Source organism: Streptomyces sp. NPDC046197 (genome assembly GCF_040646295.1).
Lineage (GTDB): Bacteria > Actinomycetota > Actinomycetes > Streptomycetales > Streptomycetaceae > Streptomyces.
Genome location: NZ_JBEYZY010000007.1, coordinates 283,373 through 340,632, shown reverse-complemented (window position 1 = coordinate 340,632; position 57,260 = coordinate 283,373). Strand labels below are relative to the sequence as shown.

Annotated in this window: 47 protein-coding genes (1 of these 47 cut by a window edge); 21 read left to right on the top strand and 26 right to left on the bottom strand. The window is 72.3% G+C overall.

Annotated elements, in window-relative coordinates; all coding sequences use genetic code 11:
* The 3 genes from AB0A61_RS13350 to AB0A61_RS13340 form a co-directional block, all read right to left on the bottom strand.
* On the bottom strand, window positions 1-996 hold the 5' portion of the coding sequence (locus tag AB0A61_RS13350; protein ID WP_361290765.1) for a DUF5719 family protein. Its footprint begins 564 nt before the window's first position; only the first 996 of its 1,560 coding nucleotides appear in the window; the start codon lies at window positions 994-996; its stop codon lies off the left edge, out of view.
* On the bottom strand, window positions 993-4,724 hold the full coding sequence (locus AB0A61_RS13345) for a glycosyltransferase (RefSeq protein ID WP_361290762.1): 3,732 nt from the start codon (window positions 4,722-4,724) through the stop codon (window positions 993-995). Before AB0A61_RS13345 ends, AB0A61_RS13350 begins: the two co-directional genes overlap by 4 nt.
* 205 nt (window positions 4,725-4,929) lie before the next feature.
* Window positions 4,930-5,193 (bottom strand): WhiB family transcriptional regulator, encoded by a 264-nt coding sequence (locus AB0A61_RS13340; RefSeq protein ID WP_003975777.1) that lies wholly within the window; start codon window positions 5,191-5,193, stop codon window positions 4,930-4,932.
* 714 nt (window positions 5,194-5,907) lie between these two features.
* Here AB0A61_RS13340 and AB0A61_RS13335 point away from each other — a divergent pair.
* The 4 genes from AB0A61_RS13335 to AB0A61_RS13320 all read left to right on the top strand — a co-directional run bounded on the left by AB0A61_RS13335 (window position 5,908) and on the right by AB0A61_RS13320 (window position 9,994).
* Window positions 5,908-6,423 carry a cysteine dioxygenase family protein gene (locus AB0A61_RS13335; RefSeq protein ID WP_361290759.1) on the top strand — a complete coding sequence of 172 codons (516 nt, stop codon included), beginning with the start codon at window positions 5,908-5,910 and terminating at the stop codon, window positions 6,421-6,423.
* 142 nt (window positions 6,424-6,565) lie between these two features.
* Window positions 6,566-7,525 carry a 2-phospho-L-lactate transferase gene (gene cofD, locus AB0A61_RS13330; RefSeq protein ID WP_361290756.1) on the top strand — a complete coding sequence of 320 codons (960 nt, stop codon included), beginning with the start codon at window positions 6,566-6,568 and terminating at the stop codon, window positions 7,523-7,525.
* Window positions 7,522-8,868 (top strand): coenzyme F420-0:L-glutamate ligase, encoded by a 1,347-nt coding sequence (locus tag AB0A61_RS13325; protein WP_361290753.1) that lies wholly within the window; start codon window positions 7,522-7,524, stop codon window positions 8,866-8,868. Before cofD ends, AB0A61_RS13325 begins: the two co-directional genes overlap by 4 nt.
* 124 nt (window positions 8,869-8,992) lie before the next feature.
* Complete coding sequence (locus AB0A61_RS13320; RefSeq protein ID WP_361290750.1) at window positions 8,993-9,994, top strand: DNA-3-methyladenine glycosylase 2 family protein; 1,002 nt, start codon at window positions 8,993-8,995, stop codon at window positions 9,992-9,994.
* A gap of 85 nt (window positions 9,995-10,079) precedes the next feature.
* Here the strand turns inward: AB0A61_RS13320 and AB0A61_RS13315 are convergent, their stop codons facing one another.
* On the bottom strand, window positions 10,080-11,162 hold the full coding sequence (locus AB0A61_RS13315; RefSeq protein WP_361290747.1) for an NDP-sugar synthase: 1,083 nt from the start codon (window positions 11,160-11,162) through the stop codon (window positions 10,080-10,082).
* Between the two features lie 104 nt (window positions 11,163-11,266).
* A complete protein-coding gene (locus AB0A61_RS13310) occupies window positions 11,267-12,697 on the bottom strand; it encodes an N-acetylmuramoyl-L-alanine amidase (RefSeq protein ID WP_361290842.1) in 1,431 nt (476 codons plus the stop codon).
* Between the two features lie 224 nt (window positions 12,698-12,921).
* On the opposite strand from AB0A61_RS13310, the gene AB0A61_RS13305 reads away from it, so the two are divergent.
* From AB0A61_RS13305 to AB0A61_RS13290, 4 genes are all read left to right on the top strand, one after another.
* Window positions 12,922-13,677, top strand: coding sequence for a TIGR03089 family protein (locus AB0A61_RS13305; protein ID WP_361290745.1), 756 nt, complete (start codon window positions 12,922-12,924; stop codon window positions 13,675-13,677).
* 276 nt (window positions 13,678-13,953) lie between these two features.
* Complete coding sequence (locus AB0A61_RS13300; protein WP_361290839.1) at window positions 13,954-15,168, top strand: LCP family protein; 1,215 nt, start codon at window positions 13,954-13,956, stop codon at window positions 15,166-15,168.
* A gap of 230 nt (window positions 15,169-15,398) precedes the next feature.
* Window positions 15,399-17,168: an LCP family protein gene (locus AB0A61_RS13295; RefSeq protein ID WP_361290742.1), complete on the top strand. Its 1,770-nt coding sequence runs from the start codon at window positions 15,399-15,401 to the stop codon at window positions 17,166-17,168.
* Window positions 17,169-17,244: 76 nt separating this feature from the next.
* Complete coding sequence (locus AB0A61_RS13290) at window positions 17,245-18,927, top strand: LCP family protein (RefSeq protein ID WP_361290739.1); 1,683 nt, start codon at window positions 17,245-17,247, stop codon at window positions 18,925-18,927.
* A gap of 55 nt (window positions 18,928-18,982) precedes the next feature.
* On the opposite strand, the gene AB0A61_RS13285 is transcribed toward AB0A61_RS13290, so the two are convergent.
* On the bottom strand, window positions 18,983-20,011 hold the full coding sequence (locus tag AB0A61_RS13285; RefSeq protein ID WP_361290736.1) for a glycosyltransferase family 2 protein: 1,029 nt from the start codon (window positions 20,009-20,011) through the stop codon (window positions 18,983-18,985).
* Window positions 20,012-20,140: 129 nt separating this feature from the next.
* Here AB0A61_RS13285 and AB0A61_RS13280 point away from each other — a divergent pair, with 129 nt between their 5' ends.
* Window positions 20,141-21,640 carry an LCP family protein gene (locus AB0A61_RS13280; RefSeq protein ID WP_361290733.1) on the top strand — a complete coding sequence of 500 codons (1,500 nt, stop codon included), beginning with the start codon at window positions 20,141-20,143 and terminating at the stop codon, window positions 21,638-21,640.
* A gap of 928 nt (window positions 21,641-22,568) precedes the next feature.
* On the opposite strand, the gene AB0A61_RS13275 is transcribed toward AB0A61_RS13280, so the two are convergent.
* Complete coding sequence (locus AB0A61_RS13275) at window positions 22,569-23,126, bottom strand: acyl-CoA thioesterase (protein WP_361290730.1); 558 nt, start codon at window positions 23,124-23,126, stop codon at window positions 22,569-22,571.
* A gap of 119 nt (window positions 23,127-23,245) precedes the next feature.
* On the opposite strand from AB0A61_RS13275, the gene AB0A61_RS13270 reads away from it, so the two are divergent.
* Window positions 23,246-24,553 (top strand): LCP family protein, encoded by a 1,308-nt coding sequence (locus AB0A61_RS13270; protein WP_361290727.1) that lies wholly within the window; start codon window positions 23,246-23,248, stop codon window positions 24,551-24,553.
* Window positions 24,554-24,689: 136 nt separating this feature from the next.
* Here the strand turns inward: AB0A61_RS13270 and AB0A61_RS13265 are convergent, their stop codons facing one another.
* A complete protein-coding gene (locus AB0A61_RS13265) occupies window positions 24,690-25,052 on the bottom strand; it encodes a four-helix bundle copper-binding protein (RefSeq protein ID WP_361290724.1) in 363 nt (120 codons plus the stop codon).
* 273 nt (window positions 25,053-25,325) lie between these two features.
* Window positions 25,326-26,483, bottom strand: a complete 1,158-nt coding sequence (locus AB0A61_RS13260) for an acyl-CoA dehydrogenase (RefSeq protein WP_361290721.1) — start codon at window positions 26,481-26,483, stop codon at window positions 25,326-25,328.
* A gap of 199 nt (window positions 26,484-26,682) precedes the next feature.
* On the opposite strand from AB0A61_RS13260, the gene AB0A61_RS13255 reads away from it, so the two are divergent.
* A complete protein-coding gene (locus AB0A61_RS13255; protein ID WP_361290718.1) occupies window positions 26,683-28,026 on the top strand; it encodes a UDP-glucose/GDP-mannose dehydrogenase family protein in 1,344 nt (447 codons plus the stop codon).
* A gap of 174 nt (window positions 28,027-28,200) precedes the next feature.
* Here AB0A61_RS13255 and AB0A61_RS13250 read toward each other — a convergent pair whose 3' ends face one another.
* Window positions 28,201-28,707, bottom strand: coding sequence for a CGNR zinc finger domain-containing protein (locus AB0A61_RS13250; protein WP_361290715.1), 507 nt, complete (start codon window positions 28,705-28,707; stop codon window positions 28,201-28,203).
* A 119-nt stretch (window positions 28,708-28,826) separates the two neighbouring features.
* On the opposite strand from AB0A61_RS13250, the gene AB0A61_RS13245 reads away from it, so the two are divergent.
* A complete protein-coding gene (locus tag AB0A61_RS13245; protein ID WP_361290713.1) occupies window positions 28,827-29,186 on the top strand; it encodes a VOC family protein in 360 nt (119 codons plus the stop codon).
* A gap of 360 nt (window positions 29,187-29,546) precedes the next feature.
* Here the strand turns inward: AB0A61_RS13245 and AB0A61_RS13240 are convergent, their stop codons facing one another.
* The 4 genes from AB0A61_RS13240 to AB0A61_RS13225 all read right to left on the bottom strand — a co-directional run bounded on the left by AB0A61_RS13240 (window position 29,547) and on the right by AB0A61_RS13225 (window position 33,724).
* Window positions 29,547-30,665 (bottom strand): dipeptidase, encoded by a 1,119-nt coding sequence (locus tag AB0A61_RS13240; RefSeq protein WP_361290710.1) that lies wholly within the window; start codon window positions 30,663-30,665, stop codon window positions 29,547-29,549.
* A gap of 172 nt (window positions 30,666-30,837) precedes the next feature.
* Entirely contained in the window at window positions 30,838-32,052 is a 1,215-nt protein-coding gene (locus AB0A61_RS13235) for a dipeptidase (RefSeq protein WP_361290708.1), read from the bottom strand.
* 5 nt (window positions 32,053-32,057) lie between these two features.
* A complete protein-coding gene (gene purE, locus AB0A61_RS13230) occupies window positions 32,058-32,588 on the bottom strand; it encodes a 5-(carboxyamino)imidazole ribonucleotide mutase (RefSeq protein WP_361290706.1) in 531 nt (176 codons plus the stop codon).
* The gene (locus tag AB0A61_RS13225; protein ID WP_361290704.1) at window positions 32,585-33,724 is read right to left on the bottom strand and encodes a 5-(carboxyamino)imidazole ribonucleotide synthase; all 1,140 of its coding nucleotides are present in this window, start codon (window positions 33,722-33,724) and stop codon (window positions 32,585-32,587) included. The genes purE and AB0A61_RS13225 overlap by 4 nt, the downstream gene beginning before the upstream one ends.
* A 220-nt stretch (window positions 33,725-33,944) precedes the next feature.
* Here AB0A61_RS13225 and AB0A61_RS13220 point away from each other — a divergent pair, with 220 nt between their 5' ends.
* Window positions 33,945-34,496, top strand: coding sequence for a GtrA family protein (locus tag AB0A61_RS13220; RefSeq protein WP_361290836.1), 552 nt, complete (start codon window positions 33,945-33,947; stop codon window positions 34,494-34,496).
* A gap of 24 nt (window positions 34,497-34,520) precedes the next feature.
* On the opposite strand, the gene AB0A61_RS13215 is transcribed toward AB0A61_RS13220, so the two are convergent.
* On the bottom strand, window positions 34,521-35,789 hold the full coding sequence (locus AB0A61_RS13215; protein ID WP_361290701.1) for an ATP-binding protein: 1,269 nt from the start codon (window positions 35,787-35,789) through the stop codon (window positions 34,521-34,523).
* A 34-nt stretch (window positions 35,790-35,823) separates the two neighbouring features.
* On the bottom strand, window positions 35,824-36,501 hold the full coding sequence (locus tag AB0A61_RS13210) for a response regulator transcription factor (protein WP_053661516.1): 678 nt from the start codon (window positions 36,499-36,501) through the stop codon (window positions 35,824-35,826).
* Between the two features lie 501 nt (window positions 36,502-37,002).
* On the opposite strand from AB0A61_RS13210, the gene AB0A61_RS13205 reads away from it, so the two are divergent.
* Window positions 37,003-38,499, top strand: coding sequence for an oligopeptide:H+ symporter (locus AB0A61_RS13205; protein ID WP_361290698.1), 1,497 nt, complete (start codon window positions 37,003-37,005; stop codon window positions 38,497-38,499).
* A 72-nt stretch (window positions 38,500-38,571) separates the two neighbouring features.
* On the opposite strand, the gene AB0A61_RS13200 is transcribed toward AB0A61_RS13205, so the two are convergent.
* The 6 genes from AB0A61_RS13200 to AB0A61_RS13175 all read right to left on the bottom strand — a co-directional run bounded on the left by AB0A61_RS13200 (window position 38,572) and on the right by AB0A61_RS13175 (window position 44,428).
* Window positions 38,572-39,942: a hypothetical protein gene (locus AB0A61_RS13200; RefSeq protein WP_361290695.1), complete on the bottom strand. Its 1,371-nt coding sequence runs from the start codon at window positions 39,940-39,942 to the stop codon at window positions 38,572-38,574.
* A complete protein-coding gene (locus AB0A61_RS13195; protein WP_361290692.1) occupies window positions 39,939-41,129 on the bottom strand; it encodes a hypothetical protein in 1,191 nt (396 codons plus the stop codon). Before AB0A61_RS13195 ends, AB0A61_RS13200 begins: the two co-directional genes overlap by 4 nt.
* Entirely contained in the window at window positions 41,126-42,016 is an 891-nt protein-coding gene (locus tag AB0A61_RS13190; protein WP_361290833.1) for a hypothetical protein, read from the bottom strand. Before AB0A61_RS13190 ends, AB0A61_RS13195 begins: the two co-directional genes overlap by 4 nt.
* 246 nt (window positions 42,017-42,262) lie before the next feature.
* Window positions 42,263-42,994 carry an LPXTG cell wall anchor domain-containing protein gene (locus tag AB0A61_RS13185; RefSeq protein WP_361290689.1) on the bottom strand — a complete coding sequence of 244 codons (732 nt, stop codon included), beginning with the start codon at window positions 42,992-42,994 and terminating at the stop codon, window positions 42,263-42,265.
* 178 nt (window positions 42,995-43,172) lie between these two features.
* Entirely contained in the window at window positions 43,173-43,763 is a 591-nt protein-coding gene (locus AB0A61_RS13180) for an ATP-binding protein (RefSeq protein WP_361290686.1), read from the bottom strand.
* A 287-nt stretch (window positions 43,764-44,050) separates the two neighbouring features.
* Window positions 44,051-44,428 carry an STAS domain-containing protein gene (locus tag AB0A61_RS13175; RefSeq protein ID WP_361290683.1) on the bottom strand — a complete coding sequence of 126 codons (378 nt, stop codon included), beginning with the start codon at window positions 44,426-44,428 and terminating at the stop codon, window positions 44,051-44,053.
* 252 nt (window positions 44,429-44,680) lie between these two features.
* Here AB0A61_RS13175 and AB0A61_RS13170 point away from each other — a divergent pair, with 252 nt between their 5' ends.
* Together AB0A61_RS13170 and AB0A61_RS13165 are read left to right on the top strand one after the other, a co-directional pair.
* On the top strand, window positions 44,681-45,604 hold the full coding sequence (locus AB0A61_RS13170) for an RNA polymerase sigma factor SigF (RefSeq protein ID WP_361290680.1): 924 nt from the start codon (window positions 44,681-44,683) through the stop codon (window positions 45,602-45,604).
* 331 nt (window positions 45,605-45,935) lie between these two features.
* On the top strand, window positions 45,936-47,495 hold the full coding sequence (locus AB0A61_RS13165; protein ID WP_361290677.1) for an RICIN domain-containing protein: 1,560 nt from the start codon (window positions 45,936-45,938) through the stop codon (window positions 47,493-47,495).
* A gap of 188 nt (window positions 47,496-47,683) precedes the next feature.
* On the opposite strand, the gene hutI is transcribed toward AB0A61_RS13165, so the two are convergent.
* The 4 genes from hutI to hutU are packed head-to-tail and all read right to left on the bottom strand — an operon-like array spanning window position 47,684 to window position 53,149.
* On the bottom strand, window positions 47,684-48,856 hold the full coding sequence (hutI, locus tag AB0A61_RS13160) for an imidazolonepropionase (RefSeq protein WP_361290674.1): 1,173 nt from the start codon (window positions 48,854-48,856) through the stop codon (window positions 47,684-47,686).
* Window positions 48,857-48,882: 26 nt separating this feature from the next.
* On the bottom strand, window positions 48,883-50,229 hold the full coding sequence (locus AB0A61_RS13155) for a formimidoylglutamate deiminase (RefSeq protein ID WP_361290671.1): 1,347 nt from the start codon (window positions 50,227-50,229) through the stop codon (window positions 48,883-48,885).
* Window positions 50,226-51,428, bottom strand: coding sequence for an allantoate amidohydrolase (locus tag AB0A61_RS13150; protein WP_361290830.1), 1,203 nt, complete (start codon window positions 51,426-51,428; stop codon window positions 50,226-50,228). The genes AB0A61_RS13155 and AB0A61_RS13150 overlap by 4 nt, the downstream gene beginning before the upstream one ends.
* Before the next feature lie 56 nt (window positions 51,429-51,484).
* The gene (gene hutU / locus AB0A61_RS13145) at window positions 51,485-53,149 is read right to left on the bottom strand and encodes a urocanate hydratase (RefSeq protein ID WP_361290668.1); all 1,665 of its coding nucleotides are present in this window, start codon (window positions 53,147-53,149) and stop codon (window positions 51,485-51,487) included.
* Between the two features lie 129 nt (window positions 53,150-53,278).
* Here hutU and AB0A61_RS13140 point away from each other — a divergent pair, with 129 nt between their 5' ends.
* The 5 genes from AB0A61_RS13140 (at window position 53,279) to AB0A61_RS13120 (ending at window position 57,194) form a co-directional block, all read left to right on the top strand.
* Window positions 53,279-54,889, top strand: coding sequence for a diaminopimelate decarboxylase (locus tag AB0A61_RS13140; RefSeq protein ID WP_361290665.1), 1,611 nt, complete (start codon window positions 53,279-53,281; stop codon window positions 54,887-54,889).
* A gap of 168 nt (window positions 54,890-55,057) precedes the next feature.
* Complete coding sequence (locus tag AB0A61_RS13135) at window positions 55,058-55,450, top strand: hypothetical protein (protein ID WP_361290662.1); 393 nt, start codon at window positions 55,058-55,060, stop codon at window positions 55,448-55,450.
* Window positions 55,447-56,283, top strand: coding sequence for a transcriptional regulator (locus AB0A61_RS13130; RefSeq protein ID WP_361290659.1), 837 nt, complete (start codon window positions 55,447-55,449; stop codon window positions 56,281-56,283). The genes AB0A61_RS13135 and AB0A61_RS13130 overlap by 4 nt, the downstream gene beginning before the upstream one ends.
* A 13-nt stretch (window positions 56,284-56,296) precedes the next feature.
* Window positions 56,297-56,800: a roadblock/LC7 domain-containing protein gene (locus AB0A61_RS13125; RefSeq protein ID WP_361290656.1), complete on the top strand. Its 504-nt coding sequence runs from the start codon at window positions 56,297-56,299 to the stop codon at window positions 56,798-56,800.
* Between the two features lie 19 nt (window positions 56,801-56,819).
* Window positions 56,820-57,194 carry a hypothetical protein gene (locus tag AB0A61_RS13120; protein WP_361290653.1) on the top strand — a complete coding sequence of 125 codons (375 nt, stop codon included), beginning with the start codon at window positions 56,820-56,822 and terminating at the stop codon, window positions 57,192-57,194.
* The last annotated feature ends 66 nt before the right edge of the window (window positions 57,195-57,260 follow it).

Below are 57,260 nucleotides of genomic sequence, written 5' to 3'. Positions count from 1 at the left end.
GGGCGTGATCAGCCCGGACGGCGAGGCCAGCCGCACCTTCAGGTCGGCGTCCGCGTCGGCGGGCGTGAAGGCGATCAGCCGTACGGAGGTCGCGTCCTTGGGGATGCCCGGGAGCACCAGGCTGCCGGCCGGATCCGTCGCCGCGGCCAGCCAGTCCCCGCCGAGCTTGGCGTCGAGCGCCTGCACCGCCGCCCCGACCCGTCCGCTGCGCACGCTCACGTGCACGGTCAGGTCCTCCTGCGGTGCGTCGGCGAGGGTGGACAGCAGGACCGGCTCGCTGGAGTGCGGCTGGACCGTGATGCCCTCGCCCACCGTGGACTTGACGGCGCCGTTCTTGCCGTAGAGCTCGATGTCGACGACGGCGGCGGAGTCGTCGGGGTTGGTCAGATGGACGTAGTCGGAGCGGCTGGACGCGGTGCTGGCGCCCGGGAACCAGAACTCCGTGTCCGGAGCGGTGCAGTTGACACCCTGCAGCCCCCGCCCGGTGCCCGCGGCCACCTCGGTGGTCTCCTGCATTGTCCAGCCCGGCGCGAACCTGCCCTCGGCGGTGCCGATCAGCGCGGGCGCGTCCGCACCGGAGGTGTCCCCGGTGACGGGGGTGCCGGGCTGCTTGGGCTCCAGTACCGGTTTCCCGGCCTTCTTCTTGGCGTCGCCGTTGCCCTTGGCGTTGCCCTTGCCGCTGCCGTTGTCCTTGCCGGTACCCGTGCTCGAGGTGTCGCCCGTGCCGGTGCCCGACTCCTCGGTGGCGGCCTGGAGTCGGGCCTGGCCGGCGCTGCCGGTGCCGTCGGTCACGGGCGTGAACGACGTGTACGAGGTGTCGGCGATCTCCGAGTTGCTCGGCGTGGGACAGACCAGGGTCGTACGCTCCACGGGCAGCTGGGCGGCCGCCTTGGCGGGACCGTGGCCCGGGGCGGCCGGCGTGTTCAGGGCGGCGAATCCGGTGACGGCGACGAGCGCGGTCGTGCCGGCGATCAGGGACAGGGTGGTGCGGTTCACTGCTGGCTCCCGTCGGGGCGCTCACTGCCGATGCCGTGCGGGTGGTGAGGCTGGGCCGGGTCGTACGACTCGTCGTAGCCCTGGTGGTAGGCCTGGTCGTAGGGCACGGCCGGGGTCTGCCCGCCGTAGGCGTACGGGTCGTACTGGCCGCCCTGGTAGGGGCCGGTCTGGTACGCCGGGTCGTAGGCGCCCGCCGGGTACTGCTGGGCGCCCTGGTACTGCTCGCCGCCGTAGGTGCCGTACTCGGCTCCGGTTCCGGCGTAGGCGGTGGTGTCCCATTCACCGTAGGACTGCTGGTGCGGGACGGCGGCGGGGGCCTCCGGCGCGGGCGGAGGCGCGAAGTCCGGACCCGGCTGCTCGTCCCGGCCGGGCTCGCCGCTCTCTCCGGTCTCCTCGGCCTCCGCCTGGGCACGCAGCCGACGGGCACGGCGCCCCTCTCCGGCAACGGCCTGGGCGGGGACGAGCTGCTCCTCGGGCAGGTCGTCGTCGACGTCGCGGCGCCGGCCGGGCAGGGCGAGCACCACGAGGACGACGGCGAGCGCGCCCTGGGCCCACAGCCAGCCGGTGTGTGCGACCGGGTCGTCGAAGGTGACGTCCAGCCTGCCGCCGGAGGCGGGGAGCTGGAAGCCCTGCGCCCAACCGTCCACCGTGGTCCGTGCCAGCGGCTTGCCGTCCAGGGTGGCGGTCCAGCCGGTGGCGGCGGAGTCGGCGAGGCGCAGCACGCGGCCGCCGGCGCCGGCGCCGGCCGGGATGGTGGTGTGGATCTCGACGGGCCCCGAGGCGACGGACTGTGCGGTGCCGGAGCCGGAGGCGGGCACGATGGCGGCCCGCGAGACCTCCTGGTCCACCCGCCACAGCGCGCTTCCGTCCTGCTGGCTGAGCCGGGACAGGCCGGGGGTGGCGTCCAGGACGCGGCTGACCTCGCGCGGGGCGCCCTTGTGGACGAGGACGTAGCGCACGGCGAAGCCGCCGAGCTGGTTCACCTGGTCGGCGCCGGAGCCGGCGACGAGGTTGGCGACGACCTTGTCGAGCCTGCTGTTCTCGCCGTCCGCGGCGGCCAGTTCCTCGTCGCCCATGCGGGCGCCGGAGCCGCGGACCAGCATGTAGCCGACGTGGGCCGGGGAGTCGCTGTCGAGGACCAGGGTGCGGGCCTGGTCGGCGGTGGTGCTCTCCTCGGCGACGAACGCGGGCACCTGCACCGGGTCGCGCCGCTCCACGGGGCCGTCGGCGCCGCGGATCATCCAGCCGGCCGCGAGGAGCAGCGGACCTGCGGCCGAGGCGAAGGCGATCAGTGCGGCGACCGGCTGGCGCCAGCCGAAACTCTGCTCGGCCACCCGCGCGCGTGCCCCGTCGGCGCCGACCACGGCGGCGGTCAGCAGGGCGAGGCCGTAGACGAGGGTCGCGGGCCCGGCCCATCTCGAGCCGTTGGACAGAACCGCGAAGACGAGCCCCACCAGGGCGATCACCCAGGCCGTCCGGATGCAGGGCTGGCGCTCGGAGCGCATCAGGGCGGCCAGCGCGGCCAGGACGACGCCGATGAGCATCAGCCCGTGCACCGTGCCGGGACCGCCCGGGCTCGCGCCGAGCAGGTCGAGCGCGGAGGCGGCCGAGGAGCCGTACTCCAGGCCGGCCTCCTTGAAGAAGCCGAACGGCAGCAGCGACAGCGACCAGGGCGCGAGGAGCAGCAGCGGGGTGCCCAACTGCACCAGGAAGCGCAGTCCGTAGGCCACGATGTCGCCCCGTCGCACGGCCAGCACACCGAGGCCGAGGACGACCGCGACCGGCAAGACAATGGGGGTGAAGGCGGTGGTGACGGTCAGCAGCAGCGCGTACGCCCAGGTGGCGCGCCAGCTGCCGCGCGCGCCGGAGGGGGCGGCGAGGCCGCTTGCCGCGATGCCCGCGCGCGCGATGAGCGGGAGCAGCACGGCCAGGACGGCGGTGCCGATCCGGCCGCCCGCAAGCGCGCCGGTGGCCGCCGGCAGGAAGGCGTACACGACGGCGGCCCACGCGCGCAGCAGCCGGGAGCCGACGAGCGGGCGCGAGGCGAAGTACGCGGTGAACCCCGCCAGCGGAACCGAGCCGACGAGCAGGACGGTGACCGCGAGGCCGGTCGAACCGAACAGCACGGAGGCCAGCATCGCCACGATCGCCAGGTACGGCGGCGCGGGCGGGGTGCCGCCGGCGGCCACCGGGTGCCAGGAGTCGAGGTAGCGCGACCACAGCTCGGAGGAGTCGGCCGGGGCGGGCAGCAGGGCGCCGCCCGCCAGCGCTCCGCTGCCGAGCAGACCGCGGCAGGCGACCAGGGAGACCACCAGCAGCACCAGGAAGAGCACCGGGCCGGGCTTGCGGGCGATGCGCTTGAGGCGGGCGAACTGCTCGATCTCCAGGTAGTCCGCGTCGTCGCCGCCGGGTCCGGACTCGACCGCGCCGCCGTGCCGTCCGGCCGAGGAGACCTCGGGGTCGGAGCGGCCGACGAGGTTGCTCGCGACCTGCTCGAAGGTGGCGCGGACGGTCGCGCCGGGCGGCGGGAACAGAGCCCGCAGTTCACCCTTGTCGATCTGCGGTTTGCCGCGCCTGCGCCGCGCGGCGAGGATCCGCTCGGGCCGCAGCAGCGTGCCCATCAGGCCGCGGATCTCGTCGACGGCCTGTCCGGGGACCTTGCCGACGAGATGGGCGACGGTTCGCAGCAGCGTGCCGAACACCAGGCGCAGCAGTACCCAGAGCAGCGCGGCGGTGCGGGTGTTGACGAGCAGGGTGTAGACGGCGCCCGCCTTGTCGACCTTGTGCGGGGAGGCGGCGGTGCGGCCCGCGCAGTCGACGGTGCGGCGCTCGCGGGAGGCCGCCTCGGCATGGCGCACGACGGCCTCGGGGGCGATCAGGACACGATGGCCGGCGGCGGTGGCCCGCCAGCACAGGTCGACGTCGTCGCGCATCAGGGGCAGCCGGCGGTCGAACCCGCCGAGCTGCTCGTAGACATCGCGCCGGATCAGCATCCCGGCGGTGGACACCGACAGCACGGACCGGACGTGGTCGTGCTGGCCCTGGTCCTGCTCACGGCGGTCCAGACCGGTCCAGCGGCGGCCGGAGTTGGCGATGGACACGCCCACTTCGAGCAGTTGCCGCCGGTCGTACCAGCCGCGGAGTTTGGGGCCGACGACCGCCACGTCCTCGCGGCCGAGTTCGTACTCGTTCTCCACCACCCGCAACAGCTGGGCCAGAGCGTCGGGTTCGGGGGCGCAGTCGTCGTGCAGCAGCCACAGCCACTGCACCGGCTCCCCGTGCGGAAGCTCGGGCATGTCGTAGGCGTCGTCGCGCCATGAGCGCGTCACGGGGTCCCAGCCGCTGGGTCGCTTCAGGTACGGCAGGTCGTCGGGGGTCAGCACCGGGGCGGTGCGGGTGGCCTCCTCGACGGCCTGGCCGAAGCCGGTGCGCCGGGCGAGGTGCAGCACCTGGTCCGCGCCGAGGACTTCGGTGACCAGCTGGGAGGAGTCGTCGGCGCTGCCGGTGTCGGCCGCCACGGCGTACTGCACCGGGCGCTCCTGGCCGAGCAGGCCGGCCAGCGCGTCGGGCAGCCAGCGGGCGCCGTCGTGGGAGACGAGCACGGCGGTCACCACGTGCCGCGGGAACTCGGGCGGGCGGGTCGGGTCGGACTGCGTCGCGCGCGCGGGTTCGGACGGCGCTGTGGCAGCGACGTCGTAGTGGGCTGCCGTATGGCTGTGCACGGACATCGAGTACGGGCCCCGGTTCGGTGGACTGCGGTGGACGCCTGTGCCCCGTGGGGGCAGCGGCGCGTCTCGGACGAGCGACCACACTATCGGCTGGCCAGCACAGCGGCCCGCCGCCTGTGGATAACCCACGCGCGACGGGCCGTTCGTGACGTCTTGGGGAAGGGTGTGTGCGGTTCCGCAGCAGGCTTTCGTCAGGCGGCCCCCGTCAGACGGCGGCCTTCTTCAGCCGGCGCCGTTCACGCTCGGACAGGCCGCCCCAGATGCCGAAGCGCTCGTCGTTGGCCAGCGCGTACTCGAGGCACTCGGAGCGGACCTCGCAGGCGAGGCAGACCTTCTTGGCCTCGCGGGTCGAGCCGCCCTTCTCGGGGAAGAAGGACTCCGGGTCGGTCTGGGCGCACAGCGCGCGCTCCTGCCAGCCGAGTTCCTCGTCCGCGTCGTCGACCAGCAGTTGCTGCACCAGCTCGGTCATGTGCGCCCCTCGTCTGTCTTTCGCGTCCCCGTGACGCAGCCGTTATCGATTCCGGCTGAACGACACGAGTGAAATTACAAGTGTGCTGCTCCGGGCGAGTCAAGCCGAGATCTGCTATTGAGCCCCTTATTCACTCTGCGGAACCAAGGCCATGCGGAAAGTGTTCAAATCGGCATAAACCTTGACACACGGCCGAGGGCCCGAGGGTCCCCGGCCCCGTGCGGTGCCCGCACAAGGAAGGACGCCCAGGACTTGGATCTCGTTCCGACGCGCGCTCCGCGGCGATCCGGATCACAGTCTGATCACGGGATCGCAACGGCGCTTGCGCGCCCGGCATGTGCGCCATGTGTCCCGGTCCCCCCATGAGCAAACCTTTCACCTGGGTGATGAACCGGATGAGGTGAACCATGTCCCACATACCGGGCGCCGAGTTGACAGTGATGGTGTGAACCGGTGTCCTTGGGGGCATGCTCGCGAACTTGGCACTCCCCACGACCCGCACCGCCGGGTCCCACGGTGCTGCCCGCGCTCGCTGTAGCTGTTGCTGTTCCGGCTGTTGAGCCCAACGCGCTCCGGCTGACCCCGGGTCCATCCCGATCCGGCTGCTGATTCCTTCCTGATCCCTCATCCAGGGCACACCTTTCGTCCGCGACCCGGGCGACGGTCCGCGACACCCGCCAGCCCCACTCCCTCGCCGAGGAACCACCGCATCCGATGAACAGCGACAGCGACCTCCAGATCGCGGGCGACATCCTCGAAGTCCCGCACCTGCTCCAGACCCCGCGTGAGCACCCGGCCACCGTCGCCGAGTTCGCAGGTCTGGCCCGCTCCCTCGCCGCCGACCGCTCCCAGTGGGAGCACCTCGTGCGGTACGACGCGACCACCCGCTGGTACCACCGGCTGCGCACCGGCCCGGGTTACGAGGTGTGGCTGCTGTCCTGGGTGCCCGGACAGGGCAGCGGGCTGCACGACCACGGCCGCTCCTCCGGTGTGCTGACCGTGCTGGACGGTGAGCTGACCGAGCGCACGGAGCGCGGCACGCGCCGGCTGGCGGCGGGCGCCCAGAGAGTGTTCGCGCCGGGATACGTTCACGAAGTCGTCAACGACGCGCTGGAGCCGGCGGTCACTCTGCACGTCTACTTCCCCGGCCTGACCGAGATGCCGATGCACGCGCACTCGGCCCGGTGCACGGGAGCCCCCTACGCCCCGGTGGACCCCGTCGGCGCGTAGGCCTGTCCGCGGATCAGGCCCTGGGACGTGCCGCAACGCCCGGGCGACCGGATGCCGCGTCGCCGAACCTGCCCACAGGCGTGCACCCGTCACCCGCCACCGCCCCCCAACGAGTGGTCCCGGCGGCTGACACACTGTTTCCATGCGGATTGTGGTTCTGGCAGGCGGCATCGGTGGTGCCCGGTTCCTGCGCGGCCTGAAGCGGGCCGTGCCGGACGTGGACGTCACGGTCATCGGCAACACCGGCGACGACATCCACCTCTTCGGGCTGAAGGTCTGCCCGGACCTGGACACGGTGATGTACACGCTCGGCGGCGGCATCAACGAGGAGCAGGGCTGGGGTCGGGCGGACGAGACCTTCCACCTCAAGGAGGAACTCGCGGCCTACGGCGTCGGGCCGGAGTGGTTCGGGCTCGGCGACCGGGACTTCGCCACGCACATCGTGCGCACCCAGATGATCGGCGCCGGTTATCCGCTGAGCGCGGTCACGGAGGCGTTGTGCGACCGGTGGAAGCCGGGCGTCAAGCTCGTCCCGATGACCGACGACCGCGTAGAGACGCACGTGGCCGTGGAGGTCGACGGCGAGCGCAGGGCGATCCACTTCCAGGAGTACTGGGTACGGCTGCGGGCCTCCGTGCCGGCCCAGGCGATCGTGCCGGTCGGGGCCGAGCAGGCCAAGCCGGCGCCGGGCGTGCTGGAGGCGATCGCCCAGGCGGACGTGATCCTCTTCCCGCCGTCCAACCCGGTCGTCTCCATCGGCACGATTCTGGCCGTGCCCGGGATCCGGGAGGCGATCGCCGACGCCGGAGTGCCGGTGATCGGCCTCTCCCCCATCGTCGGGGGCGCACCCGTGCGCGGGATGGCCGACAAGGTGCTCGCGGCGGTCGGCGTGGAGTCCACGGCGGCTGCGGTGGCCGAGCACTACGGCTCGGGCCTGCTCGACGGCTGGCTCGTCGACACGGTCGACGCGGGGTCCGTGACCAAGGTCGAGGCGGCCGGGATCCGCTGCAGGGCGGTGCCCCTGATGATGACCGACGTGGACGCCGCCGCCCGGATGGCACGCGAGGCGCTGGCGCTGGCGGAGGAGGTGCGGGGCGCGTGAGCAGCACGCCTTCGACGGATGTGGCCGGTGACGCGACCACGCCGGGGTACCGGGTGTGGGCCGTCACCGGGATCCCCGAGGTGCGGCCGGGCGACGACCTGGCCAAGCTGATCGCCACCGCCGAGCCCGGACTGGTGGACGGCGACGTGCTGCTCGTGACGTCGAAGATCGTGTCCAAGGCGGAGGGGCGGATCGTCGAGGCGGCCGACCGGGAGTCCGCGATCGACGCCGAGACCGTACGGGTCGTGGCACGGCGCGGACCGCTGCGGATCGTCGAGAACCGTCAGGGGCTGGTCATGGCCGCCGCCGGGGTCGACGCCTCCAACACCCCTTCCGGCACCGTGCTGTTGCTGCCCGAGGACCCCGACGCGTCCGCGCGGGCGATCCGGGAGGGACTGCACAACGCCCTGGGCGTCACCGTCGGAGTGATTGTCACCGACACCTTCGGGCGCCCCTGGCGCGCGGGCCTCACGGACGTCGCCATCGGCGCCGCGGGCGTACGGGTGCTCGACGATCTGCGCGGCGGCACGGACGCGCACGGCAACCCGCTCAGCGCCACCGTCGTCGCCATCGCGGACGAACTCGCCGCCGCGGGCGAACTGGTGAAGGGCAAGGCCGACGGGCTGCCCGTCGCGGTGGCACGCGGGCTGGCCCACGCGCTGGCCGGGGACCGCGAGGACCACGGGGAGGGTGCGCGGGCCATGGTGCGCGACGCGCGCGACGACATGTTCCGGCTCGGCACCTCCGAGGCCGTACGCGAGACGGTGACCCAGCGCCGTACCGTACGGTCCTTCACCGGCGAACCCGTCGACCCCGGAGCCGTCCGGCGTGCGGTGGCCGCCGCCGTGACCGCGCCTGCGCCGCACCACACCACGCCGTGGCGGTTCGTGCTGCTGGAGTCCGAGCAGTCGCGGACCCGGTTGCTCGACGCGATGCGCGACGCCTGGATCGCCGACCTGCGGCGGGACGGAAGGAGCGAGGAGTCGACAGCCCGCCGCATCAGGCGCGGGGACGTGCTGCGCAACGCGCCGTACCTGGTGGTGCCGTGCCTGGTGATGGACGGCTCCCACACCTACGGCGACGCCCGGCGCGACGGTGCCGAGCGGGAGATGTTCGTGGTCGCCGCCGGAGCCGGGGTGCAGAACTTCCTGGTCGCGCTGGCCGGGGAGCGGCTCGGATCGGCGTGGGTGTCCTCGACGATGTTCTGCCGGGACGTGGTGCGCGAGGTGCTCGGACTGCCGCAGGACTGGGACCCGATGGGCGCGGTCGCGATCGGTCATCCGGCGGAGCAGCCGGGGCCGCGGCCCGAGCGGGACGCGGGGGCGTTCATCGAGGTGCGCTGACGTCCGGGACTTCCGTTCACTCCTGCTCCGTCGGGCCCTAGGCTCATAGAGCACTTCCGGCACCTTCGACACCTTCGGCACCTTCGACAATTTCGGCGACTTCGGCGACTTCGGGGACTCATCCGTGGCAGGACGCTTCGTTCCGCGGCCCACGCGCACGACCGTGCGCGGTGGGCATGTCGCCGTGCCCGCGGGTGTGCCTCGGCAGGCCGCCGTGCCGGGGCGGGTGCGGACCTGGGTGCCGGACGGGCCGCTTGATCTGGGGCTGGTTCTGGGCCCGCTCAGGCGCGGTCCCGGTGATCCGACCTTCCGGGCGACGCCGGACGGGTCGGTGTGGCGGGCCTGCCGGACGCCGCTCGGGCCGGGCACCCTGCGGGTGTCGGCGCGGGGCGGCGAGGTGCGCGGGGAGGCGTGGGGCCCGGGAGCCGAGTGGCTGCTGGAGCAGTTGCCGGAGTTGCTCGGCGCCGCCGACGAACCGTCCGCGTTCGCGCCCCGGCACCGGCTGCTGGCGCTGACCCGGCACCTGCGGCCGGGGCTGCGGCTGACCCGGACCGGGCTGGTGCTGGAGTCGTTGATCCCGTCGGTCCTGGAACAGAAGGTCACCACTGCCGAGGCTTATGCGGCGTGGCGGGTGCTGGTACGGAAGTACGGAGAGCCGGCGCCGGGACCCGTGCCCGGGCGGATGTACGTGATGCCGGCGCCGCGCACCTGGGCGCTGATTCCCTCCTGGGAGTGGCACCGGGCCAACGTCGACAACAAGCGGGCGTCGACGATCCTGCGGGCCGTGCGGGTCGCCGCGCGGCTGGAGGAGGCGGTGCGGATGCCTCCGGCGGCGGCGCAGCAGCGGCTGGAGCTGGTGTCCGGGATCGGGCCGTGGACGTCGGCGGAGACCGTGCAGCGCAGTCACGGGGCACCGGACGCGGTGACGGTCGGGGACCTGCATCTGCCGGGGATCGTGGGGTGGGCGCTGGCCGGGGACCGGCATGCGGACGACGCGGTGATGCTGCGGCTGCTGGAGCCGTACGCGGGGCAGCGGCACCGGGCGGCGCGGTTGATTCTGCTGAGTGGGCGCGTGCCGCCGCGGCGGGCGCCGCGGATGCCGAAGGGGGACATCGGACGGTTGTGAGGCGACCGGCCCCGACCGCGAGCCATACAGGGGTCCGGAGGCGTAGCCCCGGGGACGGCGCTCCTGCCCGCCCGCGTCCGCACCCCTACTGGTCGGAAGAGAACCGCACCGCCCCCGCCGGGATCTGTGCGTCGCACCAGACCCGTACGCCGTCCCGGAGTTCGTTGTCGGCGCCGACCACCGCGCCGTCGCCGATCACCGTGCCGGTGAGTACGGAGCGCCGGCCGACGCGGGCCCGGATGCCGATGAGGGAGTCGGTGATGACGGCGCCCGGCTCGATGACGGCGCCGGGCAGGATCGTGCTGCCGCAGACCCGTGCCCCCTCGGCCACGAACGCGCCCTCGCCCACCACCGTGCCACCGGTGAGCTTCGCGTCGGCCGCGACGACGGCCGTCGGCAGGATCAGACGGTCGCCGCAGCGGCCGGGTACGGCCGGGGAGGGAGCGCGGCCGAGCACCAGGTCCGCCGAACCCCGCACGAACGCGGCCGGAGTGCCCAGGTCCAGCCAGTAGGTCGAGTCCACCATGCCCTGCAGATGGGCGCCGGCGGCCAGCAGGTCCGGGAAGGTCTCGCGCTCCACCGAGACCGGGCGGCCCTGGGGGATCGTGTCGATGACCGAACGGCGGAAGACGTACGCTCCCGCGTTGATCTGGTCGGTGACGATCTCCTCCGGGGTCTGCGGCTTCTCCAGGAAGGTCAGGACCCGGCCCGTGTCGTCCGTGGGGACCAGACCGTAGGCCCTCGGGTCGGTCACCTTCGTCAGGTGCAGCGACACGTCCGCACCGGTCGTCTCGTGGGTGCGCACCAGCGCCCTGATGTCCAGGCCGGTCAGGATGTCCCCGTTGAAGATGAGGACCGGGTCGTCCGGACCGGAGTGCAGACGCGAGGCCACGTTGCGGATCGCGCCGCCCGTGCCCAGGGGCTCCTCCTCGGTCACGTACTCGATGTGGAGGCCGAGCGAGGATCCGTCGCCGAAGTACGGTTCGAAGACCTCGGCCAGATAGCTGGTCGCGAGCACGATGTGCTCGACGCCCGCCGCTCTGGCCCGCGCCAGCTGGTGGGTGAGGAAGGGCACGCCGGCCGCGTGGACCATGGGCTTCGGAGTGTGCACCGTGAGCGGGCGCAGCCGGGTGCCCTTGCCGCCGACCAGGAGGATCGCTTCTGTCACCTGTCGTCTCCGCTTCCTGCCGGGACCGGCCGATCTGTGGTTCGGCGGGCCAGTGTATGCAGACCTTGGTAAGACGCCTTCGACAGCCGTGGGGTGTCCCGTCCTCAGCGGCCCTGGTAGCGCGCCGCGGCCGAGCGGGTCGTGCCGAGCTTGCCGTAGAGCAAGCTGCCGGGGCAGTCGGTGTTGAAGCCGTCCCGGTGGCCGGAGATGACGTTCAGGCGAACCTTCTTACCTTTTGCGTAGAGATTCCCACCGCCCGACGTCAGATATGTCTTCCCGCGCGGATTCATCCCGTAGAGACCGAGCTTCCAGGCGGCGAGTTGGGCGACGGCCGTCACCGCGGCCGAGGCGGGCTGGGACTTGCTGTACGTGCCGAGCACGGCGATCCCCATGCTGTCGCTGTTGAACCCGAGAGTATGGGCGCCCAGGACCGCATTCGCCACACCGCCGGCCCGGCCCTCGTAGATGTTCCCGCACTTGTCGACGAGGAAGTTGTAGCCGATGTCGCGCCAGCCCATGCTCTTCACGTGATAGCGGTAGATACTGCGGATGACCGACGGGGCCTGTGAGCAGCTGTAGTTGTTGCCTGTCTCGGTGTGGTGGACGAACGCCGCCTTGACCTTCTTCGTGTAGACGAATCCCCTGGCGCGCAGCGACTCGTCCGCGCCCCAGCCGCGGCGCGTGATGATGCGCGGCCGTGGTCCGATGTAGGGCTGGGCCCGCTGCTGCTCCGTCAGTTCCGGGCCGCGCAGGTCGAGCAGTTCGCGCACGGTCGCCTCGCGGTCGAGCGCCGGGATCTCGGTGGCGCCGAGCGGGGCGAGGCCCGTGTTGACGGCGGACGCGGCGGTCGCCTCCTCGCCCGGTTCGCCCGTGGCGTTGGCTTCCTCGCTCGCTTCGTCCGCGGTGGACGCGGCGGACGCCTCCTCGCCCAGTTCGTCCCTGGCCGGGGCGTTGGCCGGGGGGCCCTGCGGCGGGGGCTCGTCGCCGGGGTCGACGAGTTCGATGCGCATGCCGGAGGGCAGCGGAACGGGCGGGTCGTCCGCACTCCCCCGGTCCCCGCTCCCGGTGTCCGCGCGCACCCGCACGTCGACGCCGTCGCAGTCCCCCACCCACAGCGGTGCCGTGGCGCCGCGCACCTGGCCGGAGGTGCGCTCGGCGGTGCCGGGGTCGGCGCCGTGGTCGGCGTTGTGCGTCTCCACGTCCTGCCATCCGGACCAGGTGCCGGAGGCGGCGGAGCGGGTGCGGACCTGGACGGTTCCGTGCAGCTCGGTGTCCGGGTTGTCCCAGACGACGCCGACCAGTGAGAAGTGCCGTACGTCCGTGCGGTACAGGCCCTGTTCGGGGGCGGCGCCGAGGGCGCGGTCGCGGGTGAGGGGGGCGAGGGGCAGGGACTGGGTGCTGCCGGTGACGGCCGGTTCGGCGGTCCGGGCCGGCCTCCGCCCGGCAGTCACGGCGGCCGCCTTGGCGGTCGGCGCCGGTCTCGTCGTCGCCGCGGCCGCGGGGAGGGTGAGCGCGGCCGCGCAGGTGACGCCGATCGAGGAAGCAAGGAAGGCAGGGAAAGCAGGGAGGGCAAGGAAGACAGGGAAGGCAGGGAAGGCAGGGAATCTGTGTCCACGCATGCCCCTGATCCTGGACATAGTCAGACATATCTGTCTACCGGGGAACTGACGGTCCGTCGGCTGTGCTTGCGCCGAACCGGTGTCCGGGCGACGGGCCCGCCGCGCGGTGTCCGGGCGCGGCGGCGCGTACGCTTGCCCGGGTGAACGCCACCGAACGCACCCCCGCCGACCTGCTGCGTTCCGCGCTCGCCGCGGACCCCGGACGCCCCCTGGTGACCTTCTACGACGACGCCACGGGGGAACGCGTCGAATTGTCCGTGGCCACCTTCGCCAATTGGGTGGCCAAGACCGCGAACCTCCTCCAGGGCGACCTCGCCGCCGGACCGGGTGACCGGGTCGCGCTGCTGCTGCCCGCGCACTGGCAGACGGCCGTGTGGCTGCTGGCGTGTGCGTCGGTGGGTGCGGTCGCGGACATCGGCGGGGACCCGGCGGCGGCGGACGTCGTGGTCAGCGGTCCGGACGCACTGGATGCGGCGCGGGCCTGTGCCGGCGAGCGGGTCGCGCTCGCGCTGCGGCCGCTGGGCGGGCGGTTCCCGCAGCCGCCGCAGGGCTTCCTCGACTACGCCGTCGAGGTCCCGGCGCAGGGAGACCGGTTCGCGCCCTTCGCTCCGGTGGACCCGGAGGAGCCGGCGCTGATCGTGGCCGGGGCCGAGTACACGGCGGCGGAGGTCGTGGAGCGGGCACGGGCGGACGCGCCCGCGCTGGATCTGACGGGGCCCGGTTCGCGGCTGCTGTCGGCACTGCCGTACGACACCTGGGAGGGGCTCAGCGCGGGGCTCTACGCCCCACTGGCCGCGGGCGGGTCGGTGGTCCTGTGCCGCAACCTCGACCGGCTGGACGAGGATGCGCTGGCCAAGCGGATCGAGAGCGAGCGGGTCACCGCCACGGCGAGGTGACGAACGCGGGGGACCCGGACGGCTCCCCCCGGACAGCTCCCGGCACCCCGGACGGCCCCCGCCACCCACCGGGCGGGGTCCCCCATTCGGCCCAGCACCGGCCGCCCCGGGCACCCGCTCCGGGTCATGGTCGTAGGAACAGCACGGCACGTTCGTACGGCATGAGGGGTGGTCTCAGAGGTGACCCGCAGGGCAGGTACACCAGGTGGACCGCCGGAGGACCGTGCCGGGTCTCCGGGGCCCGGCCCCGGGGTGCCCGCCCCGGACACCGGGCTCATACGGCGGCGGTGGGTGCGGGGTGTCGCCCTCGGCGCCGGAGTGCTCGTCGTGGGGGCCGTCGGGGTGGGGTGGGGGCTCTATGCCAAGCTCAGCTCCAACATCACGTCCGACGACGAGGCCGCGGCCGAGCTCCGGCGGTACGAGAAGGAGCGGCCGAGCGCCCTGGTGAAGGACGCGCAGAACATCCTGCTGATCGGCTCGGACACGCGCGCCGGGGACGGCAACGCCCAGTACGGCAAGGACTCGGGGACCGAGCGGTCCGACACCACGATCCTGCTGCACCTGGCCGCCGACCGGCACAGCGCCACCGCCGTGTCCCTGCCCCGCGACCTGATGGTGGACGTACCGAGCTGCCGCCGCCCGGACGGCAGCCGCACCGAGCCGACCTTCGCGATGTTCAACTACGCCTTCGAGGCGGGCGGTTCGGCCTGCACGATCCGCACGGTGGAGAAGCTGACGGACATCCGCGTCGACCATCACGTGGTCGTCGACTTCCGCGGGTTCAAGAAGATGGTCGACGCGGTCGACGGCGTCCAGGTCTGCCTGAAGGAGCCGATCGACGACGAGGCCGCCCGGATCAGGCTGCCCGCGGGCCGGGTGACGCTCGACGGCGAGCAGGCCCTCGGCTACGTCCGCGCCCGCAAGTCCCTCGGCGACGGCAGCGACACCGACCGGATGGAGCGCCAGCAGCGATTCCTGGGCGCCCTCGTGAACAAGGTGCAGAGCAACGACGTCCTGCTGAACCCGGTGAAGCTGTATCCGGTCCTGGACGCGGCCACCTCGTCCCTGACCACCGACCCGGGCCTGGCGAGCCTGCGCGGCCTGTACGACCTCGTGCGCGGCCTGCGCGAGATCCCGATGAAACGGGTGCAGTTCCTGACGGTTCCGCGGGAGTCGTACGTCTACAACAGCAATCGCGATCAACTCGTGGAGCCGGAGGCCGAAAAGCTGTTCGCGCGGCTGCGGGCCGACCTGCCGGTCGAGGTCGCCAGGGAAGTTCCCGGGGATTCCGACGCAAAAAGCCGCAATTCGGCTTCGGCGGATAGGGAATCGACTCCGGAGAGCGGTTCGTTTCCGCAGTCGTACGGCTACACCGGGTACGGAATCGCGGGCGCGCCCGGTCACGGGAAACGGAACCGGGGCCCGGCTCACACACCTTCTCCCACGCCGACGTTCCGCGGCAACACCGCCGCCGAGGACTCCTGCGGGTAAAGCCGCGGCCAAAGGCGAACTTTTGTCCAAGGAAATGGGCGGATTGCCCAGTTGTAGGGACGTGGAATTTGTCACCGGCGTCGCTCGACCGTGAACTGGGCGGATAGTGTGAGCGATCCGGTGCTCCTGCCACGAGGTTCTTCCTCGGGTCGAGCACTGTGTGAACCAGACCTGAGCGCGCCTGAGGGGGGAAGGCGCCGCGTGGCCCCGACGGAGGGTTCGGTACAACCGTGGACGCGCAAGGCCGTGGGCGGGCGGACAACATTGACCCCGCAGATCAGTGGGTGCTCAATCCGAACACCGGCGAATACGAACTGCGACTGAGCCCTTCCGCCCCGCAGTCGGCGGTTCCGGGTCCGCGCAGAGCCGCCTCCCGCGGCACGAGTGGCCAGGCCGCGTCCCGCGGCGCCGACGGCGCGACGCGCAACCGGTCGGCGGCACCGGACCGGCAGACCCCCGACACCCCGAGCCGGGAGGTGCCCGGCCCGCGCCGCAGGCGTTCCGTGCCGGAGGAGCCGCTGCCCGGGCGGCGCGGGCGCCGGCCGGTGAAGAAGAAGTCGAAGGCCAAGAAGGTGCTGCTGTGGACCGGCGGCTCCATGGCCTTCATCCTGCTCGCGGCGACGACCGCCGGGTACCTCTACATCAAGCACCTCAACGACAACATCACCTCCGTCTCCGACGACGGCGCGAGCACCGGTGGCTTCCAGAAGGACAAGGCGATCAACATCCTGCTGATCGGCACCGACAAACGCACCGGCAAGGGCAACGAGGGGTACGGCGACAGGGGCAGCGTCGGACACGCCGACACCAACATCCTGCTGCACGTCTCCAAGGACCGCTCCAACGCGACCGCGCTGAGCATCCCGCGCGACCTGATCGTGAACATCCCGGACTGCCCGACGAAGCAGCCCGACGGCAGCACCAAGGTCATCCCCGGCACGCGCAACGTCCGCTTCAACACGAGCCTCGGTCAGGACGGCCGCACGCCGAGCTGCACCATGCGCACGGTCACGCAGTTGACCGGCATCACCCCGGACGACTTCATGGTGGCCGACTTCAACGCGGTCAAGACGCTGACGTCCGCGGTCGGCGGTGTGGACGTGTGCCTGGGCAAGGACATCCACGACAAGGACTCGCACCTCAACCTGAAGGCCGGCATGCGGCACATCGAGGGCGAGACCGCTCTCGCCTTCGTACGCACCCGGCACGCCGTCGGCCTCGGCGGCGACCTGAGCCGCATCCAGCTCCAGCAGCAGTTCCTGAGCTCGCTGATGCGGAAGCTGAAGTCCAACTCCACACTCACCGACCCCGGGAAGATGCTGGACGTGGCCGACGCGGCCACCAAGGCGCTGACCGTCGACTCGAAGATCGACAGCATCGGCAAGCTGAAGGACCTCGGCCTCGAGCTCGGCAAGCTCAACCCCAAGAACCTGACGTTCGCCACGGTGCCGGTGGTCGACAACCCGGCGGAGAAGATCCACGCCACGGTCGTCCTGAACCCGTCGACGGCCCCTCAGGTCTTCGAGATGATCCAGAACGACATCTCCTTCACCGCGGTCAAGCAGCAGCAGCAGAAGGAGAAGGCCGCCGAGGCCGCCCGGCTCAAGGGGGCCCAGTCGGCCGCCTCGGAGGTCCGGGTACGGATCATGAACGGCGGGGCGCCCGGCGGGGCCGCACAGGAGACGCTCGCCTGGCTGCAGAACGATCAGGGCGTGACCAAGTCCGAGAACGCGGGCAACGCGCCGCAGGAGCTCGGCAGTACCACGCTGGAGTACGCGCCCGACCAGGCTGCCCAGGCCCGTAAACTCGCCGCGATCATGGGACTGTCCGGATCCGCGCTGAAGCCGGGCAAGAGCGTGACCAACTCCCAGGGCCTGCCGACGATGACGCTGACCCTGGGCAAGGACTTCAAGGGGGCGGGCGTCTCACTCACCCCGCCGACGAAGGCGCCGGAGGGTGTCCAGAAGTCCACGGCGGACAAGGTTCAGTGCGCCAAGTGACCTGAAGGGCCTGTTGTGCGTCTAACAGGACGCACAACAGGCCCTTCGACGGCGCAAGGGTGGGGAGGCAGGGGAAATGACGCAGAGCAGTGTGCGCGGGGAGGGGACGCGCCCGGATGTCCGGCACGCTCGGGATCTGGACTGGTCGCACGGCGGCCCACAGGACGACGAGGCGTCCGTGGAGGGTGACGGCCCCGGCAGACACGACGGCACGGGCGGCGGGCGGCAGAACGGCCGGGGACGCCGGGGCGGGCGCAAGCACCGGGTGCTGCGCTGGTCCGCGACGACCCTGGCGGTGCTGATACTCGGGACGGCCGCCGCCGGATACCTGTACTACGAGCACCTCAACGGCAACATCCGCAAGGGCGAGCGCAGCAGCGGCGACTCCAAGGCGGAGAAGTCGCAGCCCAACGCGGCCGGCCAGACACCCCTGAACATCCTGCTCATCGGGTCCGACAGCCGTAACTCCGACGCGGACGTGGCGCTGGGCGGCAGCCGGGACAACCGCGGCAACCCGCCGCTGGGCGACGTCGAGATGCTCATCCACCTGGCCGCGGACCGCAAGAGCGCCGCAGTGGTGAGCATTCCGCGCGACACCCGGGTCGACATCCCCAAGTGCACCGACCCCAAGACGGGGAGGGTCTACCCGCCCGTCAACACGATCATCAACGAGTCGCTGGCCCGCGGCGGCGCCGGCTGCACGCTGGCCACCTGGGAAAACCTCACCAACGTCTACATCGACCACTGGATGACCATCGACTTCGCCGGCGTGGTGAAAATGGCGGACGCCATCGGCGGCGTCGACGTCTGCGTGAGGCAGAACGTCTGGGACCGTCCGCTGCCGGGGGTGCCCGGCGGCTCCGGGATGAAGATGACGGCCGGCACGCACAAGGTCCAGGGCGTGCAGGCACTGCAGTGGCTGCGCACCCGGCACGCGTGGGGCAGTGACCTGCTGCGGGCCCGGGCTCAGCACATGTACATGAACGCGATGATCCGCACCCTGAAGAGCCAGAACGTCTTCACCGACACCGGTCGGCTGATGGACCTGGCGGACGCGGCCACGAAGTCGCTCCAGGTCTCCGAGGAGATCGGCTCGGTCAAGAAGCTCTACGACCTGGCGATGCAGCTCAAGACGGTACCGACGGACCGCATCACCATGACGACGATGCCCAACGTCGAGGACCCGAACAACCGGGACCACGTCCTGCCGGACGGCGCCAACGCCGACAAGGTCTGGCAGATGATCCGCGACGACGTGTCCTTCGACAAGAAGGGCACGGCGTCGGAGACGGACGCGAAGCAGGCGGCGGACAAGGGCGCGGCGACCACGGCGCCCTCGGTCGCGGCCGACCGGCTGGGCGTGGTGGTACAGAACGCCACCAGGAGCTCCACCGAGGCCGCGGTCCACGGCCGGGCGAGCACGATCAGTCAGGCGCTGGTGCAGAAAGGCTTCAGCAGGGCGGCGGCCGACACCTCCGCGGCACAGTCCGCGACCCAGACGGTCGTCCGCTACCCGAGCGCCGACCTGGAGGGCGACGCCCTGGGTGTCGCCAAGGCGCTGGGCATTCCGTCGAGTTCGGTGAAGAGGTCGACCGACGTGTCCGGGGTCACGGTCCTCGTGGGGGCCGACTGGCGTACGGGCACGTCCTACCCGAAGCAGTCCGCGCCGAAGGCCGGGGACATCCCCAGCAACTCCGACGCGATCAACGGCTCGGACACCAACCAGTGCATGGACGTGTACGCGCCCTACCGCTGGTAGACGGGTGCGGGGCCCCTCCCGACGAGAGGGGCCCCGCTCCGTAGGGGCGTCTTGTTCAGTTGGCCGCCATGACGGCGGGCCGCCGCGAGGCGATGACCTTCTTCGCCAGGGAGCGGGGGCTGGTGAGGAAGCCCCAGCCCCAGGACATGTGCATGGCGGCCAGGGCGACGGGGATCCGCAGCCGGGCCCTCGGCGGCAGCCCCCGGCCCGCCGGCACCGACCCGGCGACGATCGCGGCCAGATAGCCGCCGGGGACCACGAAGCCCCACGGGGTCAGGGCCGCGCCGGCCACGGTTCCGGCCACGATGGCGCACAGCGCGGTCGGCGGGGCGAGGTAGCGCAGGTTGATGGAGCCCTCGTGGTAGCGGGCGACGACGTGCCGCCAGCGACCGTAGTCCTTGTACTGCTTGGCGAGGGCCCGCACGTTCGGGCGGGGCCGGTACGACACCTTGAGCTCGGGCGAGAACCAGATCAGGCCGCCCGCCTCCCGGATGCGGAAGTTGAGCTCCCAGTCCTGGGCGCGGATGAACTCCTCGTTGTACCCGCCCTGTTGCTCCAGCGCCTCGCGCCGGAAGACTCCGAGGTAGACCGTCTCCGCGGGACCGGCCTCGCCGCCGGTGTGGAAGGCCGCGTTGCCGACGCCGATCTTCGAGGTCATGGCGGCGGCGACGGCGTGCTCCCAGTCGTTCTCGCCCTCGGCGTGCATGATGCCGCCGACGTTCTGCGCGCCGGTCTCCTCCAGGAGCCGTACGGCGGTGGCGATGTAGTTCGGGGAGAGCATCCCGTGGCCGTCGACGCGGACGACGACGGGATGGCGGGAGGCCTTGATCGCGGCGTTGAGCGCGGCCGGGGTGCGGCCGGTCGGGTTCGGGACCGTGTGCACGCGCGGGTCCTCCCGTACGAGCTCGGCGGCGATCTCGTCCGTGCGGTCCGCGGACGGACCGAGAGCGATCACCACCTCCATCTCGCCGTCGTACTCCTGCGCGAGGATCGCTTCGACGGCTCCGCGCAGATGCCGCTCCTCGTTGAGAACGGGCATGATCACAGAAACGGCGGGGAGCCGCACGTCGGGCTTGGCGTTCATAGGAGGGTCACGTTACCGCGAACGGGGGACACCGGTGCGCGCCACCGGGGCCGCTGCACCGGGCAGCAGATCGTATGGCCCTACGGTGCTCACGGAGCCCACCCACGCCTTTCGCGGAGGTGTCCCCGCATGTCCAGCACGCCGCCCCGGTCCCCTGCGCGGCCGCAGCGCCGGTCGCAGCAGACCGCAGCCCCGCCGCGGTCGGCCCCCATGCCGCCCCCGCCCGTACGGCGCAGGAGACCGCGCTGGGCCATGCGTGCGGTGACCACGCTGTCCGTGGTGGTGCTCGCCTCCGCCGGGATCGGGCACGCGGTGGTCTCCAGCCTGGACGCGGACATCGCCCGGGTCGACCCGTTCAAGGACATGAAGAACCGCCCCCGGGCGGGCCACGGCATGAACGTCCTGCTGGTCGGCACCGACGGCCGGGACAGGATCAGCGAGGACGAGCGGCGCAGATACCGGCTGGGCGGGCAGCCCTGCCACTGCACCGACACCATGATGATCGTGCACCTGTCGGAGGACCGGAAGCGGGCCAGCGTGGTGAGCCTGCCGCGGGACTCCTACGCCGAGGTCCCCGCCCGCGTCGATCCGGTCACGGGCCGGGAGCGCGCGCCGCACCCGGTCAAGCTCAACGCCGCGTACGCGGAGGGCGGCCCCAACCTCACGGTGAGCATGGTCGAGGACCTGACCCAGCTGAAGATCGACCACTACCTGGAAGTGGACTTCACCACATTCATGCGGACGGTGGACGTCCTGGGCGGCGTGCAGATCTGCACCACCGAACCGCTCAAGGACTCCTACACCGGCCTGGACCTGGCCGCCGGCCCGCACATGCTCACCGGGGGGCAGGCCCTGCAGTTCGTCCGCTCCCGGCATGTCGACGGGGCCAGCGACCTGGGCCGGATGAAGCGGCAGCAGCGCTTCCTGGCGGCGTTGATCGAGCGGGCGACGTCCTCACGGGTGCTGCTCAACCCCATGCAGTTCCGTGACGTGGCCCGGACGGTGCTGGGCTCGGTGCGCGCGGACAAGGGCTTCCACACCGACGAACTGCTGGACCTCGGGCGGGCGATGCGGAACTTCTCCCCGTCCTCCTCGGAGTTCACGACCGTCCCGATCGCGCAGATGGCCTACGTCGTCAAGGGCCTCGGCTCGGCCGTGAAGTGGGACCCGGTGAAGGCGGACCAGCTGTTCCGGTCGCTGCGCGACGACCGGCCGCTGACCGTGCACCGGGCCGGGTCGCGGCCCCGGCAGAGCCGTCCCGCGCCGGTCGAGGTCGCCCCGCAGCAGATCCGGGTCCAGGTGGAGAACGGGACCAGCACGATCGGGCTCGCCAGACGGGTGGACACGGCGCTGGCGGCGGCCGGGTTCCGCGCGACGGGGGCGCCGGTGGACGCGAAGGAACACGCCGTGCGGCGCACCCAGGTGCTCTACGACCCCCACTGGGACCGCTCGGCGAGGTCGCTGGCCGCCGCCCTGCCGGGCAGCGAGCTGCGCGCGGTGCCGGGCCAGGGGCCCACCCTCAGGGTGATCGTGGGCTTCGACTACCGGCAGGTGCAGAGGGTCCAGGTCGAGGACCCGGCCCAGGGAGCGGCCGCCGTGGTGACCGGGGACGAGGTGGTGTGCCCGTGAGGGGAGGGCCGGGGTGCCGTGGCGGCCGGGGCGCCATCTGCGGAGGCGCGGCGGCGGCCGAGGTGCCGTTCCGGGGTCCCATCGGGCGGGGTGCCATCGGCCGAGCTGCCGCGGCGGCCGACGGGCCGACGGGCCGACGGGCCGACGGGCCGACGGCCAGGATGCGAGGCGGCCGCCATCAGCCGGGATGCCATCGGCCGGGGTGCCGTCAGCCGGTGAGCCGCGGCAGCCGGGGTGCCCAGGCGGCCGGCGGGCCGTCGGCCGGTGAGCCGCGGAGGCCGAGGTGCCATCGGCCGAGGCGCGGCGGCGGCCGAGGTGCCGTTCCGGGGTCCCATCGGGCGGGGTGCCATCGGCCGGGGTCCCGGCAGCCGGGGTCCCGTCAGCTGGTGAGCCATCGGCCGGGGTGCCGCGGCGGCCGGGGTGCCATCGGGCGAGGCGCGGCGGCCGGGGTGCCGTCGGTCGGCATGCGTCGGTCGAGGTGCCGTAAGCCGGGATGCCGTCGGCCACCACCCGGGCGGTGCCGGGCCCCGGTGAAGGCGCGCTTCCCGACTGTCTGATCCGCCCGACCGCCTGGTCGGGCCTGGGCGGCATGTCCGGCCCAGCCGCCTGCGTGGCTGTCGGGCCTGGCCGCCCTGTCCGGCCTGTCCGCCCTCTCGGGCTGGCTATGCCTGCCCGACAGACCCGGCCGGCAGCCCTGCTGGGCCGGACCGTTCTGTTCGGCTCTGTCCGGCGTCCCCGCCCTGCTGGGCTTGGCCGCCCCGTTCCGGCGTGGCGGGCGTATCCGCCCTCTCCGGCTTGCTGGGGCCTGCCCGGCCTGCTGGACCTGGCCACCCCGTCCCGCCTGGCCGCCCGGCTGGGCCTGCCCGGCCTGCTGGGGTCTGCCGCGCCGGCCGCTCAGTCCAGCCCTCCGCTCAGTCCGGCCCTCCGCTCAGTCCTCGTACCCATCGGCCGCCCGCTGCTCGCGCAGTTCCCTGATCGCGCGGCGGCGGGCCAGGCGGTGGCTGCGGCGGATCTGGGCCTCCTGGTAGCGCCGCTTGTCGCGTTCGGTCTCCGGGAGGACCGGCGGCACGGGGCGGGGCTTGCCGTCGGCGTCCACCGCGGCGAAGACGAGGTAGGCCGAGCCCACCTGGGTGGGCGGGGCGGACTCGTTCCAGCGTTCGGCCAGCACCCGGACACCGACCTCCATCGAGGTCCGACCGGTCCAGTTGACCTGCGCCTTCACATGGACGAGGTCGCCGACGCGGACCGGTTCGAGAAACGCCATCTCGTCCATGGACGCGGTGACCGCGGGGCCGCCGCTGTGCCGGCCGGCCACCGCGCCCGCCGCGTCGTCGACCAGCTTCATGATCACACCCCCGTGCACGGAGCCCAGGAGGTTGGTGTCGTTGTGGGTCATGATGTGGCTGAGAGTGGTCCGGGATGCCGAAGTCGGCTTGCCCGGTATGTCCGAAGTGTCGGATTCCATGGCGGGGGCCTGGTCTGTCATGCCCTCCACCCTATGCCGAGGACACATCGGCAGAATTTGTGTCAGCTTCGCAACAGCACTGACCTTATTTTCCGACGACCCTTGTGAGGCACACCGCCACGCCCTGCACACTGGGGCCCATGAACGATTGGCCCCAGGGATGGTCCGACGACAACCGCGGCACCCGGTACGGACGCGGCAGTGCCGGCGCGCAGCCGGAGAGCGCACGGGTGATGCGCCAGGTGCGACGCGGCCCGGCGGCGCCGCCCGGACAGGGCGCCTACGGTGGCCCCGGCCCCGCCGCGCCGCCCTACGGGGTCCCGCAGCAGCCGTCGTACGTCGACGGCCGCGGATATGACGACGCCGGTGGCGACTACGGATACGACAGCGGCTACAACACAGGCCAGGTCTACGGCCGGCCGGGCGACAGCGGGCCGGGCGCGGGCGGCCCCGGCGGGCCCCGTCCCGCCCCGAACTGGCGCCGCAGATTCAAGTGGACCGCGCTCACTCTGGTCACCTTGCTGGTGGTCACCTCGGTCGCGACCTACTTCTGGGCCGACTCCAAGCTCAACCGCCAGGTCGACCTGTCCCAGGTCATCGACCGGCCGGCCGCGGGTGCGGGCACGAACTACCTGATCGTCGGTTCCGACAGCCGCGCCGGGCTGTCCGACGCGGACAAGCAGAGGCTGCACACCGGGTCCGCCGAGGGCAAGCGCACGGACACGATGATGATCCTGCACGTCGGCAGCAACGGGGACACGCTGATCTCGCTGCCGCGCGACTCGAACGTGGAGATCCCGTCGTACAAGGGGTCGGCGTCCGGCAAGGTCTACCCGGCCCAGGGCCGCCACGAGAAGCTGAACGCCGCGTACGCCGAGGACGGGCCGACCCTGCTGGTGCGCACCATCGAGTACAACACCGGCCTGCACATCGACCACTACGTGGAGATCGGCTTCGCCGGCTTCGCGAACATCGTGGACGCGGTCGGCGGTGTCGAGATCAACATCGACAAGGGCTTCAAGGACAAGTACTCCGGCGCCGACTTCAAGGCGGGCACGCAGACGCTCAACGGCGACCAGGCCCTGGCCTTCGTCCGTACCCGGCACGCCTTCGCGGCCTCCGACCTGCAGCGCACGAAGAACCAGCAGAAGTTCCTCTCCGCCCTGGCCCACCAGGTGGCCACGCCGTCGACGGTGCTGAACCCCTTCAAGCTCTACCCGACGATGTCCGCGGGCCTGGACACCCTGATCGTCGACAAGGACATGGGCCTGTGGGACCTGGGGTCGATGTTCTGGGCGATGAAGGGCGTCAGCGGCGGCGACGGCACCTCCATGAACATGCCGATCTCGGGGTCCACCGGCGGCAATCTCGTCTGGGACAAGGCGAAGGTGAAGACCCTGGTGGACGAGCTCAAGAACGACCAGAAGGTCACCGTCACCGGCAACTGACCGGGCGGCGCACGGTGCACGAGGGAGCCCCGCGGTACCGATCCGCGGGGCTCCTGCCGTTCGGCTGCTCCCGTTCCGTGCGGCTGCTGCCGTTCGACTCCTGTCGTTCGGCTCCCGCCGTGGGGCCGGGCTCGGGTCACATGGTGGCGCCCGCCATCGTGCGGCATGTCTCCGCACAGCGGCGACACACCTCCGCACATCGCATCATCATCTTGTCCTCGGACATGGACATACACGCCTCGGCGCACATGTCGCAGGCCTTGGCGCACATCGCGCACATCTCGCCCGACATGGGCGAGCGGCGCATCATCATGTCCGCGCACATGCGGGTCATCTCGGAGCAGTCCATCAGCGCACGCATGATCTGCATCTGCGCCTGGCCGCCCATCTGCATGCAGGAGCTCATGGCCTCCTCGCAGATGTTGTGGCACGTCATGCACGCCTCGACGCAGTCCTGCATCTGCTTGCTCATGGCGGTCATGGTTCCGGGCTGGGTCATGGCTCCTCCTGGGGGACGAAGGGCCCCGAACGGGTCCCGTGTCCTTCCGTCGTACGCCCGGCCGCAGCCCAGCGCCATCGGACGGAGGTACAGAATCCGCTACGCCCGATCGAGTGACGGCGGGCCGGCCGTTCCGGGGCCGACGACGCACCCTCGCCAGGAACCGAACTCGCCCGACTCGCCGGGCTCACCCGCGTCACGGCCGGCCGGCCCCGGCGACGACAAAGCCCCCGGCGTCGACCGGGGGCTGTGTCACTGTCAATCGCCTGCCGCCTACGGCAGGTTACGGGCCATCACGATCCGCTGAACCTGGTTCGTGCCCTCATAAATCTGGGTGATCTTGGCGTCGCGCATCATGCGCTCGACCGGGTAGTCGCGGGTGTAGCCGTAGCCGCCGAGGAGCTGGACGGCGTCCGTGGTGACCTCCATGGCCACGTCGGAGGCGAAGCACTTGGCCGCGGCGCCCTGGAAGGTCAGGTCGCTGTCGTTGCGCTCCGACTTGGCGGCGGCCGCATACGTCAGCTGGCGGGCGGCCTCGATCTTCATGGCCATGTCGGCGAGCATGAACTGGATGCCCTGGAAGTCGGCGATGGGCTTGCCGAACTGCTTGCGCTCCTGCACGTAGCCCTTGGCGTAGTCGAGCGCGCCCTGGGCGATGCCGAGGGCCTGGGCGGCGATGGTGATGCGGGTGTGGTCCAAGGTCTTCATCGCCGTCGCGAAGCCCGTGCCCTCCGCGCCGATCATGCGGTCGGCGGGGATGCGGACGTTGTCGAGGTAGACCTCGCGGGTCGGCGAGCCCTTGATGCCGAGCTTCTTCTCGGGTGCGCCGAAGGAGACGCCCTCGTCGGACTTCTCGACGACGAAGGCGGAGATGCCCTTGCTGCGCTTGTCGGGGTCGGTGACGGCCATCACCGTGTAGTACTCGGAGACGCCGGCGTTGGTGATCCAGCGCTTGACGCCGTTGAGGATGTAGTGGTCGCCGTCGCGTACCGCGCGGGTCTTCATGCCGGCCGCGTCCGAACCGGCCTCCGGCTCGGAGAGGCAGTAGGAGAACATGCCCTCGCCCTTGGCGAGCGGGGTCATGTACTTCTTCTTCAGGTCCTCGGAGCCGGAGAGGATCACCGGGAGCGAGCCCAGCTTGTTCACGGCGGGAATGAGGGAGGAGCTCGCGCAGACGCGGGCCACCTCCTCGATCACTATCACCGTCGCCAGGGCGTCCGCGCCCGCGCCGCCGTACTCCTCGGGTACGTGGACGGCGTGCAGGTCACCTGCGACCAGGGCGTCGAGCGCCTCCTGCGGGAACCGGGCCTCCTCGTCGACCGCGGCTGCGAACGGCGCGATCTTCGCCTCGGCCAGCGAGCGGACGGCATCGCGGAGCATGTCGTGCTCCTCGGACGGGCGGTACAGGTCGAAGTCAGCCGATCCGGCCAAGGTCTCTCACGCTCCAAGGACATCGCGCCGATGGGTACCGATGACGCTAATTACCGTTAAGTAACTCAAATTTTAGGGGCCGGCCCACGGCAGTGATACGTGAGCTTGGCGACAGCGGGGACCTTGCCCGTCGACGGCCCAGCCCAGGCCCCCGGCTATGCTCGGGCACCGCATTACCATCATCCCTCCTGGAGCACCCATGAGCCTCAAGATCACCGTGATCGGCACCGGCTATCTCGGCGCCACGCACGCCGCGGCCATGGCCGAGCTCGGGTTCGAGGTGCTGGGCCTGGACATCGTTCCCGAGAAGATCGAGATGCTCCAGCGGGGCGAGGTCCCGATGTACGAGCCCGGTCTCGAGGAGCTGCTGCGCAGGCACGTGGCCGGCATCGAGGGCTCCACCGGGCGGCTGCGCTTCACCATGGACTTCGCCGAGGCGGCCGCGTTCGGCGACATCCACTTCATCTGCGTGAACACTCCGCAGAAGCACGGCGAGTACGCCTGTGACATGTCGTACGTCGACTCGGCGGTCACCTCGCTCGCCCCGCACCTGACCGGCCCGGCCCTGGTCGTCGGCAAGTCCACGGTGCCGGTCGGCTCCGCGGACCGCCTGGCCCGGACGATCGCAGCTCTCGCGCCCGCGGGCGAGGACGCGGAGCTGGCCTGGAACCCGGAGTTCCTGCGCGAGGGCTTCGCCGTCGAGGACACCCTGCACCCGGACCGGATCGTGGTCGGGGTGCGCAGCGAGCGGGCCGAGAAGCTGCTGCGTGAGGTGTACGCCACCCCGGTCGCCGAGGGCACCCCCTTCGTGGTCACCGACTTCCCGACCGCGGAGCTGGTGAAGACCTCCGCGAACTCCTTCCTCGCCACCAAGATCTCCTTCATCAACGCGATGGCGGAGGTGTGCGAGGCGGCGGGCGGCGATGTCGCCAGGCTGGCGGAGGCGATCGGGTACGACGACCGGATCGGCAAGAAGTTCCTGCGGGCCGGCATCGGTTTCGGCGGCGGCTGCCTGCCGAAGGACATCAGGGCCTTCATGGCGCGCGCCGGCGAGCTGGGCGCGGACCAGGCGCTGACCTTCCTGCGCGAGATCGACTCCATCAACATGCGCCAGCGCGGCCAGATGGTGGAGCTGGCGCGGGAGGCGCTCGGCGGTGGCCCCTTCCTGGGCAAGCGGGTCGCGGTGCTCGGCGCGACCTTCAAGCCCGACTCGGACGACGTGCGGGACTCGCCCGCGCTGAACGTCGCCGGTCAGATCCATCTGCAGGGCGGTCAGGTGACGGTCTACGACCCCAAGGGCATGGACAACGCCCGCCGGGTCTTCCCGACGCTCGGGTACGCCGACTCCGCGCTGCAGGCGGTCCGGGGCGCCGATGTCGTCCTGCACCTGACCGAGTGGCGGGAGTTCCGCGAGCTGGACCCGGCCGAGCTCGGCGAGGCGGTGGCGGCCCGGGTGGTCCTCGACGGGCGCAACGCCCTGGACCCCGAGGTGTGGCGGCGTGCCGGGTGGACGTACCGGGCGATGGGGCGTCCCACCGCATAGACGGACACGTCCCGATAGACGGACACGTCCCGCCGCACAGACGGACAGGCGGACGGAGGACGCCGCACGGACGGACCGAGGACGCCGGTTCGGCCGAGGCTCAGTCGGCCGAACCGGCGTCTTGTTGCATTCTGCACCACCCGGGCACAACGTGGCCCATGAACTTCCTGTGGATCACGCCTCCTTGGCCCGGTACCGGCGCATCTTCGCGCGCGCCCCGCACACCTGCATCGAGCACCAGCGGCCGCGGCCGGCCGGGCTGCGGTCGTAGTACGCCCAGTGGCATGTGACCGCCTCGCAGGCCTTGAGCCGGGTCCAGGTGCCCGCCACGAGCGCCTCGGCGACGGCCGCCGCGACACGGGAGAGCAGGGGCCGCTCGTCGGCGGCGGCCAGGCGTGCCGAGCCGTCCCGTTCGTCGACCGCGACCAGCAGCGGGGCCCGGGCCAGCAGCTCGCCCAGCGGCGTCACCGCGCGGTGCGGCGGATGCCCGGCGTGGGCGAGGAGGGTGGCGCGCAGGGACTCGCGCAGCTCGCGGGCCTGCGGCAGCTCGGCCTCGGGGATCCCGAGGCGCGCCCGGCCGTCCGCCGTGTCGAGCGAGTCGGCGCCCGTCTCGATGTCCAGCGTGTTCACCAGGGACTCGACCAGAGCCAGGCCCCCCGGCGCGGGCGATCTCTCACTCATGGCAGCGACGGTACCTCGCGAATCCGGTTGCGGCGTTACCTGCTATGCGGCAGCATGCAGTAACTGTTACTGGTTACTCGGCTCTGGGAGTAACCGTCTCTGTCCCTGGGAGGAAAGTCATGGCTCTCGCCAAGCTGGGTGTCGTCGTCCTGGACTGTCCCGACCCGCGCGCGCTCGCCGGTTTCTACGCCGAGGTGCTGGGCGGGACGGTCGAGGACCAGGGCGAGTGGGTGGACCTGAAGGTTCCGGGCGGGCAGGCGCTGGCCTTCCAGGCGGCACCGGGGTTCGTGCCGCCGAAGTGGCCCGCGGCCGACGCCTCGCAGCAGTTCCATCTGGATCTGGTGGTCGAGGACCTGGACGCGGCGGAGAAGGGCGTCCTCGCGCTCGGCGCCAGGCCGCTGGACGCCGACGACCGCTCGCGCACCTGGCGGGTGTACGCCGACCCGGCCGGGCACCCGTTCTGTCTCTGCGCCTGCTGACACCGGGAGGTTCCATGCCTGCTGTGGCCCGTCTGCGTTCCGTGGTGATCGACTGCCCGGAGCCGCGCGCTCTCGCCGGCTTCTACGCCGGGCTGAGCGGCGGCACTCCGCAGGCCGAGGACCACCCGTCGGCGCCCCGCTGCCCGTCAGGACCCAGCGCCCGTCGGGACCCAGCCCGCCGAGGCCCCACCGCCAGTCGACGCCACATCGCCCATCGAGGTCCCACCGCCCATCGAGGTGCCCCACCGCTATCCGCCGGGGCCCCACAACCCGTCGGCATCGCGCCCACCACCCGTCGACGTCCCGCGACCCGTCCAGGCCCCACCACCCGTAGCCGTCCCGCCGTCCGTTCCCGTCCCGCTAGCCGTCCAGGTCGGCGATCCTCGCCGTTGATGCCGTGCGGCGCTGCTGGGCCGCGCGGGCCGTGAAGTCGGCGTCGCGCAGGACGCGCTGGAGGTTGCCCCAGGTGAGCAGCGCCAGGTCGGGCTCGGGCCAGCCGCGGCGGAGCAACTCGGCGATCAGGTGCGGGTAGCCGGAGGCGTCGCGCAGCTCGCGTGGGTGCGTCGTTCCGGCGTCGTAGGTGCCGGAGAGGCCGACGCACTCGGGGCCGGCGAGCGCCCGTACGTGGTCGAGGTGGTCGGCGACCTCCCGGACCGACGGGCCCGTCTGTTCGGCGGTCAGCGGCACCATGCACAGGCCCTTGGCGGCACCCAGCTCGGCGAGCAGGTCGTCGGGGAGGTTGGCCGGGTGCGGGCGCAGGGCGCGGGCGGCCGAGCGGGTGCACACCGTCGGTGCCTTGGACGCGGCGAAGGCACGGCGCATGGTCTCGGCGGAGGTGCCGGAGAGGTCGGCGAGCACGCCGAGCCGGTTCATCTCCCGGATCACCTCCTCGCCGAACCGGGTCAGGCCCGCCTCGCTCGCCCAGGAGGCGCCGGACAGGGTCAGTACGCGCAGACCGAGGGCGTGCAGCGAGCGCAGGGTGCCCAGGGAGTCGCCGAGCGCGGCCGCCCCGGCCGGGCCGAGCAGCACGGCGACCCGGCCGCAGTGCCGCACGTCCGCGACCTCCCCCGCGCTGTACGCCAGCCGCAGCCCCTCGGAGTGGGCGTCGATCACCGTCTTCACCAGGTCCAGCTGCTCCAGCGTGGCGCCCACCGCACGATCGCCGGCCAGTCCCTCGGGAAGGTGCAGCGACCAGAAGACCGCGCCGACGTGTCCCGCGCGCAGCCGGGGGATGTCCGTGTCGAGGTGGCTCTCGCCGAGCTCCAGGTCGTACCAGGGCAGATGGCGCAGCACCCAGGGCAGCCCGCAGTAGCCGTCGGCGACGGGGTGGACGGCGAGGAAGTCGTGGGCCCGCTCGAGGGGTTCGGCACCGGGATCGGTGACGGGGGCGTACGGGTCCGCCGGGAAGGGGCCGTCGATCAGCTCGCCGAGCTCGTCCGCCTCGGTCGACGCGTGCAGTTCGTCCTGAAGGTCGGCCATGGCGTACTCCGTACGTCGGGACCACTTCGTGATCGCGGTCGTGCTCGCAGTACGGTCACGGTCGCACGGCGCCGAGGGGGCTTCCTGGTGGATGGCGCGTTCGGGGGTAACCGCCGGCGAGCCCGGCCGGGTCCGAGAGCCGTGCCGGGCCGCCTGCGGCGGGCGGCGGTGGTCACCCCGCCTGCCCCGCACCGTCCGACGGGGCCGGCCGGCCGTCGAGTGCCTCGATGGTGGCGTTGGACGGTCCGCGCGTGGCCGAGAGGCCACGGGCCACGTCCTCGGCAGCGCCCAGCACCCGTACCGCGTTCTGCCAGGTCAGCTTGGCCAGGTCGGACCTGGACCAGCCGCGGTCCAGGAGCTCGGCGATCAGGTTGGGATAGCCGGAGACGTCGTTCAGGCCGTCCGGGGTGAAGGCCGTGCCGTCGTAGTCGCCGCCGATGCCGAGGTGGTCGACACCGGCGACCTCGCGCATGTGGTCGAGGTGGTCCGCCACCGTGGCGACGGTGGCGACCGGGCGCGGGTTGGTCTCCTCGAAGGCGCGGTGCACCTTCATCGCCTCGGGCGTGGTGGCGAGGTGGTGGAAGCCGTGCGCGCGCATGTTCTCGTCGGCCGCGGCCGTCCAGTCCACGGCGGCCTGGAGGACGAACTTCGGCACGAACGTCACCATCGCCACACCGCCGTTGGCGGGCAGGCGCTCCAGCACGTCGTCCGGGATGTTCCGCGGGTGGTCGCACACGGCCCGCGAGGAGGAGTGGGAGAAGATCACCGGGGCGCCGGTCGCATCCAGCGCGTCCCGCATGGTCGTCGCCGCCACATGGGACAGGTCGACCAGCATGCCGAGGCGGTTCATCTCCCGCACCACCTCGCGGCCGAACTCCGACAGGCCGCCGACCCCGGGCCGGTCCGTCGCCGAGTCCGCCCATGCCACGTTGTCGTTGTGGGTGAGAGTCAGGTACCGGACGCCGAGCGCGTACAGGCCCCGCAGAGTACCGAGGGAGTTGGCGATGGAGTGGCCGCCCTCGGCGCCCATGAGGGAGGCGATGCGGCCCTGGCCGCGCGCCGCCTCCATGTCGGCCGCCGTCAGGGCGGGAGCCAGGTCGGCCGGATGGCGCGCCAGCAACTGCCGTACGCAGTCGATCTGTTCCAGCGTCGCCGGGACCGGGTCGGGCTGGTCCGACCGGACGTAGACCGACCAGTACTGTGCGCCGACGCCGCCCTCGCGCAGGCGCGGGATGTCGGTGTGCAGGTGGGCGTCCTGGCGGGTGCCGATGTCGCGGGCGTCCAGGTCGTAGCGGACCTTCTCGCGCAGCGCCCAGGGCAGGTCGTTGTGACCGTCGACGACCGGGAACTCGCGCAGCAGTTCCCGGGCTTCGTCCAGCGAGGTCATCGGTGTCACTTCCCCGTGCCGAAGCCGAAGCCGCCCCCGGCGCCGTCCACCTTGGCGCGCAGCCGCTTGCCCTTCTCGGTGGCCTGGTCGTTGAGGTCCTGCTGGAACTCCCGCATCCGCCCGAGGAGTTCCTCGTCGTGGGTGGCGAGGATGCGGGCGGCGAGCAGACCGGCGTTGCGGGCCCCGCCGACCGAGACGGTCGCCACGGGGACACCGGCCGGCATCTGCACGATCGACAGCAGCGAGTCCATGCCGTCCAGGTACTTCAGCGGTACCGGTACGCCGATCACCGGCAGCGGGGTGACGGAGGCGAGCATGCCGGGCAGATGTGCGGCACCGCCGGCGCCCGCGATGATCACCTTCAGCCCGCGGTCCGCGGCGTGTTCCCCGTACGCGACCATCTCGCGCGGCATGCGGTGCGCGGAGACGACGTCGACCTCGTACGCGATCTCGAACTCGTCGAGGGCCTTGGCGGCGGCCTCCATGACGGGCCAGTCGGAGTCCGACCCCATGACGATGCCAACAACAGGGCTCATTCGGTGATGGTGCCTCTCAGGTAGCCGGCAGCGTGACGGGCGCGCTCCAGCACGTCGTCCAGGTCGTCGCCGTAGGTGTTGACGTGACCGACCTTGCGGCCGGGCTTCACGTCCTTGCCGTACATGTGGATCTTCAGCTGGGGATCGCGGGCCATGCAGTGCAGGTACGCGGAGTACATGTCGGGGTAGTCGCCGCCGAGGACGTTCACCATGACGGTCCACTTCGCGCGCGGGCGCGGATCGCCGAGCGGCAGGTCGAGGACCGCGCGGACGTGGTTGGCGAACTGGGAGGTGATCGCGCCGTCCTGGGTCCAGTGGCCCGAGTTGTGCGGGCGCATGGCCAGCTCGTTGACGAGGATGCGGCCGTCGCGGGTCTGGAACAGCTCGACGGCGAGATGGCCGACGACGCCGAGTTCCCTGGCGATGGTCAGGGCCATCTCCTCGGCCTTGAGCGCGAGGACCTCGTCCAGGCCGGGGGCCGGTGCGACGACCGTGTCGCAGACGCCGTTGACCTGCTGGGACTCGACGACCGGGTAGGCGACGGCCTGGCCGTGCGGGGAGCGTACGACGTTGGCGGCGAGCTCGCGGACGTAGTCGACCTTCTCCTCGGCGAGTACGGGCACGCCGGCGCGGAACGGGTCGGCGGCCTCCTCGGCGGACTCCACGACCCACACGCCCTTGCCGTCGTAGCCGCCGCGGACGGTCTTGAGGACGACCGGGAAGCCGTCCCCTTCGGCCGCGAAGCGGACCACGTCCTGAGGGTCGCTCACGATCCGGTGCCGCGGGCACGGCACTCCGATCGCGTCGAGCTTCGCGCGCATCACACCCTTGTCCTGGGCGTGCACCAGCGCGTCCGGGCCGGGGCGCACGGGGATGCCGTCCGCCTCCAGCGCGCGCAGGTGCTCGGTGGGGACGTGCTCGTGATCGAAGGTGATCACGTCGCAGCCCCGCGCGAAGGCACGCAGGGTCTCCAGATCGCGGTAGTCGCCGATGACGACATCGCCCACGACCTGCGCCGCTGAGTCCTGAGGGGTATCACTGAGGAGCTTGAACCTGATGCCCAGCGGGATGCCCGCCTCGTGTGTCATACGAGCGAGCTGGCCACCGCCGACCATGCCGACAACCGGAAACGTCACGCCCCCAGGGTATCGGCCGCGCCACCGCGGCCGGATTCCGAGCTTCCGAGCACGCTCCCAGCAGGACTCTTACCGGTGGTTTCAGTGTCTCTTTCCTGCCTTTTCCAGGACTCTTTCCGTCCTGTTCCCCGCCGGACAGCCCGTCCGCAGGCGCGGGCCCAGGGCGCTGGTTAGCATGGCGGGGTTGACGAAACCGACCCGAACGGGGGCCTTCACCGCCATGGGACGTGGTTCCTCGGGGCTTGAACAGGCGCCCCCGGCGCCCACCAGTGCGCTGCGACAGCGCGTGGACCGGCTGTGGCGCGAGATCGCCAAGTTCGGTGCGGTGGGCGGCGCAGGGCTGCTGGTCAACCTGCTCGTGTTCAACCTGGTACGGCATGTGACCGGACTGCAGGTGGTGCGGGCGAGCGTCATCGCGACCGTCGTCGCGATCATCTTCAACTACATCGGCTTCCGCTACTTCACGTACCGGGACCGCGAGAAAAGCGGCCGCACCAAGGAACTCACCCTGTTCCTGCTGTTCAGCGTGGTCGGCCTGGTGATCGAGAACGGCGTGCTGTACCTGGCGACGTACGGCTTCGGCTGGGACAGCCCGCTGCAGAGCAACATCTTCAAGTTCCTCGGCATCGCGGTCGCGACCCTGTTCCGCTTCTGGTCGTACCGCACGTGGGTGTTCCAGGCCCTGCCCGCCCGGGAGACGGTCGCGAACGCCGAGTCGATCCTCGCGGCGGAGTCCAGGAAGCCGCCGAGGTCCAAGCAGCGCGTGAGCTGAGGTCCGGCACCCGGACCGCCGGTCCTACCGCACCGTGGGCTGCTCGTCCGTGAGGTGCCGGGGCGGCGTCCGGGACAGGAACAGGCCGAAGACCGGTGGCTGGGCCTGGAGCAGTTCCAGCCGTCCGCCGTCGGCCTCCGCGAGGTCCCGCGCGACGGCCAGCCCGATGCCCGTGGAGTTGCGTCCGCTGATGGTCCGCTCGAAGATCCGCGCGCCGAGGTCGGCGGGCACCCCGGGCCCCTCGTCCGTGACCTCCACGACCGCCTGGTTGCCGGTCACGCGGGTACGCAGTGCCACGGTGCCGCCGCCGTGCATGAGTGAGTTCTCGATCAGCGCGGCCAGTACCTGCGCCACCGCGCCCGGTGTGCCCACGGCCTGCAGGTGCCGCTTGCCGGAGCTGACGATGGCCCGGCCGGCACTGCGGTAGGCGGGCCGCCACTCGGCGATCTGCTGCTGGAGGACCTCGTCGAGGTCGAAGGAGACGGCGGAGCCGGTGCGGGGGTCGCGGGCGTTCGTCAGCAGCCGCTCGACCACGTCCGTCAGCCGTTCCACCTGGGTGAGCGCGACGTTCGCCTCCTCCTTCACCGTGTCCGGGTCGTCGGTGAGGGTGATCTCCTCGAGCCGCATGGACAGGGCGGTCAACGGGGTGCGCAGCTGGTGGGAGGCGTCGGCGGCCAGGCGCCGCTCGGCGGTCAGCATACGGGCGATCCGCTCGGCAGAACCGTCCAGCACATCGGCGACCCGGTCCAGCTCGGGCACGCCGTAGCGCTTGTGGCGGGGGCGCGGGTCGCCCGAGCCGAGACGTTCGGCGGTCTCGGCGAGGTCGGTCAGCGGGGAGGCCAGCCGGTTGGCCTGGCGGATCGCGAGCAGCACCGCGGCCACCACCGCCAGCAGCGCCACCAGCCCGATGATCAGCAGGGTGCGGCCGACCTCCCGGGTCACCGAGGAGCGCGGCTCCTCCACCCGGACGGTCTCGCCCTGCTCCCCCTTGGCCGTGGAGTGGATCACGTCACCGGTCGGCCGGGTGCCCACCTGGATGGGCTGCTGACCCGGGAGGCCGATCACGGCGTACTGGCCGGCGGCCACCTGATCGCGCAGGACCTGCGCGCTGACGGCCTCCGCGCCGAGAATCCGGCTGTCCACGATGCTGGCCAGCCGCAGCGCCTCGGAGTCGACCCGCTCCTGGGCGCTGTTGCTGATGGTACGGGTCTCCACGATCACCAGGGAGACGCCGAAGACGGCGATCACGACGAGCACCACGGCGAGCGTGGACTGGATCAGTCGACGGCGCATGACCTCTTACCTGCCGGAACCCGGAAAGCCCGGCTCAGCTCTTCTCGAAGCGGAAACCCACGCCTCGCACGGTCGCGATGTAGCGGGGGTTCGCCGCGTCGTCGCCGAGCTTCTTGCGCAGCCAGGAGATGTGCATGTCGAGCGTCTTGGTGGACGACCACCAGGTCGTGTCCCAGACCTCGCGCATCAGCTGGTCGCGGGTGACGACCCGGCCCGCGTCGCGCACGAGCACCCGCAGCAGGTCGAACTCCTTGGCGGTGAGCTGGAGCTCCTCCTCGCCCATCCAGGCGCGATGCGACTCGACGTCGATGCGCACGCCGTGCGTGGCGGGCGGCTGCTGCGGCTCCGCGGCGCCGCGCCGCAGCAGGGCCCGGACCCGGGCCAGCAGCTCGGCGAGACGGAAGGGCTTGGTGACGTAGTCGTCGGCACCCGCGTCCAGGCCGACCACGGTGTCCACCTCGTCGGCGCGCGCGGTCAGGATCAGGATGGGCACGGTGTGGCCGTCGGCGCGCAGCCGGCGGGCGACTTCCAGGCCGTCCATGCCGGGCAGGCCGAGGTCCAGCACGACCAGGTCGACACCGCCCTGCATTCCGGCGTCGAGCGCGGTGGGTCCGTCCTCACGCACCTCGACCTCGTAACCTTCCCGGCGCAGTGCGCGGGCCAGCGGCTCCGAGATGGACGCGTCGTCCTCGGCGAGCAGTACACGGGTCATGAGGTGATGGTAGTCCGCCGGTGCCGCCCGCCGGGGCGGTGCTGCGGTGTGACCACGGCCTGCCTTCTTACCTTCCGGGGCCGCTGGTACGAACCAAGGGTCGCGGGATGCGATCCTTGTGTACACCTTCGAAAAGGCGTCCAAGTTCCCCTGCTCCCTGTGATCCGTGTCTCAAGTCCTTCCATATCCGGCGGTGTCCTGCCGTATCATGAGTTGCACGCCTGTGGCACACAGCGGACCTTCGGCACTCGTCTGACGCTGAGGGTCCCTTTCGTGTGCGGGGCCGGCTCGGGCCGGCCCTGAAGGAATGACCTAGGGCCGGGCCTCGTTCGCGCATCGACGCGGGTGCAGGCGTGGATCCCGGTGGCCGCCGTCCGTCGCTTCGCAACCCGGAGCGGACTCCCCCTGGGCGTGGGGTGGGCGGACGTCCTGCCGGTGCCGGCAGCCCCCCACCGGGCGCGCATTCGTTCTTGAAGCGCGTCCCGACCAGCAAGGAACGACATGGCGTCCAGCCTGACGAAGGACTCGGTCCGCCCGGGCACCCCCGGATCCGAGAAGACCTTCTTCGGCCACCCCCGCGGCCTGGCCACCCTCTTCATGACCGAGATGTGGGAGCGTTTCTCCTACTACGGCATGAAGGCTCTGCTCCCGCTGTACCTGGTGGCACCGGGCGGCCTGCACATGAACGCGGCCACCGCGACCGCGATCTACTCGGTGTACGTGTCGCTCGTGTACCTGCTCGCCCTGCCGGGCGGCTGGTTCGCGGACCGCGTCCTCGGCCCCCGCAAGACGGTCGCCGTCGCCGGCGCGGTCATCATGCTCGGCCACCTGACGCTGGCGCTGCCCAGCGCCGGCACCTTCTTCGCCGGCCTCGGCCTGGTCGCCATCGGCTCCGGTCTGCTGAAGGCCAACATCTCCACGATGGTCGGCCACCTCTACGACGGTCCGGACGACCCGCGCCGCGACGGTGGCTTCACGCTCTTCTACATCGGCATCAACCTGGGCGCCTTCGCCGCTCCGCTGGCCATCGGCACCGTCGGTGAGAACGTCAACTGGCACTTCGGCTTCGCGCTGGCCGCGCTCGGCATGGCGCTGGGTCTGGCCCAGTTCCTGCTCGGCACCCGCCACCTGAGCGACCGCTCCAGCGTCGTGCCGACCCCGCTGTCGGCCCAGGAGAAGAAGGCCACCCTGGTCAAGGCCGCCGTGTGGGCGGGCGTCGCGGTCGTCTTCTACGCGATCATCGGCTTCTCCGGTGTCTACACGCTGAACTGGCTGCTGGTCCCGATCACGATCGCCGGTCTGGCCATCCCCGTGCTGGTCATCGCCCGCATCAAGCGGGACAAGGAGCTCGACCGCGCCGATCAGTCGAAGATGACCGCGTACATCTGGTTCTTCGTCGCCGCGGCCGTGTTCTGGATGATCTACGACCAGGGTGGCTCGACGGTCTCGCTGTTCGCCGATTCCTCCGCGAAGAACACGGTCTTCGGCTGGAACTTCCCGGTCTCCTGGTACCAGTCGGTCAACCCGGTCATGATCATGGCGCTGGCCCCGGTCTTCGCCTGGGCCTGGCTGGCGCTCGCCCGGCGCGGCAAGGAGCCGAGCACCGCGGTGAAGTTCGCGATGGGTCTGGTCCTGATCGGCGCGTCCTTCTTCCTCTTCCTCGCCCCGCTGTCGATCGCCCACGGCGGTCACAAGGCGGCCGCGATGTGGCTGGTGGCGATCTACTTCGTGCAGACCGTCGGCGAGCTGACGCTGTCCCCGGTGGGTCTGTCGGTGACCACGAAGATGGCGCCCGCGAAGTACGCCTCCCAGATGATGGGCGTGTGGTTCCTGGCGGTCACCGCCGGTGACGCCACGACCGGTCTGCTCTCCATCGCCGGCGTCGACCTCAACAAGACGGGCATCGTGACCCTGCAGGCCGCCCTCGCGGTGCTGGCCGGCGCGGCGGTGTGGATGTACCGCCGCAAGGTCAAGGAGCTCATGGGCGACGTGCACTGACGCACGTTCCAGGTGCCACGAAGGGCCACCGCATCCTCGGATGCGGTGGCCCTTCGGCGTTCCCGGGGCCGGCTAGCGGCCCCGCCGTCCCGGCATCAGCGTGAACACCGCGGCGCCCAGCAGGATCGCCGTCCCGGCCACCAGGCCGAGTGCCTTCAGGGCGTCGTGGTTGTCGGCGCCGGTCTGGGCGAGGCCGCCGCCGGACGCCGTACCCGCGCCGGACGTGGTCGCCGAGCCGCCGCCCGGTCCTCCGCCCGAGGCACCGCCCGCCTGCTGCGTGGTGTCCAGGGTGAGGGAGACCTCGGTCCTGGCGGGCGTGCACGTCGTGGTCGTCCCGAGGGCGTTGATCGTCAGGACGCCGGGCGACAGGGTCGCCCGCCCGCTCGCGCCGGGCTTGTACGTGCCCGTCAGGTCCGGGATCTCGATCGGTTCGCCCGACTTGATGGCCTGCGCGTTGGCCGGCCCCTCGACATGCACCGTGCCCTTGTCCGCGCCGCCCAGGACGACCTCCATGGACGGCTTCACGGAGCCCTTGGGGATGTCGGCAGGGCTGTTCATCACCGACTTCTTGAACTGCACGGTGAGATCGAAGCTCCCGCCGTTCTTCCGGGCGTCGATCTGCACGGGCGAGGTCGCGTTCTTGTCACCGATGGGGGTCCTGCACCGGTACGGCACCTGGACCTCCTTGCCGGTGAAGTCCGTCTGGCCGCCGCCTCCGGTACCGGAGGTGCCGCCGGTGCCCGTTGTCCCGCCGCTGCCGCCCGATGTCCCGGTGGGGCTCGGGGACGGCGTGGACGTCTGTGTCGGGGTCGGCGTCCCGGACGGCTGCCCGCCCGTCGTACCGCCCGATCCGCCGCCGTCCGTGACCTTGATCGTCGCGGCGGGCTGCACGGTCTCCTTCGGGGAGCACTTGGTGTCCGTGGAGATCGGCTTGTTGACGTTGACGTCGTACGCGTCCGGCGTCAGGGTCACCTCGCCCGCCGTCGTCAGCTTCAGCTTCCCCGTCATGTCGGACAGTTTCATGTCGCTGTTCTTGGGGATCGGCGGGTTGGACCGCGGGCCCTGCATCGCGACGGCCGTCGTCTGCGCGCCGGCCGCCCTGAGCGTGCCGGTCGGCTTCACGGTGTCCTTGTCGAGGTCGAGGATGTCCGGGTTCTTGGCGGCGGCCTGGACGAACTTCCAGGTGACGGTCACCTCGTCGCCGACCTTCGCCTCGGCGGGCGCGGTGATCTCCACCTTCGTGGTGCCCTCGACCGGCGGCAGCCCCGAGATGGGCGGCGGGATGCACTCGGTCTTGTAGGACACCGCGGCGGCCTGGGCGGGCCCGGCCGCCAGGCCGAGCAGGGCACCCGCCCCGCCGAGCGCGAGCGCGACACCCGCCGCGCCCGCTCTGCGCCCCCGGTGTGCCGTGCCGGCCGGTGTGACTCTCCTTCGCCTTCTCACGTGGGTCCCTTCCTGGTCGGAGTCGTACGGCCCGGGTGACTCGGCGGACTCGGCGGACTCGGCGGACTCGGCCGAGTCGCGGGACTCGCAGCCGTGGGGGCCGTCGGAGCCGTCGGAGCCGTGGGAGCCGCAGGGCTCGTCGGGGTTTCGTCGTGCGGTGCGGAGAGCCGGCCGGCCGCGCCCGGAGCGGAGTCCGGGGTGAACCACGGCAGGGTCGGAGTCGTCGGGGCGGTGCCGTCCGTGGTGCGCGCGGTGCCCGGCCCGGGCAGGCGCAGGGCGAGGCCGGGCAGGCGCAGTCCGCGGTGCCCGAGGCCGCCGGGGCGGCGCGGTCGGACCCGGTCCACCACGGCCATACCGGCGCGGAACACCGCGCCCGGCACGACCACGGCCACCAGGATCCAGAACAGCGTCACGCCCCAGGGGCGGCCCACGCCCCACGGCTGCTCGGCGAGGACCCGGCCGCCGTACTCGAGGGAGACCGTGTAGTCGCCGTGCGCTCCGGCGGACAGCTGGACGGGGAGCTTGATCTGCACCTTCCGGCCCGGTGCGAGCGTGCCGCGCCACTGCTGGTCGTCCCACTGCGGGGCGAAGACGCCGTGCGAGGTGCCGACCCGGAAGACGGGGTCCTTGACGGCCTCGGAGCCGACGTTGCCGACGGTGAACACGAGGGTCCGGTCCGGTGGCGCCCCGAACCAGGTCAGCAGCCCGCTCGAGCCGTCGAGCCGGGTGTCGGTCAGGACGGACAACCGGCCACCGGCCGGTTCGGCGGGCAGCGGTTCGACGGCGTGCCCGGCGACCTGGAAGATCGCGTCGGACTCGGCCTTCGCGCCGGTCGCCGTGGCCACGTGCACCACGCACGGGCACGGCACCGGCGGCTCGGCCACCGGCAGCTTGCGGTCGAAGCGGCCCCGGTCGTCGGTGGTTGCGGCCCGGCCGTCGCCGTTGGCACAGGAGTTGGTGCCGCCGATGACCCCCCGGGACGGCACGGACTGCCCGCAGATCAGCAGCATCAGCAGCGTGTGCGGTCGCCAGCCGCTGCCGGTGACGGTGATCGAACCCCCGGTCCCGGCCTGGGACTTGGACAGTTTCACGCTCGGGCCGTCGGCGCCCGCAGCGGTGCCGGCCAGGAGCAGCACCAGCAGCGCGAGCACCGCCACCAGCGCCGGGATCCGCCGCCTGCCGCTCACCTCACCGCTCCCGTCAACTCGGCCTGCTCCTGGGCCGTCTGGGCCGGCTCGACGCCGTCCGGGGTACGGCGCCCGCGCCGTCGTACGGCGAACAGGGCGCCGCCGGCCGCCGCCGCGGCCAGGCCCGCGCCCGTGGTCACCGGGACCCAGGGCACCAACCGCACCGACGTGCCCGCCGTGGCGTGCGCCCCGCCCGCGGCCGTCACCGTCAGCCGTACGTCGACCGCGTCCGGCGCGGGCCGGTCCGGCCACGGCTCGCTCAGCTTCAGGCGACGGCCCGGGAGCAGCGCCACCGGCAGGGCGCGCGGGGCGCGGTCGAGGACCGTGCCGAGGATCCCTTCCGCGTGCACGGCCAGGTGCGGGGCGAGAACCGTGGTGCCGCGGTTGACCAGCTCGTACGTGATCCGGTCGCCGCGCACGGCGACGTGCTCGACGGTCAGCGCGGCCAGCGCCGGTCCGCCGACGCGCAGCCGGAGCCGTACGCTCGCCTCCCGGCCGTCTCCGTCGCGGGCGGTGATCACGCCGGACCGGTCGCCGGGCGCGGCCGTCGCCGGGACCGTCACCGCGAAGGGGACGTCGGCGCGGGTGCGGGCGGGCACCCGTATCCCGGTCCGGGCGAAGGCGACCGGCACACCGGTGCCCCGCAGCCGTACGGCCACCGCCCGCGTCCCCCGGTTGGTGACGGACACCGTGTCCTGCAGGACCGTGCCGGGGCTGCCCTCGGCGTAGAAGGACGGGCGGCCACCGCCCGCGGGCGCCACGGACCAGTCTCCGCCGGGCTCCTGGAGCAGGGGGGACGCCCAGGCCGGGGCGGCCGTCGCGGCCGGGACGGCGGTGAGCAGAACGGCCAGCAGAACGAGCCGGGACAGGCGGGACGGGCACGGCAGGCGCGGGAGACGGGACCGGCTCGGCGGGCGCGGGAGACGGGACCGGCACGACAGACGCGGCAGACCGAACCGGCACGACAGACGCGGCAGACCGAACCGGCTCGGCGGGCGCGGGAGACGGGACCGGCACGACAGACGCGGCAGACCGAACCGGCTCGGCGGGCGCGGGAGACGGGACCGGCTCGGCGGGCGCGGGAGACGGGCGGTGGACGGCATCGGCGGCTCCGACGGGTGGGTCTACGGCGGTCAGCGGCGGACGCGGGCCGCCTGGTTTCGCCGGGTCAGCCACAGCGCTCCCGCCGCGCCCGCGAGGAGCACGGTGCCGCCGAGCGTGCCGAGGGCGATGGCCGCGTCCTCGGGGCCGGTCTGCGGCAGCTGACCACCGGAGCCGGTGCCGCTCTGCGAGGACCCGGAGGACCCTGAGGACCCCGAGGACCCCGAGGAACCGCCGGAGCCGGCGCCCCCGCCGGCCGCCGTGACGCCGAGGGTGAGGGACGGTCCCGGGCTGTTGGTCGGGGTGCACGTGGTCGTCGTACCGAGGGCCTTGATGGTGAGGACGGCCGCCGTGAAGGTGACCCTGCCGGTCTTCCTCGGTGTGTACGTGCCGCTCAAGTCGCTGATTTTGATGGGGGTGTTGGCGGGGATCGCGGTCTGGTTCGCCGGTCCGGTCACCGTCATGGTGCCGCTGTCGGCGCCGCCCAGCGCGATGGTGGCGCTCGGGTTCATCGCGCCCTTGCCGAGCTCGACCGGGCTGGAGGAGACGCCCTTCTGCCAGGACATGGTGATCCGGTAGCCGCTGCCGCTCCTGACGCCCTTGATGTCGATGGGCGAGACGGCGCTCTTGACGCCGATGGGCGTCTGACAGCGGTAGTTCACGTCGACGACGTCGGCCCGCGCCGCGGGGGCGGCCAGCAGCACGGCCGAGCCGGCCAGGGCCGCGGCGGACGCGAGCGCGGCGGTTCGTTTCTGGTACGGCACGGTCCACCTCGTTCCTGACGGCACATCAGATCGGCCGTCAAGGTACGCCTGGGGCCTTGCCGAGGGAAGACACGATGCGCGCCGGATCTGTGCGGACTCGGCGCGTGAAAAGGAGAGTCCGGGTGGACGGTCGGGGACTGTCCACGGGGGGAGGGCGACCGCGGGTGGTCCCGAACGGTTACGCCGGCGCCCCCAGTTCGGCCCAGACCCTCTTGCCGGCGACGCCCGGAGTGCGTACGACGCCCCAGTCCAGACACAGACGCTGGACGATGAACATGCCGTGGCCGCCGGGACGACCGGCGCGATGCGGGTTGCGCGGGGCCGGCTGACCGGTGCCCCGGTCGGAGACCTCGATGCGGATCACCTTGTTGTCGCAGGCGATCGCCAGCTCGTCCGGCCCCTCGGCGTGCAGACAGGCGTTGGTGACCAGCTCGGACACGACGAGGAGCACGTCCTCGGCGGCCGCCCGCCGGTCGGCGGACGCGGCGGGCAGCCAGCCCCACGCGTACAGCGCCTGGCGGGCGAAGTCACGGGCGAGCGGCACGACGCCGCTCGCGCCGTCGAAACTCAGCCTGCGGGCCTGACGACGACCCCCCGGCGAGACCGCCGTCTCGGCAGTCGCACCGTCGGCGGACGCTCCGGTCACCGAGCCGGCAGCCGGGCCCCCCGCGGACGCTCCGGCCGCTGGCACGCCCCCCTCGGACGCCCCGGAAGCGCCGCTGGGCTCCGGGCCGCGGTCGCCCGGCGAGTAAGGCCGGGTGGTGCTCATCAGCGCTTCACCTCACCGATTCACCAGTTCACGATTCAGCAGTCACTACACACATGCACAGTCGGTTCACACATACACAGTCGGTTCACACATACACAGTCGGTTCGCCCGTACACACGCCAGAACGCCCCTCGTCGGCTCCCGGTCGGGCTGCCGACGTGTCCAGGATGTCTCCTGCCCGACCGATCCGGCGGAACACCCCCGTTTTCGGCACGAACGGTGTGACGCCCCGTACATGCCGGGCCACAGGGAAACGGAGGAGACACGTCGATGGCCCCGGCGGCGGCTCAGCCGGCCTCGTCGGCCAGGGCGTCCTCAAGCGTGTCATGCACGGTGAAGACCGCGTCGGCCCCTGTGATCTCGAACACGCGCGAGACCACCGGAAGCATTCCGGCCAGATGGACGCCACCCCCCGCGGCCTCCGCCCGCAGCCGTGCGCCGAGGAGCACGTTGAGACCCGTGGAGTCGCAGAACTCCAGGCGCGAGCAGTCCACGACCAGGCGCGTGCGCCCCTTGTCGAGACACTCCTCCAGGGGCTCGCGCAGCAGGTCGGCCGTGTGGTGGTCGAGCTCGCCCGCCGGTGTCACGACAGCGCTGGAGCCCTCTTGCCGCACCTCCACCAGAAGCCGGCCCGACTGTGCGCTGCCGACCGTCCCGCGGTCCATGCCGTCACTCTCTCCCGGTGTCTTGGCTGCTGACTGACGCCCTCGAACACTACGCCTTCCCTACGCACTCCGACACCCGAACAATTCACACAGAAACGGACATACCTCAACAGAACCTACTTGCGGTGGGCTCGGGGAAGCGGGTAGGGCTAGTAGGGACACGCACCCGACACGGTCGGCTTTGGAGGCGCCGCACACCGCAGTGCACGCACTGGCTCCGGCAGCCTTATGCCGAGAACGATGGAGGACATCATGTCATCCCGGCTCGACGCCTCGCATACCCGGAGGGGGACGTCGACATCCCCTCCGGACCACCTGGATCACCTCGACCTCGACGACGCACGTCCCGAGCCGGCCGACCAAGTCGGCACGCTCGCCGGGCTTCCCGACATCCCTCCGTACGACGAGGTGGCCCCGGACGACGCCCGAGCGCTGTCCAAGACCCTCTTCGAGCGGCTGGAGTCCCTCGAGGAAGGCACCCACGAGTACTCGTACGTCCGCAACACCCTCGTCGAACTCAACCTCGCCCTCGTCAAGTTCGCCGCCTCCCGCTTCCGCTCCCGCAGCGAGCCGATGGAGGACATCATCCAGGTCGGCACCATCGGCCTGATCAAGGCGATCGACCGCTTCGAACTCTCGCGTGGCGTGGAGTTCCCCACCTTCGCGATGCCAACCATCGTGGGCGAGATCAAGCGCTTCTTCCGCGACACCTCGTGGTCCGTGCGCGTCCCGCGCCGGCTGCAGGAGCTCCGGCTCGACCTGGCCAAGGCCGGTGACGAGCTGGCGCAGCAGCTCGACCGCGCGCCGACGGTCGCGGAGCTGGCGGAGCGTCTGGGCATCTCCAACGACGAGGTCGTGGAGGGCATGGCGGCGTCGAACGCGTACACCGCGTCGTCGCTGGACGCCCAGCCGGAGGAGGACGACTCCGAGGGCGCGCTCGCGGACCGCATCGGCTACGAGGACAACGGGCTCGAAGGCATCGAGTACGTCGAGTCGTTGAAGCCGCTGATCGCCGAACTTCCTCCCCGGGACCGGCAGATCCTCTCCCTGCGGTTCGTCGCCAACATGACCCAGTCGGAGATCGGCGAGGAACTCGGCATCTCGCAGATGCACGTCTCGCGGCTGCTGTCGCGGACGTTGGTGCGGCTGCGCAGGGGGCTGACGGTCGACGAGTGACCGGCGAACGGTGACGGCCTGACGTGTCGCTTCACGTCCGGCGCCGTGCGCGGCGCCGGACGGCCGTCGGCGGGGCAGCCGCGAGGACGGCCTCGCGGGTTCCGCCCGCCTCCGCCCGAGGTCGTTGAACGACGCCTCGGTTACCCGGGGGAAACCTCTTTCCCCCACGAGCCTCGTCCACCACTATGGTCACCCGCAAACTGGCCGGTACGTCAGGGCTCCGCGTGCGCCACGTGCGCCACGTGCTCCACGTGCTCCACGGGCTCCACGTGCTCCACGGCCGGCCGCCGCGAGAACGCGGCAGCGGCACCGGGGACGAGGAGGCGGGTGGATGGCTCGGGCCGACGGGACCGACAACGACGTCGAGGCCGGGGACGCGGGCGGCGGTGCGCACACGGGCGTGTCCGACGCGCGGCTCACCGAGCTGCTGCGCGCCGACACACCGACCGTCTACCCGGCGCTGCAGGAACTGCGCGCCCGGCACCGTGTCCCGGTCCTCGCCCACGCCCGCCGGTGCACGGCGAGCGACTCGGCGGCCCGGCAGCTCGCGGCGCAGGCGTTCACGCTGGCGGCCCGAGAGACGGCCCGCGGCGTGGAGCCGGGTGTCCCGCTGCGCCTGCACCTGCTGCTGCTGACCGGCCGCCTGGCCGCCTCCTGGGCCCGCGACGAGCGGTCCGGCGGACTCGATGCCGGCCTGCTGCTGGTGCTGAACACCGCGGGCCCCGAGGGTCCGGTCCCGCCCCTGCTCACGGCGTTCCAGTCGCTGCCCAGCCGGGTCCAGGGCCTGATCTGGTACGGGATCGTGGAGCAGGAGCCCGCGGAACGCACGGCCGGCTTCCTCGGCATCACCCGCGAGGACGTGGTGTACGGCACCGCGCAGGCGCTCCAGGCCATGGCCCAGGCGTGTCTGAGAACCCGCCTCGCCGCCTCCGACGACCCGCGCTGCGGTGACTTCCGGCGCCTGATCGAGGAATCGGTACGGCCGGACAACCCCCGCTCCAGCGCCGACCTGCACGCCCACATGGCGCAGTGCGCGCACTGCACGGCCGCGTTCGAGGAACAGAGCGCCCTGCGCGACCAGCCGCGCACCGTGCTGGCCGAGGGCCTGCTGCCGTGGGGCGGCACGGCGTACGTCGCGCGCCGCGCCACGGCGCCGCGAGCACCGTCGAGCACGCGGACCGCCGCGTGGCCGCCGCCCCGGCGCTACCTCCTCGCCTCGGTGGCGCTCGGCGTGGCCCTGGCGCCCGTGCTCCTGCTCCTGCTCACCTCGAAGGGCGGCCCGCAAGGCCAGCGCTCGGCGGGCTCGGCGATCAGAACTCCGGCTTCCCCGCGGGTCACGGTGACGGCGACGGTGTCGGCGACCCCACCCTCGCCCTCCCCGTCCGCGACCTCCAGGCCCCCGTCACCGACGCCGACGCCCACGCCCCGGCCCTCGCGGACGGCCCCGCCCAAGCCGGCTCCGGTTCCGGCTCCCTCCCCCACCCGTCCGCCGGGCGGCGCCTTCGCCCAGGTGGTGAACGTCGCCTCGGGCCGCTGCCTGGACGTGGCCGGCGACTTCGGCAACGGTACGGACGTCGTCACGGCGCGCTGCACCTCCTCGCCCACCCAGCGCTGGCGGGTCGACTCCTCACGGGGCGTCGTGCAGTCGGCCGCGGACCCCGGCTTCTGCCTCGACAGCCGCGGCTCCGTCGACCGGGGCGTCGGCATCTGGGACTGCGACTCGGTCTACGGCGACCACGGCCAGAACCTGACGTTCACCGTGGACCCCGACGGCGTGATCCGCCCGGCCATCGCCGTCGAGACCGCGCTCACCCCGAGCGGCTACGGCGACCTGTCCCTGGAGCCGTTGAACGGGGGGACGGCGCAGCGGTGGCGGGCGGGGGACGCCTGATCGGGCCTTTGCCGGAGTGGCGGACGGGGGACGCCTGATCCAGCCTCCGCAGGAGTGGCGGGCCAGGACGCCTGATCCAGCCCCGGCTGGGTTGGCGAGCTGGACGCGGGGCGACGCTCGTGGCCCGAGTGGCGGACGGGGACGCCGACCCGGCGTCGCTGCCGGAGTGGCGTAGGCCCGCTGCCGGGTCAGGCCTCGCGCACGCCCCGGCGCCAGACCTGGCTCACCAGGGGCACGCCCGGGCGGTAGGCCAGGTGGACGTGGCTCGGGGCATCCAGAAGGGCCAGGTCGGCGCGGGCGCCGGGGCTGAGGCGGCCGATGTCGTCGCGGCGCAGGGCCGCCGCTCCGCCGGCGGTGGCCGACCAGACCGCCTCGCCCGGGGTCATGCCCATGTCGCGGACGGCGAGGGCGATGCAGAACGGGACGGAGGAGGTGAACGACGAGCCCGGGTTGCAGTCGGTGGAGAGGGCGACGGTGACGCCGGCGTCGAGCAGGCGCCGGGCGTCGGGCCACTGCGCGCGGGTGGAGAACTCGGCGCCGGGCAGCAGCGTGGCGACCGTACGGCTGTTCGCGAGGGCGTCGACATCCGCGTCCGTCAGGTGCGTGCAGTGGTCCGCGCTGGCCGCGTCCAGCTCGACGGCCAGCTGGACGCCGGGGCCGTAGGAGAGCTGGTTGGCGTGGATGCGCGGCTGCAGACCCCTGGCCCGGCCGGCGGTGAGGATCGCCCGGGCCTGGTCGCCGTCGAAGGCGCCCTTCTCGCAGAACACGTCGATCCAACGGGCGTACGGCGCGCAGGCGTCGAGCATCTCACCGGTCACCAGGGCGACGTAGGCGGCCGGGTCCTCGGCGTGGTCCGGGGAGACGATGTGCGCGCCGAGGTAGGTGACCTCGTCCGTGTGCGCGGCGGCGATGCGCAGGGCGCGGGCCTCGTCCTGGACGGTGAGGCCGTAGCCGGACTTGGTCTCGAAGGTGGTGGTGCCCTGGCGGAGCGCCTCGCTCAGGTAGCGGGTGAGGTTGGCCTCCAGATCCGCGTCGCTCGCCGCCCGGGTGGCCGCGACGGTGGTGCGGATGCCGCCCGCGCTGTAGGCGCGGCCCGACATGCGGGCGTTGAACTCCTCCGTGCGGTCGCCCGCGAAGAGGAGGTGGGAGTGCGAGTCGACGAAGCCCGGCACGACCGCGCGGCCGCCGGCGTCGACCCGGTTGTCAGTGGCGGGTGCTTTGCTGGATTCACCGGCCCACGCGACGCGGTCGCCGTCGATGACGACGGCCGCGTCCCGGACCAGGCCGAGCGGGGATCCGTCACCGAGGGAGGGGTCGTTGGTGACCAGTGTGGCGATGTTGGTGATGACGGTGCTGCTCATGGTGTCCTCAGGGATGACGGTGGGATTCAGCCGCGCAGGGCTTCGACGGCCGCTGCCAGCGCTGACGGCACGTCGGGTACAAGGGCATGGGCGCCGTCCCGTACGACATGACGGCCGGCCACGACCGTGTGGCGCACGTCCGCGGCGGACGCGGCGAATACAGCCGTCTCCGCGCCGAGCCGCGGCAGCGTCCCCGCTGTCCTGACCGAGTCCAGGGCGATCGTCGTGAAGTCGGCGAGGGCACCGGGCTGCAGACTGCCCGCGTCCTCCCAGCCGAGGGCCGCGTGCCCGTCGGCCGAGGCCGCGCGCAGCAGTGCCGCGGCCGTCCAGTGGCCGCGGTTGCGGGTGCGCAGCCGCTCGTCCAGCTCCATGGCGCGTGCCTCTTCGAGCAGGTCGATGACGGCGTGGCTGTCGGAGCCGAGGGAGAGCGGGGAGCCGGCGCGCTGGAGGGCGGGGGCGGGTCCGATGCCGTCGGCCAGGTCCCGTTCGGTCGTCGGGCACATGCAGGTGCCGGTGCCGGAGCCGCCGATCAGTGCGATGTCCTGGTCGGTGAGGTGCGTGTTGTGCACGCCGGTCGTGCGCGGGCCGAGCACGCCGTGGTCGGCCAGGAGTTGGGTCGGGGTGCGGCCGTGGGCCTCCTGGCAGGCCTCGTTCTCCGCGGTCTGCTCCGACAGGTGCACATGCAGCGGGGCCCGCCGCTCCTCGGCCCACCGCGCCACGGTCGCCAGTTCGCGCGCGGGCACGGCCCGCACGGAGTGCACGGCGGCCCCGATCCTCGCGTGATCTTGTTCCTTGAGAAGTGAACAGCGTTCGGCCCAGGACTCGGCGGTCCCGTCCGAGAAGCGGAGCTGGTGGGAGTTGGGCGGCTGCCCGAAGCCGGAGGAGAGGTAGCAGGTGTCGAGGAGGGTGATGCGGATGCCGGCCTCGGCGGCGGCCGCGACGAGGGCCTCGCCCATCGCGTTCGGCTCGGCGTACCGGGTGCCGCCCCGCGCGTGGTGGACGTAGTGGAACTCGCCGACCGCCGTGACCCCGGCCAGCGCCATCTCGGCGTACACCGCCCGGGCCAGTGCGTGGTAGTTCTCGGGGGTGAGCCGGTCGGCCGTGGCGTACATGACCTCACGCCAGGTCCAGAAGGTCCCGGAGCCGACCTGGACGGTGCCGCGCAGGGCCCGGTGGAAGGCGTGGCTGTGGGCGTTGGCGAGCCCGGGCAGGGTGAGTCCGCGCAGCACCTCGGCGCCGGGTGGCGGGGCGGTCACGTCCGTGCGGACGGCGGCGATGCGGCCGTCCCGTACGTCGAGCGCCACACCGGGCTCGACGTGCGTGTCGAGCCAGGCGTGCTCCAGCCAGTACGTCCCTGTGTGCGTCTGCGTCACCTGCAGGCCAGCCCTTCCAGTACGTCGGCGAGTGCGTGCACCCCGGCCACGCAGTCGTCCTCGGCCGCGAACTCGGCCGGGGAGTGCGAGACGCCGGTGGGATTGCGTACGAACAGCATGGCGGTCGGGATGCTCGCGGAGAGGATCCCGGCGTCGTGTCCGGCTCCGGTGCCGAGCACCGGGACCTTCAGTTCGGTGTCCTTGCCCAGGAGGCGGGCGAGCTCGTCGCGCAGGGCGTGGTCGAACTCGACGACGGGCGTGAACGACTCGCGGACCACGTCGAGGTCGACGCCGTGGGTCGTCGCGTACTCGCGGGCCGCGTTCTCGATCCCTGTGACCACCCGGTCCAGGCTCTCCTGGTCGGCGGCGCGGGAGTCGAGCCATCCGCGCACCAGGGAGGGGATCGCGTTGACACCGTTGGGCTCGACGGCGATCTTGCCGAAGGTGGCGACGGCACCGGCGAGCGCGGCCTCGCGGCGGGCGGCCAGCACGGTCTCGGCGTAGGGCAGCATCGGGTCGCGGCGGTCGGCCAGCCGGGTGGTGCCGGCGTGGTTGGCCTCGCCCAGGAAGTCGAACCGCCACCGCCCGTGCGGCCAGATGGCACTGGCGACGCCCACGGCGTCCCCGGTGAGGTCCAGCGCCCGCCCCTGCTCCACGTGCAGCTCGACGAAGGCCCCGATCCGCGCGAGGCGCTCGGGGTCCGGGCCGATGGCCTCGGGGTCGAACCCGGCGGCCGCCATGGCCCGCGGCAGCGTCACCCCGTCCGCGTCGGTCAGCCGGTGCGCCTGCTCGACGGTCAGCTGTCCGGCGGTCAGGCGCGACCCGACACACGCGAGCCCGAACCGGGCCCCCTCCTCGTCGCCGAAGTTGACGACGCCGAGGGGCCTGGTGAACCGGGCTCCCCTGCCGAGCAGTTCGTCCAGCGCGGCGAAGGACGACACCACGCCGAGGGGCCCGTCGAAGGCCCCGCCGTCGGGCACGGAGTCCAGGTGCGACCCGGTGACGACGGCGTCTCCGGCGGCCGGGTCGCCGAGCCAGGCCCACTGGTTGCCGTTGCGGTCCACCTCGTAGGCGAGTCCGCGGGCCTCGGCCTGCTCCTGGAACCAGGCCCGGCACTCGGCGTCGGCGCCGGTCCAGGCGTAGCGCCGGTAGCCTCCGGAGGCCGGGTGACGGCCGATGGGGGCCAGCTCGCGCCACATGGCGTGGAAGCCGTCGCCGGAGCTTTGGGCCGTGGTCGTCGCAGGCTGCGGCTGGGTCACGCCTCGTCACCCTCGCGCATGGGCACCCGCACGCCGCGCTGCACGGCCACCGACTCCGCGATGTCGTACCCGGCGTCGACATGGCGGATGACGCCCATTCCGGGGTCGTTGGTCAGTACGCGCCGGATCTTCTCCCCGGCGAGCGCGGTGCCGTCGGCCACCGTGACCTGACCGGCGTGGATGGACCGGCCCATGCCCACGCCACCGCCGTGGTGCAGGGAGACCCACGAGGCGCCCGAAGCGACGTTCACCATGGCGTTCAGCAGCGGCCAGTCGGCGATCGCGTCGGAGCCGTCGAGCATGGCCTCGGTCTCGCGGTACGGGGAGGCGACGGAACCGCAGTCGAGGTGGTCCCGGCCGATGACGACGGGAGCCCGGAGCTCGCCGCCGGCGACCATGTCGTTGAAGCGCTCGCCGGCCTTGTCCCGCTCGCCGTAGCCGAGCCAGCAGATGCGGGCGGGCAGGCCCTGGAAGTGGACCCGCTCCCCGGCCATCTTGATCCAGCGCGCCAGGGACTCGTTCTCGGGGAACAGGTCCAGGATCGCCCTGTCGGTCTTCGCGATGTCGGCCGGGTCACCGGACAGTGCGGCCCAGCGGAAGGGGCCCTTGCCCTCGCAGAACAGCGGGCGGATGTAGGCGGGGACGAAGCCGGGGAAGGCGAACGCCCGGTCGTACCCGGCCAGTTGTGCCTCACCGCGGATCGAGTTGCCGTAGTCGAAGACCTCGGCGCCGGCGTCCATGAAACCGACCATCGCCTCGACGTGCCGGGCCATGGACTCGCGGGCCCGGGTGGTGAAGCCGGCCGGGTCCTTGGCGGCGTGGGAGGCCATGTCCTCGAAGTCGACGCCGAGCGGGAGGTACGCCAGCGGGTCGTGCGCCGAGGTCTGGTCGGTGACGATGTCGATGGGGGCGCCCATGGTGAGCAGCTGCGGGACCAGCTCGGCGGCGTTGCCGAGGACGCCGACGGACAGCGGACGGCGTGCGTCGCGGGCCTCGACGGCCAGCTGGAGGGCGTGGTCGAGCGAGTCGGCCTTCACGTCGAGGTAGCGGTGCTCGATGCGGCGCTCGATGGCCCGCGGGTCGCAGTCGATGCAGATCGCCACGCCGTCGTTCATCGTCACCGCGAGCGGCTGGGCGCCGCCCATGCCGCCGAGGCCGGCGGTGAGGGTGATGGTGCCGGCCAGGGTGCCGTCGAACTTCTTCGCGGCGACGGCGGCGAAGGTCTCGTAGGTGCCCTGGAGGATGCCCTGGGTGCCGATGTAGATCCAGGAACCGGCGGTCATCTGGCCGTACATGGTCAGGCCGAGGGCCTCCAGCCGGCGGAACTCCTCCCAGTTCGCCCAGTCGCCGACGAGGTTGGAGTTGGCGATGAGCACCCGCGGGGCCCACTCGTGGGTCTGCATGACGCCGACGGGGCGGCCGGACTGGACGAGCATCGTCTCGTCCTGCTTCAGCGTCCTCAGCGTGCGGACCATGGCGTCGAAGGAGCGCCAGTCGCGGGCGGCCTTGCCGGTGCCGCCGTAGACGACGAGCTTGTCGGGGTGCTCGGCGACCTCGGGGTCGAGGTTGTTCTGGAGCATCCGCAGGGCGGCTTCCTGCTGCCATCCCAGGGCGCTCAGGTCCGTACCGCGCGGCGCTCGTACGGGGCGGGGTCCTGACATGGTCTGCCTCCTAGCGGATTGCTCCCGATGGATTGTTGCTGTCGTTATTCACATCCTGACCCGATGAATAGAACTAGTCAATACGTGGGTGCGCACCTGCTCGGGGACCCTGCATGTTTGGCTGGATGCATGACTGCGGGCATCGATCGGGCGGAGGACGGCATGGGCATCGGCCACGACGGCCTCACGAGCGAGGCGCACGGCGAAGGGATCTCGCCGCGGGGCGAGGGAATCCCGCCGCCGGGCGAGGCGCACGGCCTCCGGATCCCGCCGCGGGGCGAGGGGGACGGCGAACGGATCACGCCGCGGCACGGAGCCCACGGCGCGCGGACCGGGCCGCAGGAAGAGGCGGACGGGGAGCGGGTCGCGCGGCGGGACGAGGCGGTGTGCGCCGCGGTGGAGCAGGGGCTGCTCGGCCCGGAGGCCCCCATCGTGGGCCTCCTGGACGTCACGGGCATCCGGAGTTCGGCGGCGGCCCTGCGGGCGGCGTTCGAGGCGGTCGCCGCGCCCGGGACGGCGGTGCTGCACGCCTTCGCGGTCAAGGCGACCCCGCTCGTGCCGGTGCTGCGGCTGCTGCACGAGGAGGGCATCGGCGCCGAGGTGGCCAGTCCGGGTGAGCTGGCGCTGGCCCGGGCGGCCGGGGTGCCGCCCTCCCGCACCGTCCTGGACTCCCCCGCCAAGACCCCGGCCGAGCTGCGGGAGGCACTGGCCTCGGGGATCGCCGTGAACGCCGACAACCCGCAGGAGCTGGGCCGCATCGACGCCCTCGTGCGGTCCGCGCCGGGCCTTCCCCGCTCGCCCGGCTCCGCCCGGCCCGGCGGGACCCCCGGCCCGCTCGGCATCCGGGTGAATCCGCAGGTCGGCGGCGGTTCCATCGAGGCCCTGTCGACCGCGACGGCGACCTCGAAGTTCGGCGTGGCGCTGCGCGACGAGGGGGCCCGCGAGTGGGTGGTGCGGGCATGTCTGGACCGCCCGTGGCTGACCCGGCTGCACGCCCACACCGGTTCGCAGGGCATCCCGCTGCCGCTGATGGCGCGGGGCGTGGCGGAGACGTACGCGCTCGCCGAGGAGATCAACGCGCGCGCCGGGCGACGGCAGATCGACACCCTCGACATCGGCGGCGGGCTGCCGGTCAACTTCGGTTCGGAGGCGACCGTGCCGACGTACGCGCAGTACGCACGGCTGCTGCGCGAGACGGTGCCGGGGCTGTTCGACGGGCGGTACGGGCTGGTCACCGAGTTCGGGCGGTCACTGCTGGCCAAGCACGGCACGGTGGTGGCCCGGGTGGAGTACACCAAGAGCGCCGGCGGGCGGCCGGTCGCGGTCACCCACGCGGGCGTGCAGGTCGCCACGCGGACGGTGTACGCGCCGGGGGCGTGGCCGTTGCGCGTCGCCGCGTACGACGCCGAGGGGCGCCCCAGGTCGGGACCCGAGGTGGTGCAGGACGTCGCCGGACCCGCCTGCTTCGCGGGCGACCTGCTCGCCGAGGGCCGCGCGCTGGCCCTGCTCGAACCCGGCGACCACGTGGCGGCGCTGGACACCGGCGCCTACTACTTCGCCCATCACTACGCCTACAACTCCCTTGCGCGGCCGGGCATTTACGGCTTCGTCCGCGATCCCTCGGGCGGCGTCGCCTTCGCCACCGTGCGGGAGCCGCAGACGCTCGACGAGATCGTGGCCGAGTCGGGAGGGGCGCACGCGAGCTCCCTCGCCACCCTCCCCACGTCCGGGCGCCGTTGACGCACACGGGGACCCTCGGGCAATTGGTATGAAGAGCGGGTCAGTCGACCAACACTAGTACCTCGGCCGCATGTTCCACCGGAAAATGCCAGATCCCTCACCGCCCGCGCACACCGTGCGTAACGTCGGCATCACTCAGCCGAACCCCGAGGCGGGAGGGGAACAACGGTGCCCGGAATCGACGAGTGCCTACTGGAAGCCATGCGGCTGCCCGGTGCCAGAGGCGCCGCGCTGGTGGACTGGACAAGCGGACTGGCGCTGGGCACCGTCGGAGAATCCCCGGGCGGCGACCATGAGACCACCGCGGCGGAGGCCGCCGAACTCGCGCGGCTGGCCGCGGAGCACGGGGCGTTCGCCTCGGCCGACGACCCCGGCGGAGAGCGCCCGCCGGTCGAGGACCTGATCGTCAGCAACCGGGACAGCTATCACCTGCTGCGGTTCGTGGAGACGTCCTTCGACAGCAGCGTGTTCCTGCATCTGTGGCTGACCCGCGCGGAGGGCAATCTCGCGCTGGCCCGGATACGGCTGGGCGAGATGGCCGATCGGCTGGTGCTGGGATGACCGTGGTGGACACCACGCCTCCGCCCCGGCTGCCGGTGCGGGACAAGACGGCCCCCGCCCACCGGGCCTGGGACGGGATGTCACCCATGCTGACCCGGCTCGCCGCCGAGCGCGCGACCGGCGTCCTGGTGCGCGAAGGGGGCACGCTCTACCTCGCCGACGGCTTGGTGGTGCACGCCGAGAGCCCCTCCGCAACCGGCCTGGACACCCTGCTCACAGCCCACGACACGCTGCCCGCGGAGGTCTGGCGGCAGGCCGTCGCACGGGCCGACGACCGGCGCGGCGCCGCCCGCCTGCTGGTCGAGGGCGGCCACCTGACCGAGGGTGCGCTTCAGCTGTGCCACCTCGGCGCCCTCTACGACGCCGCGTACTTCGCCCTGGCCGCGAGCAGCACGCCGGGCCGCTTCCGCTACGGCGTCGCCCACCGGGTCGGCCCCGTCCTCCCCGTCGCGGTCGCCGACCTGGAGCGGGCCACGGTGCGCCGCCGCGAACTGCTGCACCGCGTCTGGCCCGACGCGACACCGGACACCGCCCCGCTGGTACGGACGTACGTCACCAGGGCCCCCGCACTCACGGCCCGCCAGCAGAAGGTCCTGGACCGGGTCGACGGAGTCCGCACGGCAACGGACCTGGCCCGGGAGCTGGGAAGGCAGGCATTCCACACGCTGGTGGACGTCAGGCGCCTGGTGGCCGCGGGCCTGGTGGCGCCCCAGGAGCCGGTCCCGTGCGAGCCCGAACCCCACACGCCCACCGTCGCCGAGCGGTTGGCCTACACCACAGACCCCCACATCACGCTGCTGAAGAGGCTCAGGGATGCGCTGGAGGCCCTTTGAGAGGAGAACCCGGATGGCAGCCGAGCCCGAAATCCTGGACGAACTGCGCCGGTTGAGAGCCCGGGTCCCCCAGCTCACCGGCGCCCTCGCCGCGAGCGTCGACGGCCTGGTCCTGGCCCATGACACCCCGGGGGTGGAGCCGGAGGGCGTGGCGGCCCTCACCGCGACCGCGCTCGGCGTCGCCGTACGCATGGCCGACGTGACCGGCCAGGGCGAACTGCGCGAACTGCTGGTGCGCGGCGTCTACGGCTACGTCGCGACGTATGCGGCCGGCCGCACGGCCGTGCTCACCCTGCTCGCCCAGGACCGGGTCAACGTCGGCCGTCTGCACCTGGAGGGCCGCCGGGCCGGCGCCCGCATCGGCGAGCTGGTCGATGCCGAGGCCGCGGCCAGAGGCCCCGGCAGGGCGTCGGCGAAGGCGTCGAAACCGGCCGCCAGGACCACCGCACCACGGACCAGAACCACGCGCGTGCCACGCACCGCTGGCAGCAACGCGCCTACCACCACTGAAAGTTGAGAGAACAAGGAGACCGGCCATGGCCAACACCGAAACCTGCCTGAAGGAATGTCTCGCCTCCATCGAGGGCGCCACCGGCGTCGCACTCGTCGACTACACCAGCGGCATGGCCCTGGGCACGATGGGCGGCAGCAAGACCTTCGACCTGAACGTCGCAGCCGCCGGCAACACCGACGTGGTGCGCGCCAAGATGCGCACCATGGAGCACCTCGGGCTCAAGGGCCAGATCGAGGACATCCTGATCACCCTGTCCGACCAGTACCACCTGATCCGCCTGATCAGCGGCCGCGGCGGCAACGGCCTCTTCCTCTACCTGGCGCTGGACGCCAAGCGGGCCAACCTGGCGATGGCCCGGCACCAGCTGAGGAGGATCGAGGAGGACCTGGAGGTCTGACCCCGCGCCGCCAGGGGGTGTCGTTCGGATCACCCCGGATCCCCCCGGATCCGCGGTGATCCGAAC

What these genes read in the sequence shown, in the direction of transcription:
- AB0A61_RS13345 (WP_361290762.1), bottom strand. Translation starts at nt 4,724, where the DNA reads ATGTCCGTGCACAGCCATACGGCAGCCCACTACGACGTCGCTGCCACA.
- AB0A61_RS13340 (WP_003975777.1), bottom strand. Translation starts at nt 5,193, where the DNA reads ATGACCGAGCTGGTGCAGCAACTGCTGGTCGACGACGCGGACGAGGAA.
- AB0A61_RS13335 (WP_361290759.1), top strand. Translation starts at nt 5,908, where the DNA reads ATGAACAGCGACAGCGACCTCCAGATCGCGGGCGACATCCTCGAAGTC.
- cofD (WP_361290756.1), top strand. Translation starts at nt 6,566, where the DNA reads ATGCGGATTGTGGTTCTGGCAGGCGGCATCGGTGGTGCCCGGTTCCTG.
- AB0A61_RS13290 (WP_361290739.1), top strand. Translation starts at nt 17,245, where the DNA reads ATGACGCAGAGCAGTGTGCGCGGGGAGGGGACGCGCCCGGATGTCCGG.
- AB0A61_RS13285 (WP_361290736.1), bottom strand. Translation starts at nt 20,011, where the DNA reads ATGAACGCCAAGCCCGACGTGCGGCTCCCCGCCGTTTCTGTGATCATG.
- AB0A61_RS13280 (WP_361290733.1), top strand. Translation starts at nt 20,141, where the DNA reads ATGTCCAGCACGCCGCCCCGGTCCCCTGCGCGGCCGCAGCGCCGGTCG.
- AB0A61_RS13275 (WP_361290730.1), bottom strand. Translation starts at nt 23,126, where the DNA reads ATGACAGACCAGGCCCCCGCCATGGAATCCGACACTTCGGACATACCG.
- AB0A61_RS13270 (WP_361290727.1), top strand. Translation starts at nt 23,246, where the DNA reads ATGAACGATTGGCCCCAGGGATGGTCCGACGACAACCGCGGCACCCGG.
- AB0A61_RS13265 (WP_361290724.1), bottom strand. Translation starts at nt 25,052, where the DNA reads ATGACCCAGCCCGGAACCATGACCGCCATGAGCAAGCAGATGCAGGAC.
- AB0A61_RS13255 (WP_361290718.1), top strand. Translation starts at nt 26,683, where the DNA reads ATGAGCCTCAAGATCACCGTGATCGGCACCGGCTATCTCGGCGCCACG.
- AB0A61_RS13250 (WP_361290715.1), bottom strand. Translation starts at nt 28,707, where the DNA reads ATGAGTGAGAGATCGCCCGCGCCGGGGGGCCTGGCTCTGGTCGAGTCC.
- AB0A61_RS13245 (WP_361290713.1), top strand. Translation starts at nt 28,827, where the DNA reads ATGGCTCTCGCCAAGCTGGGTGTCGTCGTCCTGGACTGTCCCGACCCG.
- AB0A61_RS13240 (WP_361290710.1), bottom strand. Translation starts at nt 30,665, where the DNA reads ATGGCCGACCTTCAGGACGAACTGCACGCGTCGACCGAGGCGGACGAG.
- AB0A61_RS13235 (WP_361290708.1), bottom strand. Translation starts at nt 32,052, where the DNA reads ATGACCTCGCTGGACGAAGCCCGGGAACTGCTGCGCGAGTTCCCGGTC.
- purE (WP_361290706.1), bottom strand. Translation starts at nt 32,588, where the DNA reads ATGAGCCCTGTTGTTGGCATCGTCATGGGGTCGGACTCCGACTGGCCC.
- AB0A61_RS13220 (WP_361290836.1), top strand. Translation starts at nt 33,945, where the DNA reads ATGGGACGTGGTTCCTCGGGGCTTGAACAGGCGCCCCCGGCGCCCACC.
- AB0A61_RS13215 (WP_361290701.1), bottom strand. Translation starts at nt 35,789, where the DNA reads ATGCGCCGTCGACTGATCCAGTCCACGCTCGCCGTGGTGCTCGTCGTG.
- AB0A61_RS13210 (WP_053661516.1), bottom strand. Translation starts at nt 36,501, where the DNA reads ATGACCCGTGTACTGCTCGCCGAGGACGACGCGTCCATCTCGGAGCCG.
- AB0A61_RS13205 (WP_361290698.1), top strand. Translation starts at nt 37,003, where the DNA reads ATGGCGTCCAGCCTGACGAAGGACTCGGTCCGCCCGGGCACCCCCGGA.
- AB0A61_RS13180 (WP_361290686.1), bottom strand. Translation starts at nt 43,763, where the DNA reads ATGAGCACCACCCGGCCTTACTCGCCGGGCGACCGCGGCCCGGAGCCC.
- AB0A61_RS13175 (WP_361290683.1), bottom strand. Translation starts at nt 44,428, where the DNA reads ATGGACCGCGGGACGGTCGGCAGCGCACAGTCGGGCCGGCTTCTGGTG.
- AB0A61_RS13170 (WP_361290680.1), top strand. Translation starts at nt 44,681, where the DNA reads ATGTCATCCCGGCTCGACGCCTCGCATACCCGGAGGGGGACGTCGACA.
- AB0A61_RS13165 (WP_361290677.1), top strand. Translation starts at nt 45,936, where the DNA reads ATGGCTCGGGCCGACGGGACCGACAACGACGTCGAGGCCGGGGACGCG.
- hutI (WP_361290674.1), bottom strand. Translation starts at nt 48,856, where the DNA reads ATGAGCAGCACCGTCATCACCAACATCGCCACACTGGTCACCAACGAC.
- AB0A61_RS13150 (WP_361290830.1), bottom strand. Translation starts at nt 51,428, where the DNA reads ATGTGGCGCGAGCTGGCCCCCATCGGCCGTCACCCGGCCTCCGGAGGC.
- hutU (WP_361290668.1), bottom strand. Translation starts at nt 53,149, where the DNA reads ATGTCAGGACCCCGCCCCGTACGAGCGCCGCGCGGTACGGACCTGAGC.
- AB0A61_RS13140 (WP_361290665.1), top strand. Translation starts at nt 53,279, where the DNA reads ATGACTGCGGGCATCGATCGGGCGGAGGACGGCATGGGCATCGGCCAC.
- AB0A61_RS13130 (WP_361290659.1), top strand. Translation starts at nt 55,447, where the DNA reads ATGACCGTGGTGGACACCACGCCTCCGCCCCGGCTGCCGGTGCGGGAC.
- AB0A61_RS13125 (WP_361290656.1), top strand. Translation starts at nt 56,297, where the DNA reads ATGGCAGCCGAGCCCGAAATCCTGGACGAACTGCGCCGGTTGAGAGCC.
- AB0A61_RS13120 (WP_361290653.1), top strand. Translation starts at nt 56,820, where the DNA reads ATGGCCAACACCGAAACCTGCCTGAAGGAATGTCTCGCCTCCATCGAG.